Source organism: Rhodococcus sp. P1Y (genome assembly GCF_003641205.1).
Classification (GTDB): domain Bacteria; phylum Actinomycetota; class Actinomycetes; order Mycobacteriales; family Mycobacteriaceae; genus Rhodococcoides.
Genome location: NZ_CP032762.1, coordinates 4,595,549 through 4,653,219, shown reverse-complemented (window position 1 = coordinate 4,653,219; position 57,671 = coordinate 4,595,549). Strand labels below are relative to the sequence as shown.

At 62.9% G+C, this 57,671-nt stretch carries 45 protein-coding genes, 2 tRNA genes and 2 pseudogenes (1 of these 49 cut by a window edge); 32 read left to right on the top strand and 17 right to left on the bottom strand.

Going from position 1 to position 57,671, the window contains the following annotated elements:
• Positions 1-1,972: the 5' portion of a maltotransferase domain-containing protein gene (locus D8W71_RS21425; protein WP_121119719.1), read on the bottom strand. The gene continues 38 nt to the left of window position 1, outside the view; 1,972 of the gene's 2,010 nt are visible here — the first part of the coding sequence; it begins with the start codon at positions 1,970-1,972; its stop codon lies beyond the left edge, outside the window.
• Positions 1,973-2,147: 175 nt separating this feature from the next.
• Here D8W71_RS21425 and glgP point away from each other — a divergent pair, with 175 nt between their 5' ends.
• A complete protein-coding gene (glgP, locus tag D8W71_RS21420; RefSeq protein ID WP_121116373.1) occupies positions 2,148-4,730 on the top strand; it encodes an alpha-glucan family phosphorylase in 2,583 nt (860 codons plus the stop codon).
• On the opposite strand, the gene D8W71_RS21415 is transcribed toward glgP, so the two are convergent.
• Together D8W71_RS21415 and D8W71_RS21410 are read right to left on the bottom strand one after the other, a co-directional pair.
• The gene (locus D8W71_RS21415; RefSeq protein ID WP_121116371.1) at positions 4,727-6,775 is read right to left on the bottom strand and encodes an ATP-dependent DNA helicase; all 2,049 of its coding nucleotides are present in this window, start codon (positions 6,773-6,775) and stop codon (positions 4,727-4,729) included. The genes glgP and D8W71_RS21415 overlap by 4 nt on opposite strands.
• Before the next feature lie 125 nt (positions 6,776-6,900).
• Positions 6,901-8,235, bottom strand: coding sequence for a nicotinate phosphoribosyltransferase (locus tag D8W71_RS21410; protein WP_268959812.1), 1,335 nt, complete (start codon positions 8,233-8,235; stop codon positions 6,901-6,903).
• Positions 8,236-8,302: 67 nt separating this feature from the next.
• Here D8W71_RS21410 and clpS point away from each other — a divergent pair, with 67 nt between their 5' ends.
• From clpS to D8W71_RS21370, 8 genes are all read left to right on the top strand, one after another.
• Complete coding sequence (clpS, locus tag D8W71_RS21405; RefSeq protein WP_121116366.1) at positions 8,303-8,653, top strand: ATP-dependent Clp protease adapter ClpS; 351 nt, start codon at positions 8,303-8,305, stop codon at positions 8,651-8,653.
• Between the two features lie 29 nt (positions 8,654-8,682).
• Positions 8,683-9,249 carry an oxidative stress transcriptional regulator AosR gene (gene aosR / locus D8W71_RS21400; protein ID WP_121116364.1) on the top strand — a complete coding sequence of 189 codons (567 nt, stop codon included), beginning with the start codon at positions 8,683-8,685 and terminating at the stop codon, positions 9,247-9,249.
• Between the two features lie 10 nt (positions 9,250-9,259).
• Positions 9,260-10,333: a P1 family peptidase gene (locus D8W71_RS21395; RefSeq protein WP_236077547.1), complete on the top strand. Its 1,074-nt coding sequence runs from the start codon at positions 9,260-9,262 to the stop codon at positions 10,331-10,333.
• A gap of 55 nt (positions 10,334-10,388) precedes the next feature.
• Positions 10,389-11,018: a rhomboid family intramembrane serine protease gene (locus D8W71_RS21390; protein WP_121116360.1), complete on the top strand. Its 630-nt coding sequence runs from the start codon at positions 10,389-10,391 to the stop codon at positions 11,016-11,018.
• A gap of 87 nt (positions 11,019-11,105) precedes the next feature.
• A complete protein-coding gene (locus tag D8W71_RS21385) occupies positions 11,106-11,864 on the top strand; it encodes a cyclic nucleotide-degrading phosphodiesterase (protein ID WP_201265157.1) in 759 nt (252 codons plus the stop codon).
• A 20-nt stretch (positions 11,865-11,884) separates the two neighbouring features.
• Positions 11,885-12,673, top strand: coding sequence for a ribonuclease PH (gene rph, locus D8W71_RS21380; RefSeq protein WP_121116358.1), 789 nt, complete (start codon positions 11,885-11,887; stop codon positions 12,671-12,673).
• On the top strand, positions 12,666-13,277 hold the full coding sequence (gene rdgB, locus D8W71_RS21375; RefSeq protein ID WP_121116356.1) for an RdgB/HAM1 family non-canonical purine NTP pyrophosphatase: 612 nt from the start codon (positions 12,666-12,668) through the stop codon (positions 13,275-13,277). Before rph ends, rdgB begins: the two co-directional genes overlap by 8 nt.
• Positions 13,278-13,290: 13 nt before the next feature.
• The gene (locus D8W71_RS21370) at positions 13,291-14,070 is read left to right on the top strand and encodes an esterase/lipase family protein (protein ID WP_236077546.1); all 780 of its coding nucleotides are present in this window, start codon (positions 13,291-13,293) and stop codon (positions 14,068-14,070) included.
• Here the strand turns inward: D8W71_RS21370 and D8W71_RS21365 are convergent, their stop codons facing one another.
• The 3 genes from D8W71_RS21365 to D8W71_RS21355 form a co-directional block, all read right to left on the bottom strand.
• Positions 14,071-14,421 (bottom strand): DUF3817 domain-containing protein, encoded by a 351-nt coding sequence (locus tag D8W71_RS21365; protein WP_121116352.1) that lies wholly within the window; start codon positions 14,419-14,421, stop codon positions 14,071-14,073. It abuts the gene before it with no gap.
• Positions 14,422-14,437: 16 nt separating this feature from the next.
• Positions 14,438-14,824 carry a transcriptional regulator gene (locus tag D8W71_RS21360; protein WP_201265156.1) on the bottom strand — a complete coding sequence of 129 codons (387 nt, stop codon included), beginning with the start codon at positions 14,822-14,824 and terminating at the stop codon, positions 14,438-14,440.
• A 65-nt stretch (positions 14,825-14,889) separates the two neighbouring features.
• Positions 14,890-14,971, bottom strand: a tRNA-Leu gene (locus tag D8W71_RS21355).
• 135 nt (positions 14,972-15,106) lie between these two features.
• Between D8W71_RS21355 and D8W71_RS21350 the strand changes: the two genes are divergently transcribed.
• Positions 15,107-15,865: a TetR/AcrR family transcriptional regulator gene (locus tag D8W71_RS21350; protein ID WP_121119715.1), complete on the top strand. Its 759-nt coding sequence runs from the start codon at positions 15,107-15,109 to the stop codon at positions 15,863-15,865.
• Here D8W71_RS21350 and D8W71_RS21345 read toward each other — a convergent pair.
• A complete protein-coding gene (locus D8W71_RS21345) occupies positions 15,862-16,611 on the bottom strand; it encodes a hypothetical protein (protein WP_121116347.1) in 750 nt (249 codons plus the stop codon). The two genes, D8W71_RS21350 and D8W71_RS21345, sit on opposite strands and share 4 nt — an antisense overlap.
• Positions 16,612-17,031: 420 nt before the next feature.
• On the opposite strand from D8W71_RS21345, the gene D8W71_RS21340 reads away from it, so the two are divergent.
• Entirely contained in the window at positions 17,032-26,310 is a 9,279-nt protein-coding gene (locus D8W71_RS21340; RefSeq protein WP_121116345.1) for a type I polyketide synthase, read from the top strand.
• Between the two features lie 2 nt (positions 26,311-26,312).
• The gene (gene acpS / locus D8W71_RS21335) at positions 26,313-26,705 is read left to right on the top strand and encodes a holo-ACP synthase AcpS (RefSeq protein WP_121116343.1); all 393 of its coding nucleotides are present in this window, start codon (positions 26,313-26,315) and stop codon (positions 26,703-26,705) included.
• A gap of 571 nt (positions 26,706-27,276) precedes the next feature.
• On the opposite strand, the gene D8W71_RS21330 is transcribed toward acpS, so the two are convergent.
• The gene (locus D8W71_RS21330; protein ID WP_121116341.1) at positions 27,277-27,903 is read right to left on the bottom strand and encodes a TetR/AcrR family transcriptional regulator; all 627 of its coding nucleotides are present in this window, start codon (positions 27,901-27,903) and stop codon (positions 27,277-27,279) included.
• A 347-nt stretch (positions 27,904-28,250) separates the two neighbouring features.
• Between D8W71_RS21330 and D8W71_RS21325 the strand changes: the two genes are divergently transcribed.
• Together D8W71_RS21325 and D8W71_RS21320 are read left to right on the top strand one after the other, a co-directional pair.
• Positions 28,251-30,026, top strand: a complete 1,776-nt coding sequence (locus D8W71_RS21325) for a hypothetical protein (protein ID WP_121116339.1) — start codon at positions 28,251-28,253, stop codon at positions 30,024-30,026.
• 69 nt (positions 30,027-30,095) lie between these two features.
• Positions 30,096-31,445: a dipeptidase gene (locus tag D8W71_RS21320; RefSeq protein ID WP_442972062.1), complete on the top strand. Its 1,350-nt coding sequence runs from the start codon at positions 30,096-30,098 to the stop codon at positions 31,443-31,445.
• On the opposite strand, the gene bcp is transcribed toward D8W71_RS21320, so the two are convergent.
• Entirely contained in the window at positions 31,434-31,907 is a 474-nt protein-coding gene (bcp, locus tag D8W71_RS21315; RefSeq protein ID WP_121116335.1) for a thioredoxin-dependent thiol peroxidase, read from the bottom strand. The two genes, D8W71_RS21320 and bcp, sit on opposite strands and share 12 nt — an antisense overlap.
• A 78-nt stretch (positions 31,908-31,985) precedes the next feature.
• On the opposite strand from bcp, the gene D8W71_RS21310 reads away from it, so the two are divergent.
• The gene (locus D8W71_RS21310) at positions 31,986-32,207 is read left to right on the top strand and encodes a DUF3618 domain-containing protein (protein ID WP_121116332.1); all 222 of its coding nucleotides are present in this window, start codon (positions 31,986-31,988) and stop codon (positions 32,205-32,207) included.
• A 92-nt stretch (positions 32,208-32,299) separates the two neighbouring features.
• Positions 32,300-32,373 (top strand) — tRNA-Lys (locus tag D8W71_RS21305).
• Between the two features lie 329 nt (positions 32,374-32,702).
• Here D8W71_RS21305 and D8W71_RS21300 read toward each other — a convergent pair.
• Complete coding sequence (locus D8W71_RS21300) at positions 32,703-33,479, bottom strand: tyrosine-type recombinase/integrase (RefSeq protein ID WP_153275409.1); 777 nt, start codon at positions 33,477-33,479, stop codon at positions 32,703-32,705.
• Here D8W71_RS21300 and D8W71_RS21295 point away from each other — a divergent pair.
• The gene (locus D8W71_RS21295; RefSeq protein WP_328588803.1) at positions 33,385-34,203 is read left to right on the top strand and encodes an amidohydrolase family protein; all 819 of its coding nucleotides are present in this window, start codon (positions 33,385-33,387) and stop codon (positions 34,201-34,203) included. The genes D8W71_RS21300 and D8W71_RS21295 overlap by 95 nt on opposite strands.
• Positions 34,204-34,232: 29 nt before the next feature.
• Here D8W71_RS21295 and D8W71_RS21290 read toward each other — a convergent pair whose 3' ends face one another.
• Positions 34,233-34,493 carry a hypothetical protein gene (locus D8W71_RS21290; protein ID WP_153275408.1) on the bottom strand — a complete coding sequence of 87 codons (261 nt, stop codon included), beginning with the start codon at positions 34,491-34,493 and terminating at the stop codon, positions 34,233-34,235.
• 324 nt (positions 34,494-34,817) lie between these two features.
• On the opposite strand from D8W71_RS21290, the gene D8W71_RS21280 reads away from it, so the two are divergent.
• The 3 genes from D8W71_RS21280 (at position 34,818) to D8W71_RS21270 (ending at position 38,998) form a co-directional block, all read left to right on the top strand.
• Positions 34,818-35,993, top strand: a complete 1,176-nt coding sequence (locus D8W71_RS21280) for a sensor histidine kinase (protein WP_161965483.1) — start codon at positions 34,818-34,820, stop codon at positions 35,991-35,993.
• Complete coding sequence (locus D8W71_RS21275; RefSeq protein ID WP_121116320.1) at positions 35,990-36,649, top strand: response regulator transcription factor; 660 nt, start codon at positions 35,990-35,992, stop codon at positions 36,647-36,649. Before D8W71_RS21280 ends, D8W71_RS21275 begins: the two co-directional genes overlap by 4 nt.
• Positions 36,650-36,781: 132 nt before the next feature.
• Entirely contained in the window at positions 36,782-38,998 is a 2,217-nt protein-coding gene (locus D8W71_RS21270) for an MMPL family transporter (RefSeq protein ID WP_121119712.1), read from the top strand.
• A 238-nt stretch (positions 38,999-39,236) separates the two neighbouring features.
• On the opposite strand, the pseudogene D8W71_RS21265 reads toward D8W71_RS21270, so the two are convergent.
• A pseudogene (locus tag D8W71_RS21265) lies at positions 39,237-39,636 on the bottom strand (transposase); the annotation flags it as partial.
• 639 nt (positions 39,637-40,275) lie between these two features.
• Between D8W71_RS21265 and D8W71_RS21260 the strand changes: the two are divergent.
• From D8W71_RS21260 to D8W71_RS28040, 3 genes are all read left to right on the top strand, one after another.
• Positions 40,276-40,506, top strand: coding sequence for a hypothetical protein (locus D8W71_RS21260; RefSeq protein ID WP_153275407.1), 231 nt, complete (start codon positions 40,276-40,278; stop codon positions 40,504-40,506).
• A gap of 144 nt (positions 40,507-40,650) precedes the next feature.
• Entirely contained in the window at positions 40,651-41,130 is a 480-nt protein-coding gene (locus tag D8W71_RS21255; RefSeq protein ID WP_121116316.1) for a hypothetical protein, read from the top strand.
• A 700-nt stretch (positions 41,131-41,830) separates the two neighbouring features.
• Positions 41,831-41,974, top strand: coding sequence for a hypothetical protein (locus D8W71_RS28040; RefSeq protein WP_236077543.1), 144 nt, complete (start codon positions 41,831-41,833; stop codon positions 41,972-41,974).
• 35 nt (positions 41,975-42,009) lie between these two features.
• On the opposite strand, the gene D8W71_RS21245 is transcribed toward D8W71_RS28040, so the two are convergent.
• The 3 genes from D8W71_RS21245 to D8W71_RS21235 form a co-directional block, all read right to left on the bottom strand.
• Complete coding sequence (locus D8W71_RS21245; protein ID WP_236077542.1) at positions 42,010-43,602, bottom strand: ABC transporter substrate-binding protein; 1,593 nt, start codon at positions 43,600-43,602, stop codon at positions 42,010-42,012.
• Between the two features lie 54 nt (positions 43,603-43,656).
• Positions 43,657-44,487 carry an SDR family oxidoreductase gene (locus D8W71_RS21240; RefSeq protein WP_121119708.1) on the bottom strand — a complete coding sequence of 277 codons (831 nt, stop codon included), beginning with the start codon at positions 44,485-44,487 and terminating at the stop codon, positions 43,657-43,659.
• A gap of 99 nt (positions 44,488-44,586) precedes the next feature.
• Entirely contained in the window at positions 44,587-45,708 is a 1,122-nt protein-coding gene (locus D8W71_RS21235) for an NDMA-dependent alcohol dehydrogenase (RefSeq protein WP_121116312.1), read from the bottom strand.
• Between the two features lie 348 nt (positions 45,709-46,056).
• On the opposite strand from D8W71_RS21235, the gene folE reads away from it, so the two are divergent.
• The gene (gene folE / locus D8W71_RS21230) at positions 46,057-46,659 is read left to right on the top strand and encodes a GTP cyclohydrolase I FolE (protein ID WP_236078111.1); all 603 of its coding nucleotides are present in this window, start codon (positions 46,057-46,059) and stop codon (positions 46,657-46,659) included.
• A gap of 96 nt (positions 46,660-46,755) precedes the next feature.
• Here folE and D8W71_RS21225 read toward each other — a convergent pair whose 3' ends face one another.
• Positions 46,756-48,858 carry an ABC transporter permease gene (locus tag D8W71_RS21225; protein ID WP_121116308.1) on the bottom strand — a complete coding sequence of 701 codons (2,103 nt, stop codon included), beginning with the start codon at positions 48,856-48,858 and terminating at the stop codon, positions 46,756-46,758.
• A 140-nt stretch (positions 48,859-48,998) separates the two neighbouring features.
• On the opposite strand from D8W71_RS21225, the gene D8W71_RS21220 reads away from it, so the two are divergent.
• The 8 genes and pseudogenes from D8W71_RS21220 (at position 48,999) to D8W71_RS21185 (ending at position 56,441) form a co-directional block, all read left to right on the top strand.
• Positions 48,999-49,721 carry a TetR/AcrR family transcriptional regulator gene (locus tag D8W71_RS21220; RefSeq protein ID WP_236077541.1) on the top strand — a complete coding sequence of 241 codons (723 nt, stop codon included), beginning with the start codon at positions 48,999-49,001 and terminating at the stop codon, positions 49,719-49,721.
• Positions 49,722-49,971: 250 nt separating this feature from the next.
• Positions 49,972-51,172: pseudogene (locus D8W71_RS21215) on the top strand (amidohydrolase family protein).
• 109 nt (positions 51,173-51,281) lie between these two features.
• Complete coding sequence (locus D8W71_RS21210; RefSeq protein WP_121119706.1) at positions 51,282-52,754, top strand: aldehyde dehydrogenase family protein; 1,473 nt, start codon at positions 51,282-51,284, stop codon at positions 52,752-52,754.
• A gap of 41 nt (positions 52,755-52,795) precedes the next feature.
• Positions 52,796-53,566: an SDR family NAD(P)-dependent oxidoreductase gene (locus D8W71_RS21205; RefSeq protein ID WP_121116304.1), complete on the top strand. Its 771-nt coding sequence runs from the start codon at positions 52,796-52,798 to the stop codon at positions 53,564-53,566.
• A gap of 14 nt (positions 53,567-53,580) precedes the next feature.
• On the top strand, positions 53,581-54,051 hold the full coding sequence (locus tag D8W71_RS21200; RefSeq protein ID WP_121116302.1) for a nitroreductase family deazaflavin-dependent oxidoreductase: 471 nt from the start codon (positions 53,581-53,583) through the stop codon (positions 54,049-54,051).
• Positions 54,041-54,250: a ferredoxin gene (locus D8W71_RS21195; protein ID WP_121116300.1), complete on the top strand. Its 210-nt coding sequence runs from the start codon at positions 54,041-54,043 to the stop codon at positions 54,248-54,250. The genes D8W71_RS21200 and D8W71_RS21195 overlap by 11 nt, the downstream gene beginning before the upstream one ends.
• The gene (locus tag D8W71_RS21190) at positions 54,240-55,577 is read left to right on the top strand and encodes a cytochrome P450 (protein WP_121116298.1); all 1,338 of its coding nucleotides are present in this window, start codon (positions 54,240-54,242) and stop codon (positions 55,575-55,577) included. The genes D8W71_RS21195 and D8W71_RS21190 overlap by 11 nt, the downstream gene beginning before the upstream one ends.
• 192 nt (positions 55,578-55,769) lie before the next feature.
• Positions 55,770-56,441, top strand: a complete 672-nt coding sequence (locus D8W71_RS21185; RefSeq protein ID WP_161965482.1) for a TetR/AcrR family transcriptional regulator — start codon at positions 55,770-55,772, stop codon at positions 56,439-56,441.
• Positions 56,442-56,567: 126 nt separating this feature from the next.
• On the opposite strand, the gene D8W71_RS21180 is transcribed toward D8W71_RS21185, so the two are convergent.
• Positions 56,568-57,545 (bottom strand): phosphotransferase, encoded by a 978-nt coding sequence (locus D8W71_RS21180; RefSeq protein WP_328588801.1) that lies wholly within the window; start codon positions 57,543-57,545, stop codon positions 56,568-56,570.
• Positions 57,546-57,671 lie beyond the last annotated feature (126 nt).

Below are 57,671 nucleotides of genomic sequence, written 5' to 3'. Positions count from 1 at the left end.
CGGGGTAGGGGATCGGAGGTAGCGCCAGGATGTGGGCCACCGCCTTCCACGGTTCCAGCTTGACGAAATTGGCTTGCCCCCAATGGAATTGTTGCCCGGACACCTCGTCGGTGACCGTCAATGTGTCGTGCCAGTCCAGTCCGATCTGCGGCATGTCCAGCCAGATCGTTCCTTCCTCGGGCCCGAACGGATCGAGGTTGATCACCACCAACACCGAGTCGCCGGTGTTGGGGTCGAACTTCGAATACGCGATCAGTGCGTCGTTGTCGACGTGGTGAAAGTGAATGTTGCGTAACTGCTGCAGCGCTGGGTGTGCGCGACGAATCGAGTTCAACGTTCCGAGCCAGGGCTCGAGCGATTCGCCACGGGCTAGCGCACCCTCGAAATCGCGCGGACGCAGCTGGTACTTCTCGGAATCGAGGTATTCCTCGCTACCTGGACGGACGGCTTGATGCTCGTACAGTTCGTACCCCGAATAGACACCCCACGTCGGTGCCAAGGTCGCGGCGAGGGCAGCGCGTAGCGCGAAGACTCCCGGCCCACCGTGTTGCAGGCTCTCGTGCAGGATGTCCGGGGTGTTGACGAACAGATTGGGCCGGGCATCGTCTGCGCGTCGCGCATGCTCCTCGGCGAATTCGGTGATCTCCCACTTGGCGACTCGCCAAGTGAAGTAGGTGTAGGACTGGGTGAATCCGCGCTGTGCGAGTCCGTACATGCGGGCGGGACGGGTGAACGCCTCGGCGAGGAACAGCACCTCGGGATTGGACTTCTTCACCTCCGCGATCAGCCACTGCCAGAAGTCCGGCGGCTTGGTGTGCGGATTGTCGACCCGGAAGATCTTGACGCCCAACGCAATCCAATGGCGGACGACGCGAAGTACTTCCTCGTAGATTCCACGGCGATCGTTGTCGAAATTGACCGGGTAGATGTCCTGGTACTTCTTGGGCGGGTTCTCCGCGTAGGCGATGGTCCCGTCCGGCAATACCGTGAACCACTCCGGATGTGCCTCCGCCCACGGGTGATCGGGAGCGGCCTGCAGCGCCAGGTCCAAGGCCACTTCGAGATCGAGAGCGTTCGCGGCGTCGACGAATGCACGGAAGTCGTCCTCGGTTCCGAGCTCCGGATGGATGGCGTCATGGCCACCGTCCTTCGAGCCGATTGCCCATGGCGACCCGACGTCGTCCGGACCCGGTGTGAGGGTGTTGTTCGGACCTTTACGGTTGACGACGCCAATGGGATGAATCGGCGGAAGGTAAACGACGTCGAAGCCCATACGCGCGATTCGTGGCAACTGCTCCGTCGACGTTGCAAACGTCCCGTGGCGCGGCGAGCCGTCGTCGTTCCATCCGCCGGTCGAGCGCGGAAAGAACTCGTACCAAGCGCCGTTGAGGGCGCGATTGCGGTCGACCCAGATGTTGATCCCGTTCGAGCGGGTGATGAGCTCGCGCAGGGGATACTCGTGCAGTAACGCGGTCACCGACGTGGCGAACGCGGGGGAGATTCGAGCAGGCAGTTGTCGGTCGGTATCTCGCAGGGCGGTCACGACATCTTTGAGGAGAGTTCTGTCCTCGTCCGGGACGCCATCTGCAGCGCGTTCGAAGAGCCGAGCGCCGATTTCCAAATCGTTGGCGAGTTCACTCGCGCTCTGACCGACGCCGAGTTTGGCCTCGACTGCGTGTTTCCACGTCGCGACGGGATCACTCCATGCCTCGATTCGGCATATCCAGTAGCCGGGAGCAGTGGGGGTGAACAACGCGTCGAAGGTGTCGGGTTCGTGTCCCGGCGTCATCGTTATTCGCAGCGGTGTACGTAGTCCGGGACCGCGAACGGCCAGCGTTGCCGCGACGGCGTCGTGACCCTCTCGCCATACGTCCGCCGAAACCGGAAACGCTTCGCCCACCACCGCTTTCGCGGGAAATTTTCCGGTGGCCGTGTCTGGAAGGACGTTGTCGATACCGAGTCGACCTGTCACTTCACGCTCCATTCTTCGCGTCGGCGATCTTCTCGATCGACGTGATTCGATCGGTAGCTGTGGTCGGCGTGCTGTTCCATGACAACCGTAGTGCAGTTGCGGAGGCCGCGCCGTAGTCGAGACGAGATCGGCAAGTCGACTCACGATGCGACCGCGGGTGGGTAGGGTTCTTCGGGTGAAAGCTCTACGCCGATTCACCGTCCGCGCCCACCTGCCCGATCGGCTGAATGCCCTCGCGGAGCTGTCGACAAACCTCCGCTGGTCGTGGCACTCGCCCACACAACAGCTGTTCGAGGACATCGATCCGCAGCTGTGGATCGAGACCGAACGAGACCCCATCGGATTGCTGGGCGCCGTGGCACCTGCGCGGTTGGAGTCCCTGGCTGGTGACAGCGCGTTCACCGACCGTCTCGACGCAGTGGCAGCCGATCTTCGCGAGTACCTCACCCGCCCGCTGTGGTACCAGCAACAGCAGGACAGCGGGCAGTTGCTACCCGCAGGTATCGGCTACTTCTCGATGGAGTTCGGTGTCAGCGAGGTCCTCCCCAACTACTCGGGTGGGCTCGGCATCTTGGCCGGCGACCACCTCAAAGCTGCGTCCGACCTGGGGTTGCCGCTCATCGGTGTCGGGCTGCTCTATCGCTCCGGTTACTTCAGGCAGTCCTTGACGGCGGACGGATGGCAAGCAGAGCGGTATCCCTCACTCGATCCGCAGGGTCTGCCGCTGCGGCTTCTCGCCGATTCGTCCGGTGTACCTGTTCTGATCCACGTGTCCATGCCTGGTCAGCGGGTGCTTCGGGCCAGAGTGTGGATCGCGCAGGTAGGTCGGGTGCCGTTGCTCCTTCTCGACTCCGACATCCCCGACAACGACCCCGAATTGCGTGGCGTCACCGATCGTCTCTACGGCGGTGACCAGGACCACCGCATCAAGCAGGAGATTCTCGCCGGCATCGGCGGAGTCCGTGCGATCCGGGCGTACACGCACGAACACGGTCTTCCCGACCCCGAGGTGTTCCACATGAACGAGGGCCACGCCGGGTTCCTCGGCGCGGAGCGCATTCGCGAACTTGTCACCTCGCGCGGGCTCGACTTCGACTCGGCGCTCGCGTCCGTCCGAGCCGCAACTGTCTTCACGACCCACACACCCGTACCAGCGGGTATCGACCGCTTTCCGGCCGATCTGGTGCGGCACTATTTCGGCAGTGCGGACGGAGCGTCCGATTCGGCTCTGCTGCCCGGACTTCCACTCGACCGCGTCCTTGCACTCGGCGCCGAGAGCGACCGATCGGTGTTCAACATGGCGCACATGGGCCTGCGACTGGGTCAGCGCGCCAACGGCGTCTCGAAACTCCATGGCATCGTCAGCCGCGACATGTTCAGTGATCTGTGGCCCGGTTTCGACGCATCGGAGGTGCCGATCGGATCGGTGACCAATGGAGTGCATGCCCCGACCTGGGCTGCGCGCGAGTGGATGGAACTAGCCCACGACGTCGTCGGGACGCAGGCGGTCGAAGAGGCGCGCGGCTGGGAACAGCTCAACTCGGTTCCGTCCGCCACGCTGTGGTCAACGCGGAACCAACTGAGAGGCCAGCTCGTCGAGGAAGTTCGGCGTCGAGTTCGGCGCTCGTGCCTCGAGCGCGGTTCCACTCAAGCCGAACTCGGTTGGACGGCCGGAGTATTCGACCCGAATATCCTGACGGTCGGGTTCGCACGTCGGGTACCGACCTACAAGCGTCTTACGCTGATGCTGCGCGAGCCGGAGCGGCTCAAGCGCCTCCTGCTCGACCCCGAACGGCCGGTTCAACTCGTCGTCGCCGGTAAATCGCACCCCGCGGACGACGGCGGTAAGGCACTCATTCAGCAGATCGTCCGGTTCGCCGACGAGGCCGACGTTCGTCATCGCATCGTGTTCCTGCCCGACTACGACATGTCGATGGCACGGTACCTGTACTGGGGATGCGATGTGTGGCTCAACAATCCGCTGCGGCCGCTCGAAGCGTGCGGTACGTCGGGAATGAAGTCCGCGCTCAACGGCGGACTCAACCTGTCGATTCGCGACGGGTGGTGGGACGAGATGTACGACGGCGAAAACGGTTGGGCCATACCGACTGCGGATGGCGTCACCGACGAGAACCGACGGGACGACCTCGAAGCGGCTGCACTCTACGAATTGCTCGAGCAGGCGGTGCTGCCCAAGTTCTACGATCGGACCGATGGAGTACCGACGCGGTGGATCGAAATGGTGCGTCACACGCTCGAAAATCTGGGCCCGAAGGTGCTGGCGTCGAGGATGGTTCGGGACTACACCCTCGGCTACTACGCTCCGGCCGCTGAGGCAGGTCGAGCCGCGAATGCCGACGGCTATCTCGGTGCCAAGGATGTAGCTGCGTACCGTTCTCGCGTCGAGAACACCTGGCACGCGGTCGAGGTCGTCCAGGTCGACAGCGAAGGATTGCCCGACACACCGGTGATCGGCGCACAACTGACTCTGCGAGCCTACGTTCGGCTGGGGGAGTTGACGCCTTCTGACGTGGTTGTCCAGGCCGTTCTCGGGCGGGTAGACGACAACGACGACCTCACCGACGTTCGCACCGTCGTCATGACGCACGCCGGAACCGACTCGCTCGGTGATGTTTTCGTCACCGATACGGCACTGCCGGTCAGCGGCGCCGTCGGGTACACGGTCAGAGTGCTACCTCATCACCAGCTTCTGGCAGGAGACGCGGAACTCGGGTTGGTGAAAACTGCTGCGGTCTAGGGCTTTCCGGCCAGGCGCGTGAGGGCTTTTCGTACTACTTCGGGGTCGGATGTCTCCCAGAACGGAGGCAACGACGCCCGGAGATAGCCGCCGTATCGGGCCGTCGCCAGCCGCGAGTCGAGCATGGCGACGACGCCCCGATCGTCGACGCTTCGCAACAGGCGACCGACGCCCTGCGCCAGAAGAAGTGCAGCGTGATTGGCTGCGACGGACAGGAATCCGTTGCCGCCGCGCGACTGCACTGCCTGCTGCCGAGCGACGAGTAGCGGGTCGTCCGGACGCGGAAACGGAATGCGGTCGAGGATGACGAGACTGAGCGACGGACCGGGGACATCCACTCCCTGCCAGAGTGACAAAGTCCCGAAAAGAGAGGTCGGTTCGTCGGCAGCGAACTTGTCGACCAACGCCCCGGTAGCATCGTCGCCCTGGCACAGAATGGGAGTGTCGAGCCGCTCACGCATCTCCTCGGCAGCTGCTTTGGCTGCACGCATCGACGAGAACAGTCCGAGCGTACGTCCACCCGCGGCCGAGACCAGTTTCTCGATCTCGTCGAGGTACAGCGGGGACAAACCGTCGCGGCCTGGGGACGGAAGGTGCTTCGCGACGTAGAGGATGCCCGCTTTCGCGTGGTCGAAGGGCGATCCGACATCGAGCGAATTCCATCTTATCGACGCCGTGTCCGAGGGCGGTTCGACGCCGGAAGCCATCGTCGTCTCACTTCGGCCGGAGTTCTCGGCCGGTAGCCCCCAGTTGACGGCCAGTCCATCGAACGATCCGCCCACGGTGAGCGTCGCGGACGTCAGGACCACAGTCGACTCGGCGAACAGCCTGGACCTCAGCAGACCGCCCACCGACAGCGGTGCCATGCGTACCGTCCGTTTGACCGAGCCGCGGAAGTCGTCGACTGCGTGCCATACGACGTCTTTGCGTTTGGCCGGGTCCGGTTCGTCGAAGGCCTCGAGGACTCGGACTGCACTGTCGTGCACCTCGTCGACTGCGACGAGGGCTGCATTGCGCGCGGCTGCGGCCTCGGGGTCGGCGGCTGCCGCTCCCTTCGGCATCGGTCCGATCGCCGTACGCACCGCCCAAGCAGAATCGCGGATGGATGCGAGTGCGGGAGCAACGTCGTCGGGCAGCGCGGCCCAGCGTCCGGCAGGCATGTCGTCGAGGACTGATCCCCAGTTCTCGGCCGCACCGTCGAGAGAGTCGATGATCTCTTCTTCGATCAGTTTGGCGCAGCGGCGCGCTGCCGCGGTGACCGTCGCCGCGGACAACTCGGAGGTGGCGACGCCCGTGACTCGGTCGACGAGCTCGTGGGCTTCGTCGATGACGACCACATCGTGCTCGGGAAGAATCTGGATCCCGGTGATCGCATCGATCGCCAGAAGCGCGTGATTGGTTACTACGACATCGACCTGAGCCGCTTCGGTTTTCGCTCGTTCGGCGAAGCAGTCCTCGCCGACCGGGCACCGGGCTTTGCCGAGGCATTCACGCGCGGTGACGCTGACCTGGCGCCATGCCTGATCGCTGACACCGGGGACGACGTCGTCGCGGTCACCGGTTTCGGTCTCGGACGACCACTTGGTCAGCCGCACGACCTCGCGGCCGAGCCGCGATACAGCGAAGGCGTCGAACAGTTCGGCTTCGGGAGCCTCCTCGGATGCCCCGGAGTGGATCTTGTTCATGCACAGGTAGTTGTTCCGGCCCTTGAGTATCGCGAACTTCGGCCTCCGCCCGATTGCCTCGGTCAATGCGTCGGCCAGACGCGGGAGGTCGCGATCGACGAGCTGGCGCTGCAGCGCGATGGTCGCCGTGGACACCACTACGGTGCGGCCGGATTCGACGGCATGCCGGATGCTCGGCACCAGGTACGCGAGCGACTTTCCGGTGCCGGTGCCTGCCTGTACCGCCAAGTGCTCGCCGGTATCGATCGAATGCGCTACCGCCGACGCCATCGTCAGCTGGTTGCTGCGCTCCTTACCGCCGAGAGCGTGCACCGCGGCCTTCAGCAAAGCAGGCACGGTGGGCAGTTCGGTCTTCGGCACCGAAGAAGACTACTGCGGATCACCGACGAACTGTTCCACCGACACCGGGGAGGCGGCGCCGCGAGTGGCACGGACAAGTGCCCCATGTGGCACTTGTCCGCGCCACTGGCGCGGAGCCCGAAGAGTCAGAGGAAGCGCGTGGGAATTGCAGGCTCCCCCTGGGACAACTTCAGGCCCTCCCACGGCAGTGATATCAACCTGCTGGCCAACAGTGCGCGCGAGTCCTGCAGGCTCGGCAACCCGTCGACCTGTTCGCCGCCGCGCACGAGCGGAACGCTGAGATCGGTGGCCGTCAGTCCGCTTTCGATCTCCGGCGTGCTGCCGAACGGGTACACGATTTCCTCGACGGCGGTTCCGGTGCTCCGAGTGGTGCGGAGCGCCGCTTTGGCACCACCACGCGATTCCTTGTGGCTGCTGCGCTTGGCCACCGGGCGCCCGTCGACGGTCACGACCTTGTAGACCATGCCGGCAGTCGGTGCTCCCGACCCGGTCACCAGCGACGTCCCGACGCCGTACGAGTCCACCGGCTCGGCGCGGAGTGCGGCGATCGCGTATTCGTCGAGGTCGCCGGAAACGACGATTTTCGTGTTCTTCGCGCCGAGGTCGTCGAGTTGCTGGCGAACCTGGCGCGCGAGGACCCCGAGGTCTCCCGAGTCGATCCGCACGCCGCCGAGCTCGGGGCCTGCAACCTCGACCGCGTTGGCGACACCCTGTGTGATGTCGTAGGTGTCGACGAGCAACGTGGTGGAAACGCCGAGCGCGCGGACCTGTGCGGCGAACGCAGCCTTCTCGTCGGGTCCGTCCGCGCCGGTGTAGAGCAAGGTGAACGCGTGGGCCGAGGTACCCGCGCCTGGAACTCCGTGACGTCGGACCGCTTCGAGGTTCGACGTCGCCGAGAACCCTGCGATGTATGCCGCCCGTGACGAGGCGACCGCAGCTTCTTCGTGTGTGCGGCGCGAGCCCATCTCGATGATCGGTCGCGAGCGGGCAGCGTCCGACATGCGGGCAGCAGCCGATGCGATCGCGCTGTCGTGGTTGAGGATCGACAGTGCAAGGGTCTCGAGGACGACACACTCGGCGAAGGAGCCGCGGACCGAGAGCACCGGTGAGCCGGGGAAGTAGAGATCGCCCTCGCGGTAGCCGTCGATGTCGCCGGTGAAGCGGTAGTTCGCGAGCCACTCCACGGTCGGTGCGTCGAGGAATTTCGCGACTACGTCGAGCTCGTCCTGTCCGAACCGAAATCGGGTGAGAGCCTCCAGGAAGCGCGCGGTGCCTGCAACGACGCCGTATCGCCTACCGGCGGGAAGCCTGCGGGCGAACACCTCGAAACTGCAGGGCTTGTGCGCCGATCCATCGGCGAGAGCAGCCGAGAGCATCGTGTATTCGTACTGGTCGGTGAAGAGCGCGGCACTGGGAGCGTTGTCCGATATGTCCGGGCCGGCTGTCGATGCGGTAGGCACATGACCAACACTACGAGGCGCGGGGGCGACGGTGTGCAGGTTCCCCCGCTCGTCGTACGCTGTTCCCATGGCTTCATCGACGGCTGACGAGATCGCAGGCTGGGTCGCCGAGGCGCCGAGGTTGGCCGCCTCCCCGCAGGCAGTGCCAGCCGAAACCGTGGTGGAAGCGACGGACGAGGCGCAGGATGCTCCGTGGGTGACCATCGTCTGGGACGATCCGGTCAACCTGATGCACTACGTGACCTACGTCTTCCAGAAACTCTTCGGATACAGCAAGGCGAAGGCGACCGAGCTGATGATGCAGGTGCACTCGGAAGGCAAGGCAGTCGTGTCCAGCGGTGACCGGGACAAGATGGAGAACGATGTCCGCAGGCTTCATGCAGCCGGACTGTGGGCGACCATGCAGCAGGACACATAGCGTTCCCTAGTGCGAAGGAAGATCGATCTGTGCGGACCTGGAGCAGGAAGAACACGCTCAGCGGAGTAAAGATCCGTTCGGAGATGGATGCGCGTGAGGCGACGGTGCTGAGATCCCTCGTGGGTTCGGTCGTCGGTCTGCTCGGTGATCGCGCGGCGGATGCACCCGCCGACGAACTCGCGGCCATGACGGGTCTTCGCACCGGCCACAGCTCACCCCCCGAAGACGCAGCGCTCGCCAGATTGCTGCCGGACTTCCACCGGATCGAGCAGACGGACGACGCCGACACCGCCGATCTCAACGGCGCACTCCGTGGGTTGCACGAGCCGGCGATCATCGACGACAAGCTTGCAGCCAGCCGTGTCATCCTCGATACCCTTCCCGCCGACGGCGGCAAGATCGGTTTGACACCCGAGCAGGCCGACGCCTGGCTGACCGGCCTCAACGACGTACGATTGGCGCTCGGAACCACGCTGGGCATCGACGCCGACACCCCAGAGGTTCTCGACGAGGGCGATCCGCGTGCCCCTCACCTCGATGTGTACCACTGGCTCACCTGGATGCAGGATTCCCTCGTGCAGGTTCTCACGCCCTAGGAGCTCGCCTGTGCCCGGTGTTCGGTTGCATGGTTCGCGGGACTCATTGACCGACGTCAGCGGGTTGCTGGTCGGACATCACCACCAGCTCGACCCGGATGCCGAGATGGGCTCGGGGGCGGCTACCGGCTGCACGGTCGTCAGGACTGTGGGCGGAGCAGTTGCTGCGGTGGACGTGCGAGGCGGGGGACCGGGTACACGAGAGACCGACCTGCTCGACCCGAGCAACTCGGTCCAGCAGGTCAACGCAATTCTGCTCAGTGGCGGCAGCGCCTACGGACTCGCCGCCGCCGACGGAGTGATGCGATGGCTGGAGGAGCACGGTCACGGGATAGTCATGGGCAGTCCCGATGAGGTGGTGCCGATCGTGCCGGGTGCCGTCATCTTCGATCTGCCCGTCGGCGACTGGGGAATACGTCCGACAGCCGAATTCGGTTATCGAGCGGCGGCAGCGGCAGCGGCAGATTTCGAGACGGGATCCGTCGGCGCAGGCGTCGGCGCACGTGCTGGTGTCCTCAAGGGCGGGGTCGGAACGGCAAGCACCGTCATCTCCGGTGGCCCGGCAGACGGCATCACCGTCGGCGCACTGATCGTCACCAACCCCGTCGGAGCGGTGTTCGACGCACGCACCGGCCTGCCCTGGGGCGTCGGCTCGGACGGGCCGCAGGCGTATGGCATGCGCAAACCCGACGTGCACGAACTGTGGAACGCGAACTCTCTCGAACCAAAAGGTACGGCGCTCAATACGACCATCGGCGTCGTCGCGACGGACGTCGAGCTGTCGCCGGCGTCGTGCAAGCGGCTGGCGGTCGCGGGTCACGACGGACTCGCGCGAGCGATCCGGCCCGCTCACTCGCCGCTCGACGGCGACACCCTCTTCGCCTTGTCGACGGGCACGCGTTCCGTGGTGACCGAGACGTCCCTGCCGAGGGCATTCGCCCGGGATCTTCCCGTCCTCGATGCCGTTGCCGCGGTGGCGGCCGACGTCGTCGAACGCGCGATCGTCAGAGCACTGCTCGACGCGACATCGGTCGCAGGCATCCCCACCTATCGCCAGATATTTTCTTCGGCCTTCGAGTCCTGACCGGCGGTATCCTCGGGGAGGACGGCCAGCACCTCGAGCGAAAGGCGTCGACGCGATGACCGCGAACCCGTACCTGCCCACACCGGATCCGAAGCGACCCACGTGGCAGTCGGCTGCAAAGTACGTCGGCGGATTCGTTCTACTGCTGTGGGTCATAGAAATCGTCGACGTCGCGTCCGGAAGCCGAGTCGAACAGGCGGGCATCACCCCTCGCTCGGTCGACGGGCTCTGGGGAATCCTGTTCGCGCCGGTTCTGCACGACGACTGGGCCCACCTCATCGCGAACACGATCCCCGTCCTGGTTCTCGGGTTTCTGGTGTTGTTGTCCGGAATCGGCCGAGGGCTCGCTGCCACCGGCATCATCTGGCTGGTGGGCGGTATCGGAACCTGGTTGATCGGGGGCGGGATCTACAACCACATCGGCGCGTCGATCCTCATCTTCGGCTTCATCGCTTACCTGCTCACACGTGGGATATTCGCCCGCAATCTCGGTCAGTTGGCTATCGGTGTCGTGGTCTTTCTCGTGTATGGGGGCGCGCTGTGGGGAGTGCTGCCCAGCACTCCAGGTATCTCGTGGGAAGGGCACCTGTCCGGCGCGGTCGGCGGCGTGATCGCGGCATGGGCTCTGTCCTCGGACGCCAGGGACGCTCGTAGACGGAAGTCGCTCGGATCTCCTGCCCTGTAGTGATGTGACGGGCGACGCGGTCGGTTGCAGCCGCAAAAACACGCGATGCGTTTCGGCGGCGGGCAATGTCGTGGCAGCATGACTTCCATGCGTATTACCGTCCTGGGATGCTCGGGCAGCGTGTCCGGGCCTGATTCCCCCGCATCGGGGTATCTGCTCGACGAGCCCGATACCTCACCGGTGGTACTGGACTTCGGACCGGGCATTCTGGGTGCACTGCAGCGTTATGCGGATCCGGGCGACGTCAGCGTCTTCCTGTCCCACCTGCACGCCGATCATTGCCTCGACGTTCCGGGTCTTCTCGTGTGGAGGCGTTACCACCCGAACCCGCCAGAGGGACGTGCGCTGGTCTACGGACCCAAGGACACGGCGTTTCGTCTCGGGGTCGCCTCGGCCGAATGCGGCGGTCAGATCGATGACATGTCCGACACGCTCGACCTTCGACGATGGGCCGACGGTCGGACCATTCAGCACGGTCGCCTGTCGGTGTTGACGCGTCAGGTGTATCACCCACCCGAGTCGTACGGGATGCGCTTCACCACCGGTGACGGGAAGATTTTTTCCTATACCGGCGACACCGGGATGTGCCAAGCAGTTCGCGATATCGCCCAGGGCGCCGACGTGTTGCTGTCCGAGGCGTCCTGGACACACAGCGACGATCGTCCCAAGGGTGTACATCTATCCGGAACCGAGGCTGGACAGCTCGCTCGCGACGCAGGCGTCGGGGAGCTGTTGCTGACGCACATTCCGCCGTGGACTTCGCGCGAGGACGTCATCGCAGAAGCCAAGGCCGAGTTCAGCGGTCCGGTCCACGCTGTGTCCCCGGGGGATGTCTTCACGGTGTAGGCAGCCACTAAGGTGAAACCGTGTCGAGACGAGAAGACGGACGAGCGGACGATGAACTCCGCACCATCAAGATCACGCGTGGATTCACCAGCAACCCGGCGGGTTCGGTACTGGTCGAGTTCGGCAACACCCGGGTCATGTGTACGGCCAGCGTCGAGGAAGGCGTTCCGCGCTGGCGCAAGGGGTCGGGCCTCGGTTGGCTGACAGCCGAGTACGCCATGCTGCCCGCCGCCACGCATACCCGTAGCGGCCGAGAGTCGGTCAAGGGCAAAGTCGGCGGTCGGACCCAGGAGATCTCTCGCCTGGTCGGTCGGTCGCTTCGCGCGTGCATCGATCTCGCCGCTATCGGCGAGAACACCATTGCTCTCGACTGCGACGTGCTGCAGGCCGACGGAGGAACTCGTACCGCCGCAGTGACCGGCGCCTACGTTGCACTGTGCGACGCCGTCACGTATCTGCGCGCTGCAGGCCGACTGGCCGATCCGCAGCCGATCTCGTGCGGGATAGCGGCAGTCAGCGTCGGAGTGGTCGACGGCCGCGTCCGACTGGATCTTCCCTATGAGGAGGACTCCCGCGCCGAGGTCGACATGAACGTCGTCGCCACCGACACCGGGACCCTCGTCGAAATCCAAGGAACGGGCGAGGGCGCGACGTTCCCGCGTTCCACCCTGGACAAGCTGCTCGACTCCGCGCTCGCGGGCATCGAGCAGTTGTTCGAGGTGCAGAAGGCAGCACTGGCCGAACCGTATCCCGGTGTACTGCCCGAGCCTGCTGCGGCCGAGTCGTCGAAGAAGAAGTTCGGTGGCTGACGTCAAGCTCCTCGTCGCGAGTCGTAATGCCAAGAAGCTGAAGGAGTTACGACGCGTTCTCGACGCCGCGGGTGTATCCGGTATCGAACTGGTCGGTCTGGACGAGGTGCCCGAGTTTCCGGAGGCGCCGGAGACCGGGGCGACTTTCGAAGAGAACGCACTGGCGAAGGCACGCGACGGGGCGGCCGCCACGGGATTGGCCTGCGTTGCAGACGACTCGGGGCTCGAGGTGGACGCGCTGAACGCAATGCCGGGAGTTCTGTCGGCGCGGTGGTCGGGAGTGCACGGTCAGGACGACGCCAACACCGCGCTCCTGCTTGCTCAACTCGGCGACGTTCCGGACGAGCGTAGGGGAGCGGGATTCGTGTCCGCCTGCGCATTGGCTGTCCCTGGCGGGGGCGAGAGCGTCGTGCGTGGTGAATGGCGGGGAGTGATCGCTCGTAGCCCGTTGGGAGAGAACGGGTTCGGGTACGACCCTGTCTTCGTGCCCGAAGGAGACAGGCGTTCGGCGGCCGAACTGACACCGGAAGAGAAAGACGCAGCGTCGCACCGCGGGCGTGCACTGAGATTGTTGATTCCGGCGTTGCAAGCGCTGACGTCGTAGGACACTGGTGGTCGTGAATCGTACGGCCGTGATTGCGGGATTGGTAGGAGCGGCGGCCTGTGCTGCGCCAGCAGTGTCTTCGGCGCAGCCCTCGTTCCCGGAAGCGGCGGTCTATTCCGTCCTGCACCCGGGCGCCACGCCGGCGGGGGTGAACAACTTCGCCTGTGAACCCAGTGACGCGCATCCCGAACCGGTAGTGCTGGTGCATGGGTTCCTCGAGAACGCCTACGACAATTGGGCGTCTTTGGGGCCACAGTTGGTCAGCGAGGGCTACTGCGTTTTCGCGCTCGATTACGGTGCACCCGCGGGCCTCCCGGTGGGCGGGCTCGGTTCGATATCGGACAGTGCTGCCGAGTTGTCCACCTTCGTCGACGATGTTCTCGGGGCAACTGGCGCGTCGAAGGTGGCGATAGTCGGTCACTCCAAGGGCGGTGTGGTTCCGCGCTACTACGTCCGCTTTCTGGGTGGGGTCGAACGCGTGTCCAAGATCGTCGCGCTGTCGCCGCCCAACTATCCGGTTCCAGGTCCGCCCGCGGATGACTCTCTGGCGCAACTGAATTCGCCTACCGACACCGTCCCAGGGGTGGAGTACACCGTTATCGTCACCCGCTACGACCAAGTGGTGCCGTGGGAGGCGTCCCTACTTCGGGGTGAGGGGGCCCGGAACGTGGTGCTGCAGGACCTGTGCCCGGCTGACGTCGTCGAACACACGGGCATTTCCTACGACCCCGTGGCGCAGCAGGTCGTTCGGAATGCGCTGGCCGGCGTCGACACCCCGGCCGTTACCTGCTGACTAGACCCCGAAGTCGCGCTTGACCTGGGTGGTGCGCCAGTGCTCGACGAAGAACGACAGGAACGGAATGGTGCCCGCCAGTAGCGTGCCGATGGTTCGGGCTGCCGGCCAGCGGACCTTGATGGCCAGGTCGACGGTCAGAATGAGGTACACGAGGTAGACCCAGCCGTGCACGACGGCGATCCAACTGGGAAGATTCTCCACTTTGAAAATGTATTTCGCGACGACCTCGACGGTGAGGACGAGAAGCCAGATGCCGGTGGCGTAGGCCAACACTCGGTAACGCAGGAGAGCCGACGCGATCTTCTTCTGGCGGTCGGTCGAAACGGGCTTGTCCGCAGCCGTACTCACTGTGGTGGTGCTCCTGTCATCGTTCTCGGGAGCGGTCGAGCTCGGCGAGATAGCTGTTGTACTCGAGAAGTTGGCGGGCCTCGACGTCGTCGAGATCGTCGTCCACGTAGGTCGGCCGCGCAGGCAGAAGATCGGCGGGAATTTCACGCGCGATGTCGTCGGTCGGGTGTTCGTCGTTCTCGGCCGATTCGGCGTCGTCCTCGAGCTGTACGAACCTGCGATACGCGTAGATCACGAAAACCGCGAACAGCGGCCATTGGAAGGCGTAGCCCAAATTCTGTCCGTTTCCGCCGACGGATTCGAATCGTTCCCACTGCCACCAGCCGAGGGCAAGACACGCCACCGCCGACACGAGTACCAGCGCAATGAGCGCTGGACGATGGTGAGAGCGGGATTTTGCCACACCACGACGGTACCCGAGCCTCTACTACCTCTGGTAGTTAGGGAGACGGGAGTCATGGGATTTTGTGCGCGAGGGGGGACTTGAACCCCCACGTCCTGAGACACTGGAACCTAAATCCAGCGCGTCTGCCAATTCCGCCACTCGCGCGAGTGCTCGGCAAGTCTACAACGCTGCCGATCCGGTACTCGAATCCGCTTGGATGTGACCTCGACGCCATCTGATCGTATGGATGGACCGTTCGAGCGATGGGCGTGCTCGGGCGTACAGCGTACTGTTCGTCGTGTGGCGCGTAAGGAAGAATCGGGTTTCGATCCAGCGAGAACGCTCGGGCTGCTGTGGCGAGTGAACGAGAAAGTCAGCCGGTCAGGGTTGACGATCGACGCGATAGTCGACGCCGCGATTGTGATCGCCGATTCCGAAAGCCTCGATGCGGTATCCATGCGGCGAATCGCCGATCGACTGGGCGCCGGGACGATGTCGCTCTACACCCATGTTCCAGGGCGGGACGATCTGGTGGATTTGATGATCGATCGAGCGCTGAAAGGCCTGTACGCGACGGTGGACGAGCCGAGATCCTCAGGCGGGTGGCGCGATGGTCTACTGTTCGTCGCCGAGCGAAACTGGCATCTGCTCCGTCGACATCGATGGATGCTCGACGCGCAGGGTGGCCGAGCGGTGTTGGGCCCGAACGTCAGCGACAAATACGAAGCCGAACTCCGCGTGCTCGACGGTATCGGGCTCACCGATGTTCAGATGGACTCGGTGCTGACGCTGGTGCTCAACCATGTGGCGGGCAGTGCCCGTGCACTCGCTCAGGTCGATCGGGTTCGAGAGCATTCTGGAATGACGGATCAACAGTGGTGGGACGCGACCGCTCCGGTTCTGGAATCGGTCATGACGCCCGAACGGTATTCCGTGTCGTCCCGCGTCGGGACCGCCGCAGCGACGCATTACGACGCTGCGAGCGATCCCGTGCACGAGTACGAGTTCGGTGTCGAGCGGATTCTCGACGGTGTAGCCGCGCTGATCGAAAGTTCTTAGACGGCAGTCGCTTTCGTTGTATTCGGTCGGCGCAGTTCACGCCACAAAGCGTGCTGGAGCGTCGGTGAATCGGTGCCTAGTTCCTCGGCTGCGCAGTGCATCAACTCCAGCATTCCGCATTCGTCGACCTGCTCGCCGATAGCGTTCGACACGAACTGCACCAGCAGTGAATCCTCGGAATCCCGACCGCCTGCGAGATACACAAGACTTCGCCAAGTCTTGTATCCGACGCCCGTGATCGACGTGAAGGCCCTCGCCTGCGCAAGGTACCGATGTGAGTCTTCGTCGGCATCGGCGAGGTCTTCCGACCGAACCACCCCGACCTCGGTCAAGGCTGCTGCGGCCTTCGCGGCCGCCTCGGCCTTGGTCGTGGAGTTTCCGGCAACGCGCTGACGGTTGCCGAGCAACTCCTCCAGCACGTGCGGTGCTTCTACGAACGACGCGAGAACGGACAGGTCGTCGAGCGGGCCGTCGCCTCGGTGCTCGCGCCATCGCGAAATGACGCGACGGACTCCATTGCCTTCGCCTCCGTAGGTCGCACGTGCCGCGAACACGGAGTCGAGCAGAGCTGCTTCTATTTCGCCCTGCCAACCGGGGAACCAAAACGGCGACGCTTCTTTGGACAAGGTTTTCTCGATGATCGCGACGAGGGCAACGACCTCCCCCTGATGTTCGGTCGCAGCCTCCTGAGCGGCAGGACTGTCGGCAACGCGATGTGAATGGATATGTGTAACTGGCGAATACATGAAAACCCCCCTGTTGGTTTGCGTGCCGGGGAAGTTACCTCGCCTGTCCGACAATTCTTCGGATCGGCGCCCGTGTGTTCAGCCTCACATAACGGAATGATAACGATTGATATGAGGATTTCCTCATGTTTTTCGCTCGTCGATCGGCGCGCTGCCTGCAGCGACGTTTGTTACTCACCAGTTCGGCGACCGGTACGAAATCCGCAGTTCAGGTGCTTACTGGCGGGTAGCACTTGGACGTCAAACGAAACGTGAGGTTTTCCTCATGATTTTGTGTCAACCTGGTTGCACGCGGATAGAGCCACCGCGCTGCCGGTCAGCGTTCGCTCCTCGATTTCGCCCCCTCGGCGCCATGCGGCCGCCACAGACGAAAGCAACTTCGGACCCCCCTGGGGTTGCTCACGAGAGGAACACAAGCACTTGACGATCAACGAGAGCACACCATCACACGGACAGGGCGCGGGAAGATTCCCCAAGAGCGGTGGCGGTTCTCGTACCCTCGCAGACCGCTTCGCGGCCGGCGAGCCTTACGCACTGGCGTTCGGCGGTCAGGGATCGCCATGGCTCAGCTCGCTCGAAGAGCTTGCGCGTGATTCCGCACTCGAGCCCGAGCTCACCGACCTCGTCAACGAGTCGGCCGCGATTCTGACTCCGGTCGCCGACGAGCTCCTTGTCGTCCGCTCCGTCGGTTTCGATCCCATCGGCTGGATGTTGGAGCAAGACCTCGCCGACGATCTCGACGGCGCCGGCTCTTTCGGCCCCTCCGAGGCGGCACTCACCTCCGCAGCGGTTTCTCTGCCCGGCGTCTTCCTGACTCAGGTTGCTGCGTTGCGCGCCCTCAAGCTGCAGGGCCTCGACCCCGCGGAAGCTCCTCCCGTCACCGTCATCGGACATTCGCAGGGGCTCATTGCCGCCGAGTCGGTCAAGAGCAACGGCAGCGAAGACGCACACCTTCTCGCGGTTGCGCAGTTGATCGGTGCCGCAGCCGGACTCGTCGGTCGTCGTCGCGGAATCCTCGGCGCAGCCGACCGCGCTCCCATGGTCTCGGTCTCGAACGTCGAGCCGGAGCGGCTCCAGGCGATCGTCGACGAACTCGCCATCGACGGTGCTCCCGAGCGCTCTGCAGTGCTCGCCATCCGCAACGGTCGTCGCCGCGTCGTTCTTGCAGGCCCGCCTGCACAGCTTGCGCGCGTTCAGCAACGCGCCGAGCAGATCGCCGTCTCCGAGGAGCGTGAACGTGACTCCAAGAAGCGCGGCGGAGCTGTGTTCGCCCCGGTATTCGAGATTCTCCCTGTCGAGATCGGCTTCCACCATCCAGCACTGAGCGACGCGGTCGAACTGGTCGCATCCTGGGCTCAGCGCACCGGGCTCGACGTCGATGTCGCCCGCAGGCTCGCACAGCGCATCCTCGTCGACCCCGTCGACTGGGTTACCGAGATCGACGGCGTCGTCGCCGCCGGTGCCAACTGGATCCTCGACCTGGGTCCGGGCGACCTCCTCACCCGCATGACCACCCCCGCCCTCCGCGGCCAGGGCGTCGGGATCATCGCGGCGTCGACTCGCGGTGGACACCGCAACCTCCTCACGCCGGGCGCAGCGCCCGAGGTTCAGCCGTCCTGGTCCGAATTCGCACCCCAGCCAGTCACGTTGCCGGACGGCCGGGTCGTCGTCGAGACATCGTTCACCAAGATGACCGGACGCTCGCCGATCCTGCTTGCGGGAATGACCCCGACCACCGTCGATGCGAAGATCGTTGCTGCCGCAGCGAACGCAGGTCACTGGGCCGAGCTCGCCGGCGGTGGACAGGTCACCGAGGACATCTTCACCGACCGCGTCGCTGAGCTGTCCCAACTGCTCGAGCCGGGCCGCGCTGTGCAGTTCAACTCGCTCTTTCTCGATCCGTACCTGTGGAAGTTGCAGCTCGGCGGACGTCGTCTGGTCCAGCGCGCTCGTGCCGCGGGTGCCGCATTCGACGGCGTCGTCGTCACTGCGGGTATCCCCGAACTCGACGAGGCCGTTGCACTCATCGAGGAGCTCACCGAAGCGGGGATCAGCTACGTCTCGTTCAAGCCCGGTACCGTCGCGCAGATTCGCGCGGTCATCCGGATAGCGAACGAGGTTCCGTCCTATCAGGTCAACGTTCACATCGAGGGTGGTCGCGCAGGCGGACACCACTCGTGGGAAGACCTCGACGATCTGCTGCTGGCCACCTACGCAGAACTTCGTTCTCGTCCCAACCTCGTCATCTGCGTCGGCGGCGGCATCGGTACTCCCGAGCGTGCAGCCGAGTACCTCACCGGTACCTGGTCTGCCGTGCACGGCTACCCGAAGATGCCCCTCGACGGCATTCTCGTCGGAACCGCTGCGATGGCAACACTCGAAGCGACCACGGCACCGGAGGTCAAGCAGCTTCTCGTTGACACCCCGGGAACTCCGGACTGGGTCGGCGCAGGTACCGCCAATGGCGGAATGGCCTCAGGCCGTAGCCAGCTCGGCGCCGACATTCACGAAATCGACAATGCGGCATCGCGATGTGGACGCCTACTCGACGAGGTCGCAGGCGATTCCGAGGCAGTAGCGGAACGCCGCGACGAGATCATCGCTGCGCTCGACGGCACCGCGAAGCCCTTCTTCGGCGACGTCGCGGACATGACGTACCAGCAGTGGCTCACCCGCTACCTGGATCTCGCCATCGGCACCGACGTACGCAAGGATTTCGATTGTGGTGGCGGATTCACCGACGCCTTGAACGAGGCGACCGAATCCGTGTGGCTCGACGTCACATGGCGCACCCGATTCCTCGAGATGCTGCAGCGCGCCGAGGCACGTCTGCACCCGGTCGACCGCGGTCCGATCCCGACCTTGTTCGCAGATGTCGAGACACTTGAGCGCCCGCGTGCCGCACTGAGCTCCTTGGTGGCTCAGTTCCCCGATGCCGGCGATGTCGTTCTGCACCCCGCCGACATCACCTTCTTCACCTCGCTGTGCCGACTGCCGGGTAAGCCCGTCAACTTCGTTCCCGTCGTCGACGGCGACGTCCGTCGCTGGTGGCGGAGTGACTCACTGTGGCAGGCACACGACGCTCGCTACTCGGCGGACCAGGTATGCATCATTCCCGGCACCGTCGCCGTCGCAGGCATCACCCGCGTCGACGAGCCCGTCGGCGAACTGCTCGATCGTTTCGAGAAGGCAACAGCAGATCAGCTGATCGCCGAAGGAATCGAAGCCAAGCAGATCGCAAGCCGTCGGCACGTCGAGATCGCACCGGGACTTCTCGGCATCGTCCTCGCCGCCCCCGACGTCAACTGGGCTTCGCGGATGACACAGAACCCCGTTGCACGCCTGGGTGATCCCGCGGACTGGCTCGTCACCTCCGAGTCCGTCGCCTCGCATCCGCAGACCGGATCCACACTGACAGTGGTCGATTCCGAGCACGTCGATCTGAGGGTTCCGCTTGCTCCGGGCAAGGAGGTCAGCATTCGCTTGACCGTCCCGGCGTCGACCATCGACGGAGGCGCACCCGTCGTCACTGCCGACGATGCACAGACATCGATGTCGGCGCTCCTCGGAGTTGCAGCAGGACAGGATCTTCCGAAGGTCAAGAACGGCGCGGCTCGCATCAGCCTGGCGTGGATCCCCGACATGGTCGCCGATCACGCAGGCGTCACCGGTTCGGGTCTGCCCGAGTCGTTGACCGTCAGTGACAAAGCCGTTCCCGACGTGCTCGTCGGCGCCTGCTGGCCGGCCGTGTTCGCCGTACTCGGTTCCGCGCGTACAGATTCGGGCCTCGATGTGATCGAGGGCATGCTCGACCTGGTTCACCTCGACCACAGCGTGAACCTCGTCGGCGAACTCCCGACCGACCCGTCGATCCTCGTGGTCAAGGCCGAAGCCGGAGAGGTGCTCGACACCGACCTGGGCCGTGTCGTCGAGGTGACCGTCGAAATCGGTGCTGCGCTCGGTGAAGGTACCGAAGCGCCGTCCATCGCAACTTTGGTGGAGCGCTTCGCGATTCGCGGACGCACCGGTAAGGGTGAGCTCGTCGACCCGGCTCGCGCCGGTGGTTCGGTCTCGGCCGACGCCAAGGACACACCGCGTCGACGTCGTCGTCAGGCCACGATCGTCGCTCCGCGCAACATGGCTGCGTTCGCACAGGTCTCGGGTGATCACAACCCGATCCACACCTCCGATTCCGCAGCGCTCCTCGCCGGTCTCGGTAGCCCGATCGTGCACGGCATGTGGCTCTCGGCTGCTGCCCAGCAGACCGTCACCGCTGTCGATTTCGAGGACACCAAGACCCCGCCGCGTCGCTTGACCGCGTGGACAGCACGATTCCTGGGCATGGTTCGCCCAGGAGCGGAGATCGACGTCCGCGTCGATCGCACCGGATTCGATCAGGGCGCCGAGCTCATCGAGGTCGGCTGCCGTGTCGACGGTGAGCTCGTCATGGTCGCGACGGCACGTACCGCCGCACCGAAGACGGTCTACGCATTCCCCGGCCAGGGCATCCAGCGTCAGGGCATGGGACTCGACGCCCGTTCACGTTCCAAGGCTGCCCGCGAAGTGTGGGAGCGTGCCGACAAGCACACCCGCTCAGCTCTCGGATTCTCGATTCTCGCTGTCGTGCGGGACAATCCGACGACGCTCAAGGCGCGCGGCGTCACGCACAAGCATCCCGACGGCGTGCTGCACCTGACGCAGTTCACCCAGGTCGCCATGGCGGTCCTCGGCGTCGCGCAGGTTGCCGAGCTCCGTGAGTCCGGCGTGTTCGTCGAGAACTCGATTCTCGCCGGACACTCCGTCGGTGAGTACAACGCTCTCGCTGCCGTCGCCGGTGTTCTTCCGCTCGAAGCCGTTCTCGAGGTCGTCTTCCAGCGTGGATCGGCGATGCACGCACTTGTCCCACGTGACGCTGCGGGGCGAAGCAACTACCGCATGGCGGCGATCAGGCCGTCGCAGATCGGTCTCGCCGACGAGGACGTTCAAAGCTTCGTCGCCGGTGTCGCCGAGGAGTCCGGTGAGTTCCTCGAGATCGTCAACCTCAACCTGCGTGGCAGCCAGTACGCCATCGCCGGCACGGTCGACGGACTCGGCGAGCTCGAGAAGAAGATCGCGATCCGCCGGGCCGAGTTCGGTGGCAAGGCCGCTTACATCATGGTTCCCGGCATCGACGTGCCGTTCCACTCGACAGTCCTGCGCGGGGGAGTCGACGACTTCCGCACCCGACTGGAGGCGCTGCTGCCCGAAGATCTCGATCCCGAGATCCTGCTCGGCCGTTACGTTCCGAACCTGGTTCCGAAGCCGTTCTCGCTCGAACGCGAGTTCATCCAGGAAATCGCGGATCTGGTTCCTTCGGAGCCGCTCGACGGTGTCCTCGCTGACTTCGATTCGTGGGCGGCACGTCCGCACGATCTGTGCCGCGTCGTTCTCACCGAGCTGCTGGCATGGCAGTTCGCCAGCCCGGTGCGCTGGATCGAGACCCAGGACCTGTTGTTCGCCGACGAGGCGGACGGTGGCCTCGGCGTCGAGCGCTTCGTCGAAATCGGTCTCAGCGCAACGCCGACCGTCGCCAACCTCGCATCACAGACGCTGAAGTTGCCGGGTCGCTTCGGGTTGCCGGTCGAGGTCCTCAACGTCGAGCGTGAAGCCGCGATCGTCTACGGCACCGACACCGATCCTGCGCCTGCCGAAGAAGAAGAGTCGGCACCCGTTGCCGAGACTGCAGCCGCTCCCGCAGCAGCAGCCCCGGCCGCCGCACCTGCCGCTGCACCGTCCGGTGGACCGCGTCCCGACGACATCGCCTTCAGCGCAGCAGATGCAACCAAGATCCTGATCGGCCTGTGGACCAAACTGCAGCTCGATCAAATCGGACCCGCTGACACCATCGAAGCCCTGTGCGACGGCGTGTCCTCGCGTCGTAATCAGCTGCTCGTCGACCTCGGTTCCGAGCTCTCGCTCGGCGCCATCGACGGTGCTGCCGATGCCGACATGGGTGCGCTCTCCGGCACGGTCAACAAGCTGGCTCGTACGTACAAGCCGTTCGGCCCCGTGTTGAGCGACTCGATCAACGACCACCTGCGCAAGGTGTTCGGGCCGTCAGGACGTCGACCCGCCTCCATCGCGGACCGCGTCAAGAAGACCTGGGAACTGGGCGACGGTTGGGCCAACCACGTCACCGCCGAGGTCGCCCTCGGTACTCGTGACGGCGTATCGGTGCGCGGTGGCGCTCTCGGCGGACTCGCCGACGGTGCTCTGGCCGACGGCGCTGCCGTCGACAACGTCATCGACTCGGCAGTGGCCGCAGTTGCTGCCCGTCGCGGCGTCGCAGTCTCGCTGCCGCAGACCGGCGGTGGCGGCGGAGGAACCGTCGACGCTGCTGCACTCGGTGAGTTCACCGAACACATCACCGGACGGGACGGAGTGCTGGCTTCGGCTGCTCGCCTCGTGCTGGAGCAGCTCGGCCTCGCCGACGCTCCGAACGCACTGGCCGTGGAGAACCCGGACGCGGCGCTCGTCGATCTGGTTGCGGCAGAACTCGGTTCGGATTGGCCGCGCCTCGTCGCACCCGCATTCGATGCTCGACGCGCGGTACTGATCGACGACCGCTGGGCCACTGCCCGTGAGGACCTGGCCCGTCTGTGGCTCGGTACCGCAGGTGACCTTGCAGTCGAGTCCTTCGCAGGTGCAGGCAACGCTGTTGCCGCACAGGCACAGTGGTGGAAGTCCAAGGCCGCCGCCGAGGGCAAGGCAGTTCTTGCCGACACCTTCGGCCGGATCGCCGCGATCGCGCTCGACTCCGACGAGAAGGGCGAGTGGTCCGACGAGGTCGCCGTGATCACCGGCGGCAGCAAGGGCTCGATTGCCGCATCGGTCGCAGCCAAGCTGCTGGGTGGGGGAGCGACGGTCTTCGTCACCACCTCACGTCTCGACGAGGAGCGACTCGGCTTCTACCGCAGCCTGTACCGCGAGAACGCTCGCGCCGGTGCATCACTGTGGGTCGTGCCCGCCAACATCGCGTCCTACTCGGACGTCGACGCACTCATCGAGTGGATCGGCTCCGACCAGGTCGACAATGCCGGTGGCGCAAAGACACTCGTCAAGGCCGGAATCACCCCGACCTTGCTGTTCCCGTTCGCTGCGCCTCGCGTCGTCGGCGAAATGTCCGACGCCGGTGGCCGTGCCGAGATGGAAATGCGGGTGCTGCTCTGGTCTGTCGAGCGTCTCATCGCCGGACTGTCGAAGATCGGTTACGACAACGACGTCGACACACATCTGCACGTCGTCCTGCCTGGTTCTCCGAACCGCGGAATGTTCGGTGGCGACGGTGCCTACGGCGAGTCCAAGGCCGCGCTCGACGCCATCGCGGCGAAGTGGGGCTCGGAGAAGAATTGGGCCGAGCGGGTCACCATTGCTCATGCGCACATCGGCTGGGTTCGTGGAACAGGCCTCATGGGCGGCAACGATCCGATCGTCGAGGCAGTCGAAGCAGAAGGCGTGCGCACCTGGTCCACGGACGAGATGGCAACCGAACTGCTGAAGCTCTCCGACGCTAAAGCTCAGCGTCAGGCTGCGGAAGCACCGCTGCTCGCAGATCTGACGGGCGGCTTGGCGAACACCAAGCTCAACCTCGTCGAGCTGGCTCGTGAAGCTGCGGCAGCGGCTGCCGACAAGGTCGTGGAAGAAGCCGACAGCGCGGTCATCGCCGCACTGCCTGCACCGCCGCGGCTCGCTGCGACCACCGCTCCGGCATGGCCGAAGCTCGACGTCGATCCGAAGGACCTGATCGTCATCGTCGGTGCCGGCGAGCTCGGGCCGTACGGCTCGGCTCGTACCCGCTTCGAGATGGAGGTCGACGAGCAGCTCTCTGCTGCAGGCGTTCTCGAACTCGCGTGGAACACCGGCCTCATCGCCTGGGAGAACGACCCCAAGCCGGGCTGGTACGACATCGAATCCGGCGACTTCGTGCCGGAAGAAGAGATCGCGGACAAGTACCACGACATCGTCGTCGAGAAGTGCGGTATCCGCACCTACGCTGACGACGGCGCCATGGTCGGCAACTCTGCGCCGCTCATGACCTCGATCTTCCTCGACAACGACCTGACGTTCGTCGTCGGAACCGAGATCGACGCACGCTCGTTCGCTGCAGCCGATCCCGAGCACACGCTGATCACTCCGGTTCCGGATTCGAGTGATTGGCAGGTCACCCGCAAGGCCGGCACCGAGATTCGCGTTCCGCGCAAGATGAAGCTCACCCGCACCGTGGGTGGACAGATTCCAACCGGATTCGATCCGACCAAGTGGGGCATCTCGCCCGACATGGCCAGCTCGATCGACCGAGTTGCACTGTGGAACATCGTCACCACGGTCGACGCGTTCATCTCCTCGGGCTTCAACCCGTCGGAACTGATGCGCTGGGTCCACCCGACGCTGGTCGCCAACACCCAGGGCACCGGCATGGGCGGTATGGAGTCGATGCGCTCGCTGTACATCGACACGTTGCTCGGCGACGCTCGTGCGAACGACATCCTGCAGGAAGCTCTGCCGAACGTCGTTGCTGCGCACGTGGTTCAGTCGTACATCGGTAGCTACGGCGCGATGGTTCACCCCGTCGCCGCCTGCGCCACCGCGGCAGTCTCCGTCGAAGAAGGCGTCGACAAGATCAAGTTGGGCAAGGCGCAACTGGTCGTGGCCGGCGGCTTCGACGACCTGAGCACCGAAGGCATCATCGGCTTCGGCGACATGTCGGCAACAGCGGACTCGGCAGCGATGTCCGCCAAGGGAATCAGTGATCGTCGATTCTCGCGGGCCAACGATCGTCGTCGCGGCGGATTCGTGGAGTCGCAGGGCGGCGGAACCATCCTGCTGGCGCGCGGAGACCTTGCACTCGAAATGGGTCTCCCGGTCCTCGGTGTGGTGGCGTACGCACAGTCGTTCGGCGACGGTGTGCACACCTCCATCCCGGCTCCGGGACTCGGCGCACTCAGCGCCGGTCGCGGCGGCAAGGATTCGACATTCGCACTGTCACTGAACGCTCTTGGCGTCAGTGCCGACGAGATCGCCGTGATCTCCAAGCACGACACCTCCACCGCAGCCAACGACCCGAACGAGGCCGAGCTTCACACCCGCCTCGCAAAGGCCATCGGCCGCACCGACGGTGCACCGCTGTTCGTCGTCTCGCAGAAGAGCCTCACCGGACACTCGAAGGGCGGCGCCGCAGCATTCCAGCTGATCGGACTCTGCCAGGTGCTCACAAACGGCGTCATCCCGCCGAACCGCAGTCTCGACTGCGTCGACGACAAGATGACGAGCTACGAACACCTCGTGTGGGCTCGGGAGCCATTGAGGTTCGGTGACTCGGTGCCCCTGAAGGCCGGTCTGCTGACCTCGCTCGGCTTCGGACACGTCTCCGGCCTCATCGCCGTCGTGCACCCGCAGGCGTTCGTCGAGGCTGTACCCGTCGCACAGCGCGAGGAGTACGTGGCCAAGGCGAATGCGCGTCGTATCGCCGGTCAGCGCAGGCTGATCTCCGCAATGGTGGGAGGTGACGCCCTGTACGAGCGACCGGACGACCGAAGGCTCGGACACGACGGGACGCCCGCCAAGGCGTCGCGCGAGCTCGAGGCAGACGTCTTGCTCAACGAGGCTGCACGCCTCGGCGACGACGACGTCTACCGCTCGGGTCTGCCGGGGTGCAAGTAGATATGGCCATCTTGGGAGTGGGTTTCGACCTGGTGACCGTGTCCGACTTCGCCGAGCAGATGGAAAAAGCCGGCACGACGATGATCCGCGACAGCTTCACCGCGGGGGAGCGTCGACACGCAGCGACGAAGAGTTCCGAACCTGCCCGCCACTACGCAGCACGGTGGGCCGCCAAGGAAGCAGTGCTGAAGGCTTGGGCGACCTCACGGTTCGCTCGACCACCGCAGATCGGTGACAACCCGTATCCCTTGATCGAGGTCGTCAACGACGCGTGGGGTCGGCCGTCCATCAAGCTGCACGGAATGGCACTCGAGTTCCTGCCGACGGTGAAGATCCACCTTTCGCTCACCCATGACGGCGACATCGCTGCAGCGGTGGCGATCCTGGAGGAGTAGGTCTGTACACACCGAAACGCCGGTCCACCTGCGGGTGGGCCGGCGTTTTCGTGTGTGTGGGGTTCGTTCCGGCGGCCCGGCGGCCCGGCGGCCCGGCGGACCGGCGGACCGAACGGCTGATTCGGTCACCTCAGGTGTGAGCGAATGTCTCATTCGGTCACCTGGGGTGAGCGACTGTCTACTTGGGTCACCTGGGGTGATCGAACGGCTGATTCGGTCACTCAGAGTGTGCGACTGTCTCATTCGGTCACTTGTGGTGAGCGAACGGCTGATTCGGTCACCTCTGGTGTGAGCGAACGGCTGATTCGGTCACCTCAGGTGTGAGCGAATGTCTCATTCGGTCACCGCGGGAGTGCACCGGCGGACCTGTGTGCACACTATCGGCCAGTAGCGGCGGGATTCCGTCGATTCCCGACGATAGTGCGCACTGAGGACCGCGAGTCGGACCAGCGGTTCTTTCGGTCACCTGGGGCGAACGGAGGGCGGGCGTCAGTGCCCAATACTTGCCCGGATGCAGGGGATTCCCGCGGGCATCGAGAATATTGGGCAACAGCGCCCACCCACTGGCGTTCTATTCGACGGTTGCACCCGATCGACGGGACTGCTTCTCCGCAACGAGGAGGTAGGCCGTCATGATCTGCTTGAGCTCAGCGACGGCGTCCTCGTGGCTCTGGCCGTCCTGGACGGAGAAATTCAGCATCGAGTAGACGATGTGGACGAGTACCTGGGCCATCAGATTGCGTTTGGCCCGTGGAGTGCGGGGAGTCAGCGGGCCGAGCATTTTGGCGACCTGATCGGCGAACTCGCGTTCGTGAATGACCCCGGTCGCTCGGGTGGAGGGGGTGGATTGCATTGCCAGCCACACTTCGCGTCGGGAAGGGTCGGACATCCACATCCCAGCCATGTGATCGACGAACTTGTTGAGGAAGCGCAGCCAGTCCAATGACGGGACTTCACCGTTGAACTCGGCGAGCTCCTGCTGGACACCGACCAGGTCTTGACGGTTGAGCTCGCACACGATCACGTACTTGTTCGCAAAGAACTGGTACAGGGTGCCGATGGGCAGCTCGGCGCGCGCCGCTACTTCTTCGCAGGTGAACGATTCGAACCCGACATCGCTGAGCAAGTCCCGCGACGATGCGAGCAGGGCATCGAATTTGCGCTGACTCCGCTCCTGGGTGGGTCGGCGCCGTGGCATCAGCTCCTGAGTCTCCGCCGTCGATTCGAGCGCGGCGTCGAGACGTCTCGCAGATTGGGCGCTAGCAGAGGACTCCACCCGCTCAGGCTAGCGGGCTGATGTGGTTTAACTCCACTACACGCAGTAACAGGTACCCGCTCGGGCCCCGACTCCACCATTTCGCTGTCATCTTCGACATGCCCCCTCGTAGTCGTGTTGTGACGGGTAATAAGTTGTTTTCTGGTCAAGAAAACAATCGGTGGGTATGGTTCGTATTGAAAGTTACGTTTTCGGGCAGGGTGCGCGCCGCCGATGTCGAATCGGGGTGCTCATGTCGGGAGCCTCACCCAAGGGCACAGGAGGAACACGTGGCGAACATCGGTCTATCGATCGAGGCGGGCGCACTGAATGCTGTTCTCTTCGACTCCGAAGCGGACATGGTTGTAGCGAGCCAGACGACATCGCTGAGGGGTGGCGAATCGTCTTCGCTTCCCGCGGCGGTACAGGCGATGCACAGTATCGCAGCTCGGCGCGGGATGATCGTGGATGCGACGGCACTGGTCTATCGCTCGGAGGACGAACGGATCCGTTTCTCGAAAGCTATCGCCGATAGCGAACTGAGCGACATCGAGTTGGTCCCCGCCGCGACGGCAGTTCTCGGGTGGCTGGCCAGGTCGCCGGAGTTCGATTCATCCGATTGCGTACTGCTGTACTTCCTGGGCGAATCCGGGGTGTCGGTGATTTTGGCCGACGCGAAAAGCGAGAGTCTGACGGCCCCGAAAACTGCAGTTCTCGACTCCATGAGCCCTGAGCGAATTGGTAGTACCGTTCCGCTTGTCTGGGAAGTTGTCGACGAGGCGGCCCGCAAGCCGACAGCAGTCGCCCTGTTCGGCGACCGATCGGCCAGTCCTGACATCGTGGACATCCTTGCCCTGGGGTTGGGGGTTCCAGTGGTCTGCGTCGAGGATGGCGACGAAATCGCAGTACGAGGCGCAGCGTTGCTCGCTGCGGCACGTACCGACAGTTCCGCGGCGGCACCGGTGGACGGAGCCGACCCGGACAAGATCCCAGTATCGACAACGGCTGCTTCCACAACGGCTGCTTCCACAACGGCTGCTTCCACAACGTCCGCTGCCGTACAGTCCGGCGCCGCAAAAACAGCTGCTTCTCTGCACAAGCCTGCCGCAGTGAAGAAGGCGTTCGGAACCAGGAAGTCTGGTGCTGCACGGTCAACTGTCGCTGTGTCGAGTGCCCGTGCAGCGGTGAAGATCGTTCCGACGAACACCGCGGTCGCCAAGGTCGCCGAGCCTGCCAAGGTTGCAGAGCCGGCCACGCCAGCCAGCCTCGCCAAGTCGGCCAAGGTTGCCGAGGTCGCAGAGCCAGCCGCCCTCGCTGAGCCCGTCTCGGTCGTCCAGGACGCCGTGACCATGCACAAGGTCGAGAAGATGGCGTCGACGAAACTCGTTCCAGCCGAACCTATATCGACTAAGTCGGCTCCGGCGAAGGAGGTCGCGCCGGTCGCGTCGCTGGCACCGACCGTCGCGTCTCTGCCTTCGGTCGGGCAGAGCGCGATCTCGACGACCGAATCTGCCCCTGCTGCTGTGCCCCGACAGAGTTCGTTTTCGCGCAAGAAGATTGTGCTGACCGCAGCGCTGTTGGCGGCAGTGATGTCCGGCGGCGTCGCGCTTGCGGCGGTCCTACCCGCGACCGAGACCGCAGGCACCGAGGCCAAGGACGTTGCGGCGCCGGAGGCTACCGGCATCGACACGAGTTTGACCGGTGCCACTGGGACCGTCGAGGTGACGCAACCGGCACCGCCCGCCGCACCGTCGCCGCCGCCCGTCGTCATCGATCCGGTGACCCAGCTTCCAGTTGTCGCCCAAGCCCCTGATGAGCAGTGGACGATCGATCCGACTACTGGGGTCGCAAGGCCGGCGTCGGAGCGCCTGACGCCTATTCCTGCGTCGGCAATTCCTCCTGCTGCTGCCGTTGTGCCGCACGCGACGGTTGAGCCCCCGGTGTTTGCTCTGCCGCCGATCATTCCGGAGCCCGGCAAGTCCCAGGAGCAGTTGGAGCAGGAGGCGTGGAACCGTCACTGGGCTCACACCGCGGAGTGGTTGCAGCAGGAGATCGTCGGAAACTGACGCGCTGAGTTTCGCCGGGCGCTCGATGACAGAATGACCACAGAGTGCAGGTCGAGTCGTCGAGGAGTTCTGATGTCGGAAGTGCGGGCCCGAGTTGCTGCAGACATGCCACGGGCGTGGCGTGAACTGTCGGATCTGGTCAGGTTTCGATCGGTCGCAGACGAGCGCCAGTACCCGCGACAAGAATGCGTCGGTGCAGCCGAGTGGGTGCGTGATGCGTTTCTCGATGCAGGCATCACCAGTGCGGAGTTGATCGACACCGTCGACGGTTCCCTCGCTGTTGTCGGGCACAGGCCCGCCCCCGAAGGCGCACCGACGGTGCTGCTGTACTCCCACTACGACGTTCAACCCGATGGCGAGAGAAGTCTTTGGAGCAGTGAACCTTTCGAGCTCACCGAGCGCGATGGTCGCTGGTACGGCCGCGGCGCCGCGGACTGCAAGGGCAATGTGATCATGCATCTGCTCGCGCTTCGGGCGATCGGTGACGATCTCGGCGTCGGGATAACCGTCGTCTCAGAAGGTTCGGAGGAGATGGGCACGGGCGGCCTCGAACACCTCGTCGTCGACCGGCCCGAGCTGTTCGCGTCGGACATCATCGTTGTTGCCGACACAGGCAATGCCGAAGTCGGGCAGCCGACCCTGACCACCACGCTCCGCGGTATCGCCAATGTGATCGTCCGCATCGACACTCTCGAGGGCGAAGTACATTCCGGCATGTACGGGGGACCGGCGCCCGATGCGCTCGCCGCGCTGATTCAGCTGCTGTCTACGCTGCGAGACGAGCACGGCAACACCGTCGTCGACGGTCTGACCACCGACCAGAGCTGGGATGGCATCGACTACGCACCTGAGCGCTTTCGGGCCGATGCGAGCGTGCTGGAGGGGGTCGAGCTAGCAGGGTCGTCGACCGTCGCCGACGCGGTGTGGGCGCGGCCGGCACTCACGGTCCTCGGCATCGACTGCCCGCCCGTGGTCGGGTCGGCAGCAGCGATATCGCCGACGGCATCGGCCCGCCTGAATCTCCGCGTGCCGCCCGGAATCGACGCCCAGCAGGCGCAGGATGCGCTGACGGAACACCTGAAAGCTCACGTCCCCTGGAGCGCGCGGATTACCGTCGAACCGGAGGCTGTCGGTTCCCCGTTCAAAGCCCTGACCGACGGACCGGGCTACGCAGCCCTGAGCGACGCGCTGGCCGACGCATTCGGTCGGCCGGTGGCATCGGCTGGGCAGGGTGGCTCGATCCCACTGTGCAATGTTCTCGCACAGACCTTCCCGAAAGCCGAGATCATTTTGATGGGCGTCGAGGAACCGCTGTGCAGGATTCATGCCCCGAACGAAAGCGTCGACCCCCGCGAGATCGAGAACCTCGCGGTGGCCGAAGCCTTGTTCCTGCAAAAGTTGGGTTCTTCAGACCGATAGGTCGCGGCGAAGTTTGGCGACGTGGCCGGTTGCGCGGACGTTGTACTGCGCAACCTCGATCTTGCCCTCTTCGTCCACAAGGAACGTCGAACGAATGACGCCCTCGTAGACCTTGCCATAGTTCTTCTTCTCGCCGAACGCGCTCCAGGCTCTGAGCGTCGTCTTCTCCTCGTCGGAAAGCAACGGGAAGTTCAGGCCTTCTTTGTCGCGGAACTTGGCCAGCTTGGCCGGCTTGTCGGGGGAGATGCCGATGACGTCCAGACCCTCGCCGTTTAGCTCGGCGAGGCTGTCACGGAAGTCGCACGCCTGCTTGGTGCAGCCCGGAGTGCTGGCAGCCGGGTAGAAGTAGACGATGACTTTCTTGCCCTTGTAGTCGGACAAGGAGACGTCGTTTCCGTCTGCGTCGGGGAGAGTGAACGCTGGCGCGGTGTCGCCGGCCTCTAGCTTTTCGGTATCGGTCACACGACGAGACTATCCAAGATTCGCAGTGCTCTAGGCTCGACCGTGACATACAAGCTTTTGCGACAAGTTGGAGGACACGTGGCCAGGGACACCGACAAGATCGAGCGCGAGATCGAGGCTGCTCGAAACCAGCTCGCCAGCACCTTGGATGAGCTCAGCGTCCGGGCCAGCCCGAAGCGGATCGCCGAGACCACCAAGCAGAACATCGTCGCCAAGCTCAACGAGCCCCCGGTGAAGTTCACCCTCATCGGGGTGGGTGCAGTCGTCGCGGTTCTCGTTGTCCGAAAGATCTTCAGCTGACGTTTCAGGTGCTCTGACCTGGCGATTTCACATTCGGCGGCTTCTCCTGTTAATGTTTCTCCCGCAGCGCAGAGAACACGCGCTGCGGATCGGCGCCATTAGCTCAGTTGGTTAGAGCAGCTGACTCTTAATCAGCGGGTCCGGGGTTCGAATCCCTGATGGCGCACACTAAAACACCCCGTCACCAGCGTAAAGCTGGAGGCGGGGTGTTTTGCTTTTGCGGGGTTTTGCCCCAACTCATCACTTACTCATCACTTTGAGGGCAAAGTGATGAGTTGCTTGCTCCGTTCCTGCTAGGAGCTCCGCGCGACCCTTGATGGGCGGCTTTACGCCTGCGGTCCGTTTACGCTCTCGAAAGTTCAAGGACAGATCGTTCGAGGTTGCGGCGAGCGCGATCGGTCCCGCCTGCCGAGATCTGGCCAGAATTGCCGATGATGGGGCCAGGCCCAACTGTCCACGCGACCGGCTCAGCCGGACCTTGATGCATGGGGAAGCCTAAGCCTTGGGCGCAAACTTGTTCAGCGCGTCGCTCATGTCTGGGGCCAAGGTCACTCGCTGGATGTAGTGCGCCTCGGTGACCCTCGTGTTGGCGTGTCCCAGCTGAATCTGAGCTGCTTCGACCCCGTAAGTCTCTTTTACCAGAGTGGCTACGGTCTTTCTGAGGGTGTGAGGAGTTACCCAGTCGAAGTTGTCGCCGCGTGCAGCTCGCCACGATCTCCGAACGTTCGCCGGCGATACCCAATTGCCGGTGCCCGTCACGAACAGCGCGTTCTCCGGGTTCTGAAAAGTTGGCATAGCGCGCCTACGTCGGAGTGCTGTGACCGCGAACGGCGGGAGCACCACGGTAAGCGGAGGTGCATCACCCTTTCGGAAGTTCTGACGGAAGAGGCGCTCGCCGGCCGCTCGCGGAACAACAAGAGTTGCGCTGAATGTGACTGTCGGGATCGGCGAGTCCAGATCGACTTGGTCCCACTTCAAAGCCAAGAGCTCACCGATGCGAGCACCTGTGGCGATCAGGAGCATAAGAATGTCCTCGAGATCGGCACCGGGTCGTTGTCCGAGCTTCGGCCGTACGACCCCATATTCGTCGATGGTCTGGTGGCGAGAGTAGTTCTGCACGCGTCCGCGCAATTCGTCGAGCCGTCGGGAGTCAGCGCGCGGACTGCGGACTTCTGGAGTGTTGGCCTCGGCGTCGGACTCGTCGGTGTACGACCCGTCAGGCGTGCGCCGCTCCAATGACGTCGGAGCGTCCGCGGTGGCCGACGATCCCACACGGTTCGGTCTGCTCGCGGCACCTCCGCTCGAGGATGTCGACGCGGCGGTGGAGGAAATCGAACGGGTGACGAGGGAACACCGACCGGACGGGTTTGCGCTGTGCGCGACCTACGGCGGGGAATTTCTGGGCGCAGAACGATTCAGACCCGTGTGGCGCGAACTCGACCGACGAGGCGCCACGGTTCTGGTTCACCCGAATCCGTTCACCCCGGGAGTGTTGCCGCTACCGCCGCCCCTCTTCGAAGTGGCGTTCGATACAGCCCGAACTGCGGTGAGTTTGCTGTGGTCACGCACGTTGCAGGACCACCAGGCCGTCCGCGTGATCTTTACCCACGGCGGTGGCGTGCTTCCCGCACTTGCGGGGCGGCTTCACCTCTTGTGCGAGGCGGACTGGGTCCCACATGAGGGGGTCACGGCGGAGGACGTGTCCCAGGCGCTGCGCAGGGTTTATTACGACACGGCAATGTCGGGTTCGGCTAGTTCCCTGGCGCCAATATTGACGGTGACGACGCTAGAGCACCTCGTGTACGGCTCGGATTTCGGTGCTCCGTGCGCGAATATGGCTGCACTGCAACATAACCTCCGTGATCTCATGAGCGGGGTGGCGTGGTTGATCGGGCTGTTCGTCATGGGCGTGCCCGATATCCCCGAGCTAGTCCGAGACCAGGTGAACGCGGTGATCACCGAGGCGGTCCGTCAGGCCCGCTCCCGGCGAGCCTGACAAGCAAGTGACGGGCTCGTCAGCGCCTCTCACGCATGGTCCATGCGGTCAGCGAGCCGCGGGAACAGGACGCGCGTGGCGTCCGACGTTCGACGCAACGTCCACGGGGAGAACGGTCCCACCACATGGGTAAGCTTGTTCACCGAGGACTGTCGCTTTTGGATTCCCACACGCATGACCGTCCCGGTGCGCGAACGCATCGCGAGATCGCGTCGGAGCACGAGCCAGTTGTGATCGACGACGACATTCACATGGTGCGCGGGCGCGTTCGTCGATTGCTGTCGATGCAACAGGGGTCCGAGGAACCCCCTGACGCACGCGACACCTGGTGTCGATTGTTCGTATCAAAACGACAGTCGGCGCCCTCGAAGTGCGGAGCAACTTCTTCGTCTACCGCAGCGCTGCGAAAATCATTGTCGATAAGCGATTGAGCGCGGTGTTCGATCAGGCCTCCCGTCTGTGTGCGGCTACGCCGAGAGGCGCCTGCACGCGCAACCGGCGTGGACGTGAGGTGTTCTCGGGCGCAACAGGGTCACGGTCACTGCTGGCTCGGTGCGAGATCGATCCTCGACCCGTTGTTCGCAGTTGGCAGAAGCAGCGCAAGAATGTGGAGCATGCCTAAAACAGTCGAAGCGTGGGATCCGCGCGTGCGACGTCCGTGGTTTCGTCGGATTCCGGTGTTGAGCGAGTCTGCGTTCGTCGTCTCTCTGATGGCTGGGGCAGTCGAGCTCGCAGTGTTGGTCGCCGGTTCCGGTACGCCAGGCGGCTACGTCGCGCTTGCCGTCGCAATGTGCGGCGTGGTGCTCGCCCGCTCGCACCCCTGGGTGGGTTTGATCCTGGTGTTGTTGGGCATCGTCGTCGATGCCCTGTTCTGGGATCCTCTCGTGATGTGGACGATCGCTACCTTCACCGTCTTCACCATGACCCTGCGAGGCATGTCGGTGATCGGCACAGGATTGACGACCGCAGCGGTGGCATTCGGAGCTTCGGTGTACGCGAACGACGCGGGACTATTCGACGCGGCCGCAATACTCGGATTCTCGGTGTGTCTGGCTGCCGCCGCGACCGGAAATGCTGTGCGAAGCCGAGACCTGTATTGGAATGCGCTCGACGACCGTGCCCGTGATGCCGCGTCGGCGCGTCACAACGAGGTCAACCGGAGAGTTGCGGAGGAGAGGGTCCGGATCGCGCGAGATTTGCACGACATGATGGGCCACGAGGTCGCCGTTCTCAGCATGAACTTGGGAATGGCAGAGGTCGCGCTTCCACCAGAAGCGGATCGCTCGCGCGTCGCGATCGCGTCAGCCCGGGTAGGGGTGCAAACCATTCTCGAGGAAACACAGAGCATCCTGCGCGTCTTGCGTGGCGGCGTCGAGGACAGTCCCGCCGCGGAGGTGGTTCCGAGCGTTTGGAGGTTGGAAACGTTGCTCGCTTCGTTCCGTGGTGCAGGTCTCGACATAAACGATGCGGTGTCCGTCGATCCGGGTTGCCTGGCGCCAGCCGTCGACGTGGCGCTCTACCGAGTGATGCAAGAGGCACTCACCAATGCGCATCGGCACGGGAACGGATCGGCGAGCGTGCACATCGATACGGTCGACAACCGAATACTGATGCGCGTGAGCAACATCCGAGGCAGCGAATCGAACGGCGGCCGGGCACGAGATGGCTACGGTCTCGTGGGTATGCGGGAACGCGTGACCTCGGTCGGCGGACAACTACGTATCGGAACGGCCGCCGACGAATTTGTCGTGGAAGCCGAATTTCCCTCGCAGCATGGGGCTTTGGCATGATTCGGGTATTGCTTGCCGACGACCAAGAAATTATCCGGCAGGGTCTCCGTGCGATACTCGACGCCGTCGACGGCATCGAGGTGACCGCTGATGTCGCCGACGGTGCCGCCGCGGTGCGCGCGGTTCGGGATGGCGTCGCCGAAGTCGTGCTGATGGATTTACGCATGCCTGTGATGGACGGGGTCGAAGCGACCCGACGCATACGGGAATTCGCGTCCGCAGACACTGTCAAGATCGTCGTGCTCACAACATTCGACAAGGCATCTACGGTCCTGGAAGCGCTTACGGCAGGCGCCAACGGATTTCTGAGTAAGGGCGTGGGGCCTGCGGAGTTGGCATCGCGAATCCGTGAGGTAGCGGCGGGGGGTGCCGCTCTCTCCTCATCTGCTGCAGCGTCGTTGATCGACCATGTTGCTGAAAGTCGTCCGCGCGCGATCGATTCTGCACTGCGTCGGGAGTTCGATGCTCTTACCCCGCGCGAGTTGGAAGCGGTGTTAGCGGCGGCAACGGGGGAGAGCAACGCAGGGATCGCGGCGGGTCTCCACCTGTCGCCGTTCACGGTGAAGACTCACATCAATCGAGCCATGACAAAAGTCGGCGCTCGTGACCGGGCACAGCTGATCGCGTTCGCGTATCGGGCGGGTCTCGTTGATTGACGTACTACCGATGCAGTAGGAGCAACGGTCCTCCTGGACGACGATTAACCGGACGAATCGCAGCACAGTGAAAGGGTCATGATCGCGGCGCACGTCGCCCGCGGTCACCTTCGCAGCGAATTCAGGAGAACCATGCCGAAACGTCTGGCTTGGATAGGGCTTTTCAGTGCCCGTCATCGAATACTCGTCGTCGTCGCATGGGTGGCGGCACTTCTCGTACTAACCGGTATTCTGGCATTCGGGACTTCTTCGAGCACTGAATCGGCTGCGCCGTCGGCGCCGGAAACCCGGGCAGGGCAAGCGATGACAATGGTGGCGGACAAATTTCCCGCACCAGACGGCGCTGCCAAAGACCGAGGCAGCCTTCAACTCGTTCTGCAGACTACGAACGGCGAAGCGATAACAGCCCCCACGATGCGGGATCAGGTCGACGCAGTCCTAAGTTCGGCTGCGGGCGTCGACGGTCTGCAGTCGTTGAGCGACCCATTCGACCCGAGCAGTCCCTATGTATCGGCGGACGGGACCACCGTGGTGTCGACGCTGACGTTCGACCCGATGGACGAAGATAGACAGGTCGCGGCATACGACGCTGTACTTGCCGTCGCCGACGGGGCTCCCTCGTCACTGACGGCCGAGGTCGGCGGGCAACTGTTCGAACCCGAGGCGTCGGTCGGTGGTGTCGGTGAGATCGCCGGGATTCTGGTGGCGTTCGTCGTGCTCTTCCTGACCTTCGGTTCCCTGCTGGCAGCGGGTGCGAATATGCTCGTGGCACTCAGCGGTGTCGCGGTCGGCACAATCGGGGTCCTCGCCTACGGCGCATTGAGCCCGATCGAACCCACGACCATCACTTTGTCGGCGATGCTCGGCCTTGCAGTCGGCATCGATTACAGCCTGTTCATCCTGACGCGCTTTCGGACCGAGCTGAAATCGGGTCATAGCGTCGAACTTGCAGTGAGTCGGGCTGTTGGTACGGCCGGCACCGCGGTTGTGTTCGCCGGTCTCACCGTCATCATCGCGCTCGCCGGTCTGAGTGTGGTCGGCATCAGTTTCATCACCGATATGGGTATGGCCGGCGCCTTCGGTGTTCTGGTGGCGATGTTGATGTCCGTGACGTTGTTGCCCACCCTGCTGCGTACCCTCGGAATGCGTGCGCTTCCCCGGAAGCAGAGGGTTCGCGATGGCGAGAACAATCCTGCTGAACCGACACCTTCGAAAAGCACGCGGATATTCGGTGCCTGGGTTGCGTTCCTCGTGACGAGGCCCGTGGTGTCGATTGTTGCGGGAGTTGTTGTCCTGCTTCTGATTACGCTGCCCGTGCTCAGCATGAAGACAGCTCAGAACGTACCGGGAGGCATGGATCCCGCATCGACTCAGCGTCACGCCTACGACTTGATCGTCGACGAGTTCGGCGGCGTGCAAAGCCCGCTCATGGTGGTCGCAGACGGGGACAACGCTGCTACGGACCTCACGCCGGTGCAGCTCCAACTCGCTGGCCTCGACGGCGTGCAGAGTGTGGATCCCGGCACGGTCAGCGCTGACGGTGAAACGGTTCTCTACACGGTGGTCCCGGTCGGAAGCCCGATCGACGAAAGCTTGAAAGACCTTGTCGACCACATCCGTGATCGCGCCGACTCGATCACCGGTGTACATCTCGAGGTCACCGGTGAAACAGCAATTGGAGTCGATGGGGACGCACAGTTGCATCAGGCGCTGCTCAAGTACGTTGCCGTCATCGTCGTGCTCTCGTTCATACTGCTGACAATAATGTTCCGTTCACTTTTGGTCCCGCTGATCGCGACCCTGGGGTACCTGTTGTCGGTGGGAGCAGCCTTCGGAGGCAGTGTCGCGGTGTTCCAATGGGGCTGGCTCGATGCGCTCATTCCTGCACCACAGGGCGACCCGATGCTGAGTGTTCTCCCCATCATTCTGGTCGGCGTATTGTTCGGTTTGGCAATGGACTATCAAGTCTTTTTGGTCTCGCGGATCCAAGAAATGCATTCGCGCGGAATGTCACCGAAAGACGCTGTTGTGTCCGGGTTCAAGACTTCGGCGCCTGTGCTGGTCTCCGCTGCAGCGATCATGGTGTTCGTTTTCGCGGGCTTTGCCAGCAGCACGATGGCAGTCGCCGCGTCCATCGCTTTCGGACTGGTAGTCGGCGTTTTCGCGGACGCATTCATTGTTCGCCTGATTCTCATGCCTGCGATGCTGGCTCTACTGGGTGAGAGCGCCTGGTGGCTCCCGAAGTGGCTCGACAAAATAATCCCTGATCTCGATGTCGAAGGCCGGGCACTAGATGAAAATCTGCAGCCGAACCCGGAGCATGACGATCACATGTCGACCGTCTCGTAAGGGCTGGCCGATGACGAAACCGCGTGCAGGGACGCCCCGACACACGGTTTCGTCGGTTGACGTCGGTTCGCGGCCAACACATCGAACCTGGTGCCGATGCCCGACTTCGTTGCGGCGGTGAGGGTCGCAGACAGATGTCGCTCGATTGCGGCCGAGGACGTTGTAGCGCAGCTCCTATCCCGCTGCTGCGTTCCTTTGTGCTCGACCGGACGCGTCGGGGGTGTCCCTATGGTTTCTGTCATGCGGCATGAGTAGTGGGCGGTTGGTAGAGGGTTTTAGTCTTGAGCATGGCGATTTAGGACGTCGCATCGGCGGCGGGCGAGGCAGATGAGCGCTGCGTTGTGTCTCTTGCCTTCGGCGCGTTTGCGGTCGTAGTAGGCACGACTGGTGGGGTCGTGCAGTGCGGCGAAGGCCGAAAGGAACAACGCTCGTTTGAGTTTGCGGTTGCCCGATCTTGCAGGGTGCTCACCTCGGATCGAGGTGCCGGATCGGTGGGTCACGGGTGCGATGCCGGCGTAGGCGGCCAGGTGTCCTGCTGTTTTGAATGCCGAACCGTCACCGACTTCGAGGAGGATGCGTGCTGCTGTCCTGATTCCGATGCCTGGCATCGAGATCAGGACAGAGAAAAGTGGGTGGGAGGGTACGCAGTGCACTACGCCATATCGCTTCGAATCGGCCGCAGTCGAGACCACCTTCGGACTGGCGGCAACATCTATCGTGGACGGCATCCCCGGATCTCTGCGCGAAACCGCGTGTACGAGGTGAGCTCGAGAGTCCTGAATTGCCCTTGTGTGGTGGTTGCTGCCACTCTGGGGAGGTGGCTCCCGTGATAAGAACATTACGCAATTGTTCCGTCAATGACATTGCAAGAGCGGCAGTCTCACTCAAACCTACATAATGTCTATTGTCGACTAGCTAATCGCCGCGCAACCCCTTTCGCAGGACCGATGTCACAAATCCAGTCTTGCGAAGACGCCCACGCTGTCGGTGAGACCGATGATTGTTTGCACCTTCCGCCGCTGCAAAGCCCAGATCTACACACAGGGCCCCACGCGGCACTCGCCATGATCTCGGCCAACGCCTACGGTAGCAATCACGCACGGCGTGCGCCCTACGAAACCAGCCGAACGCCGTCTCGCTGACGCAGGCAGGAAGTAAATCCGCGGTCGGTCAAGCGGGCCTGTCACGTCCGACCGTTGGGGGATGCAATAGCGACGGACCTGGTCGACGGAAAGTCTCGCCCCCTCACCCGCCATGCGGGTTATGTGGACCCCCTAATGACCTTGCCGGCCGGGAAGCACATGCTGGCCCTCAATACCATGGGGTCCGGTCGTCTCGACTTTGTCGCCGGCGCCCCCGGGATCCCACCGATCATCGACGAATTGCCGCTTGCGGGCTACATCTCAGGCATGCGCAACAACAGCGAACGCCGCTTCTTCCAGCCTTACCTCGTGGACACCGACACCCTGAAGAGTCAGCAGCTCTCGTACGACAACGACCTGAACTGAAACGCATCCGCCGCCCCGGCGTGGTTGGCGGACGGAACAGGTGCCGTGTGAGCCGAACAGATCGTTCAGGCACCAGCGTGCGGCGGCGAGAATCCGCTTCCCTGCCCGCAGATGTCTCCAGGTGAGCCGAACTCCCGAATCGTCGTGGCAAAATTCGACGGCTTCACCGCCAAGGATCCAGTCGACGTAAAACCGGCGACGATCGTGGAATGGGGCATCGACTACACACCCGGCCAACCGATGCCGCCCCGCCCGAGCATTCCGGCCGGGACTTACACCATGAACGGAGCCGCGGGTGGCGTTGCTGATATCACCGTGACGGCGAATGACAAAGGCACGCGCACCATGTCGATCTCCGTTGTCTTCGACGAATTCACCGACGACGGCGAACTCATCATCAATGGCCCGCAAAGCGCTGAGATATATCAAGATTCGCCGCTGTCGGACATCACATGGAAAGCCGACTTGACGATCTCCGGTCTCTATGACGGGACTGTTGTAACCAGCCCTGAGGGATTCACCCTCGACCGACAGACAAAGAGAGACAACGTTATGCGTGCCACCGGCACCATGACCACCACCATCAACGGACACACCTACAACCAACCGGTAAACGGAGGATGAACCAGCCAGCTCGAGGTAATTTGCCCGTTCCGTATGGCCCCACCGACCACCCGGCAACGTGTTATCGGGTGCACGACGTTCGACGCGATGCGCTGAGGGAAGCACCAAGCCCTGTGCGGGTGGGCGTTTCGCACTGCCGACGATCAGGGTCATGCACGGTGCGCTGGCGTCGGGTCGCTACAGGGTGGTGTTCTTGACACCGCACTGCGACCAGCCGCGCGGGCAGACCCCACGGAAGTCGGTGGTTTTCAATGGGTGCGCCGACGCCGCGCAGGAGCGCAGAGGCGCAGCGGCGGGCAGAGGTCTTCGGGGGCGAGCCGGTCGAGTGAGCCGTGAAAGCCCACTCCGTGTGGCTGTGCTGCAGCCCACACACCCGACACCGCATTGGCGGCCGTGGCCGGGACGGCGGAAAGGCAGTAGGGGGCATGACGTGTCCTCCGTCAGTTGATTGCACGCGTCACGGGCACAGGATTGGCGGACCGTATGGCTGCAGGCTCTGGCCGGTTCTGCGTCGATAGAGAAGCTCGGGTGTTCTAGTGCGCGTCGACAGAGAACTGGTTGGTACTGACTCGATTCTCCCGACGACAAAGCGCGCATTCAGGCGAACTTCATCAAGGGACACCTTCTCGCTGCGCGCCACGGCCTCGGTATAGCCCCGTTGCCCAGTTACATCGGCGAGCCTGACCCGACTCTCATCAGAGTGCTCCCGGAACACTTCTCGGTCGATCGCACTTTCTGGATTGCTGCGCCGCGCGAGCTGGTCGGACTCGCGCGCGTGAGGGCGGTGGACGAATTGTTGAGTGCTGTGGTGAAGGACGCCCCGCATCTGTCGGCATCGTTGTGAATGACACGGTCGTCGGCGCCGCTCTTCGTGCGATGTCAGTCGTTGATCCAGATTTCCGCCGGCAGCAATGATCCTGTGCCGTACTGCCGGATCCCGCCTACGTCCGTACTGCTCAAAACAGCCAGGACCGAACGGGTCAGGAAGATGACCGGACGCAGTTCGGCAAGGCGATCCTGCACGACCTCGTATGCCGCGGTACGTTCCTCGACAGTTTCGGCGTAGCGACCAGTTGCCAACGCTTCGTCGAGTTGGGGATCGGAGATTCCAGATTCATTCCTGGGAGACCCGCTCTGGAAGCTACGTGACAATGCCATATCGGGGTCCTGGATGTGCGCCGACGACGGCATCACCTGAAAGTCCGAGGAAGCGAACTTCGCGAAACCGGTGGGGAAGTCGACTACCTCGACCTGCACGTCGACGTTGTCGAAAGCACTCAACTGCGTTTGCAGATTCTCGGCACTGGCTTTGTTCTCCAGTGTCGAAAAAGCGGTAGCAGTGAACTGGACCGGCTTTCCCTCTGCGGCCAACTCGTCGAATAACTCCTGTGCACGTTCAGGGTCATGGGTAGTCAAGGCGGTGTCGGTGAAGAATGGCGAGGCCTCGGGAAACAGCGTTTCCGGTACCGTACCGGCACCGTTGTACATCGCGAGGTTCATCGACTGCAGGTCGACAGCCATCGAAATTGCCTGTCGTGCCCGAATATCGTCGAAGGGCGCCTCGCGGGTATTCATCGTCAGGTATAGCCCCCCGCCCACCGGTACCAAGTCAGCGACCAGGCCCGCTTCTTTTGCTTTCGCGACGCTCGTCCAGCTCGAGTCCATGACCAAGTCCACGCCCCCCGAGATCAACGTATTGACGCGTTGCTGAGAATCATTGGACGTCCGCAAGGAAATGCTGTCCAGATACGGCCGCGGAGCATCCCAGAAGTCCGGGTTCTTGACCAACTCCATGACGTCCTGGCGTGCCCAGGAGGTCAGGGTGAAGGGGCCTGCGCCCACCGGATTCTCGTTGAACGTTTCCGGTGGGAGGGCCAGCGCGGTCGGCGAAGCAATCCAGTTCATCGACGAATTGACCACAGCCTGAGCAAAATGCGGGTTCGGCGCTTTCAGGGTCGCCGTCAACGTGACCTCGTCGATGACCGCAGTCGCGGCAACCGCAGAAGCTTGATCGATGGACAACGATCCGAGCGTCCGGTCGGTGAGGCGATCCCAATTGAACTTCACCGCCTCTGCATCCAGCGGCGTCCCATCGGTGAACGTAAGGTCCGGCTGGAGTGTCAACGTGAAGGTCGTGCCGCCGTCGTCGGTGACGAAGTCGGTGGCCATCTGGCCCTCGATCTCGGTGGTCTCGACGTCGTTGATCAAGAGGGTGCCGTACAGCGCGTTGCCCAGGAAGCCCTGGGTAGACGTTGTATTGCCGAGAACGGCGGGGTCGAGAGACCTAGGCTCACTGGTTTGCATCACTTCGGCCGCTCCTCCGGGAACAGGGTCGCCCGTTGCGCCGGCAGCCGGTTCGGCATCCGAAGGCATCGAACTACTACAACCCGTGGCCGCGAGCGCGAAGATGCTGGTTACGGCGATTGCGCCGGACGCGAAGCGACTGCGCCAGAGGGTTTGCTGTCGAGACACTATCAACCTCTTTCGGATGGATTTGAAACCGTGCTCGAAGTCCCTAGCTGTTGATCAGCGAGGGTCGACGAAGATGTCGTAGTCGAGTGGTTCGACGCCGCCGTACGGTGTGAGGTCTGTTGTTCCGGCCTCCGCGAGCACATCGACGTCGATGAGTGTTCGCCCGGACCGGTGGCCGGGAGTATGGGACAGAATTGCAGCTGCAGCATCGGCCATTATCTGAGGACTTCGTGCATGCGCGGTGCCCTCCTCGCCGCCGAGGAGGTTCTTCACCGCAGCGGTAGCAATTGTGGTCTCCGGCCACAGACAGTTGCTCGCGATGCCGGACTCCTTGAATTCGGCCGCGAAGCCCATTGCCAACAGCGTCATTCCGTACTTTCCCAGTGTGTAACCCGGGTGTTTTCCCAGCCATTCCTCGGACATGTTCAGCGGTGGAGACAGCGTGAGAATATGTGCCGATGTGGACTTCTTCAAGTAGGGCAAGCATGCTTGTGTCAACGCAAAAGTGCCGCGCACATTGACTTGTTGAATCAAATCGAATCGCTTGAGAGGCAGCTCTTCGGTCGCCGACAGGTTGAGCACACTTGCGTTGTTGATGCAGATGTCGACCCCGCCGAATTCGTCGGCAGCAGTGCGAGCCGCCCGTACGACATCTTCGTCGTTGCGAACGTCGCCGACGACTCCCACTGCACGACCTCCCGCAGCTTCGATCTCAGCCACAGCTGTATGAATGGTGCCGGGCAGTCGGGGGTGTGGCGTATCGGTTTTCGCCAGAAGCACCAGATTCGCACCGCCGCGTGCGAGTTCGGTTGCAATCGCTAGTCCAATGCCGCGGCTGCCGCCCGACATCACCGCGGTTACTCCGTCAAATCGTCTGTCGGACAAAGTTTTCTTTCGTTGTAGTGGTTGAAAAACGGTTGCGTCCGACGTCCAAAGCTCGTCGAACAGTGCAACCACTTGGTTGGTTGCCGGGCAATTTCCGGCTTACTGGTCGAAGACGATAAGACCGCGAATGTTCTTGCCATCGCGCAGATCGGCCATCGCCTGATTGATCTCTTCGAGGGAGTACTTGGTCGTCACCAGCTCGTCCAATTTCAGCAATCCACGCATGTAGAGATCCAAGAGCATAGGGATGTCGTTGCGCGGCGCGCAAGACCCGAACAGCGCCCCTTGCAGACGTTTTCCCGACATTGTCAGGGTTAACAGGTCCAGACTGATCTCGGTCTGCAACGCGGGCGCAGCCGAGGTGCAGACGATCACGCCGCCTTTCCGTACCACTGCCTGCATGCCCTGTATCAATTTTCCCTCGCCGACCCCAACGGTGATGACTGCGCGATCTGCGAGCCGGCCCCGGGTGATACTTTCCACGAGCGTCAGTGCTTCCTCGGCGCTCGCGGCCGTGTGTGTAGCACCGAATTCTTTCGCTTTCTCGCGCTTGAAAGAGACAGGATCGACGGCAACGATCTGTGTAGCTCCAGCGAATTTGGCACCCTGGACAGCGTTCATTCCGACACCGCCGACGCCGAAGACCACGACCGTGTCTCCGATGCGGGTCTCGGCTGCGTACACCGCAGATCCCCACCCTGTAGGAACACAGCAGCCGACCAGCGCGGCCTTGTCGAGCGGAATGGACTTGTCGATCTTCACTACGGAATCCAGGGGAGCGACGACATACGGACTGAATGTGCCCAAATAACACATCGCTCCGACTCCTGCACCGCGGGCATGAACGCGATGGGACCCGTCGAGCGTCAAACCGCCGAGCACTCCTGCGCCCAAGTCGCACAAATTCTGCTCACCCGCTACGCATGGCACGCATTTCCCGCAGGCGGGAAGAAACGAGAAAACGACGTGGTCGCCAACTTCGACGTCAGTAACTCCAGGTCCGACCTGCTCGACGATGCCTGCACCTTCATGGCCTCCCAGAATCGGTGCCCAATCAAGGGGGATGTCGCCGGTGTCGACGTGATCGTCCGAATGGCAGATACCGGTCGCGGCCAGGCGAACCAGTACTTCACGCTCGCGCGGATCATCTATTTCGATGTCTTCGACGCTCCAACCCGACCGCGTACCGGGCCCCCACAGCAACGCTCCCTTGGTCTTCACCGGAACTCCTCCCTCCACCGATATTACAATCATTGACAGGATGGCATAGGCGGGGCTTGAATTCTATGGAATCGTCGAATCCGGTCGGTTGAGCTGGCCATGCCCTGGGGGGCGACGAAGTTCGAGACTCCCGCATGCGGCACTCCTTCAAGCGCGGCATGTGTTGTATGGCCGCCGTCCGATCCGTTGCTCGCGCATGGTTCACTGCAATGAACGTAAGTTCACTGCTTCGGACGCAGTAGAAGTCAGACGCCGAACGTGTGCGCGACGTCGAGTTGGCGTGATGAGTAGAGCAGAGGTGAGGCATTGTCGGCCAGCGAGATCGACCATAACGACACTGGTCAGGCGTTGGAATGCGGGAGACCGTCGCCAAGGCCGGACGATGCTTTCGACCAGGCCAGGGCGGAGGCAGCAGTCCGAGAGTTGTTGATCGCAGTTGGCGAGGATCCGGACCGAGAAGGGCTGGCAGCCACTCCCGCCCGCGTCGCACGTGCGTACCGTGAGCAGTTCGGGGGTCTGCTCATAGATCCAGACTCGGTGCTGGACACAACCTTCGACGAGGGTCATCAGGAGCTCGTGCTGGTCCGTGACATACCGATGTTTTCCACCTGTGAGCACCATTTGGTGTCGTTCCACGGAAGGGCTCATGTCGGATACATCCCAGGGGACAGCGGTAAGGTCACCGGACTTTCCAAGCTCGCGCGCGTGGTCGATTTGTACTCGAAACGCCCACAGGTTCAAGAACGGTTGACAAGCCAGGTAGCCGATGCGTTGATGCGGAAGCTTGACCCGAGCGGAGTGATCGTCGTCATCGAAGCCGAGCATCTCTGCATGGCGATGCGTGGAATCAGGAAGCTTGGTGCGACCACGATGACTTCAGCGGTTCGTGGTTCGCTGCAATCCAACTCGGCATCACGGGCCGAGGCGCTGAGTCTGATCCTCCGCCGATAGCGGGACCGGTTAGGCGTCGACCCGGCGAACTGCAGGGCTTCGTTCGCATCGAAGCGGCGGCGAAACCCTGGAGTTCGATCATGGGATCGAAGGCGCTTACTGCACGGAAACCGTGTCGGATTCCACCGGCCCATTCAGACGGTCGGAGTTCTTTTTGCGGCGAAAGGCGTCGATCGTGACAACGCAGGCGAGAGACAATACGCCCCAGATCACCAACACGATGAGGTGCTCACCCACCGTGTCACCGCCGAAGTACAGAATTGAGCGGATCGTTTCCACGGCCGCGGGCATCGGCAATATTCCGTGCAGGAACTGAAAGACGCTCGGAGTCATGAAGATCGACATCGCCCCGTTCGAGGCGGGCACGCCCACGAACATCAAGATTGCTACCGCCGGGATGACGGCAAGCAGTCCAAGGAGGCGTACGAAAACGGTGGTGAACATTGCTGTTGCGAATATTGCCACTATTCCGGCGCACATTAGCTGTAGGAAGTGTCCGTCGATTGCTCCGACGATCGGATCGGCGATCAGCCAAACGACTGCCGACATGAAGACCGACCAGCCAGCCACAATGGGCAATAGCGTCTTCAGTCCCATCACCTTCGGGGCCGCACTGCTGCCGACGACGATTATCATGAAGCCGGCAAGAATCCAGCCCATCGCCATGTACAGCGTGACGGTGCCCATGGAGTCGGATCCGGGTAGCGGCGTGACGTCCTGGATGACCAGGGGAACCTGCTGACCAGAAGCTATTTCACCGAACACCGAGTCGACGACCTGCATTTGGCTGACGCCGGCAGCCTCACTGGTGACCAAAACAGCGTTCGGTGAAGTCTCCGAAGGCAATACGTAAGCGCCGACGACTGTGCGGTCGCGAACGTCGTCTGTCGCTCGATCTGCGGAATCGTAAGCACGTAGATCGAACATGCCCGCCAGGTTTTCTTCGAGCCCGTCGACTGCCTGCTGCGCTTGCTCGGTGGTCGATGCGACGACCGCAACCGGCAGGTCGCGCGGTGCAGGCTGATACATGGCGCCGAGCATGACCGAAAACATCAATACGACCATCGCAAGTGGGAAGCTCGCCAGCGTGAGGTAGCGCACCGCGTCGCTCTTGGGTCGCGGGCCCGCAGTCAGGGATTCGAGCGTGACCTCGGGGTCGATGTTGTCGGGGTTGCGTCGACGCTTCACCGCGTCGACCGAAAACGTCAGTGCGATTGCGATCGCTGCCCCGATGGCGAGCACGAAGATGTGAATGCCAACTCCGTCACCATCGAAGTACTGCACCGAACGCAGCGCCTCGCCCGTCGCTGCAGCGGGAAGGAAGCTATGGAGCCAGCCGTAAAGCGACGGCATCATGTATACCGACATGCCCATGTTGGACGCGGGTACCCCAAGGACCATCAATAAGAGCATGCCGACCAGCACGGCCATTGGCCCGAAGATCCTTGTCAAAAACAACTGAACGGATCCGACCGCGAACACGGCGAGCCAACTGATTCCGAGGATGACGCCTGCGTTCCCTTCGACTGCGCCGAGAACCGGTCCTGCGACGAACCACACTAGAACAGCTATGAGCGCGGACCAGCCTGCCAGCAGCGGAAATACCTTGCGTTTGCGTAAAAGCTCGGGTGAATTGCTCAGCATGATGCTGAGCGGCATGTAGCCGGCCAACATCAAAGCGGTCGTCATGAACATTGCTGCCAGTCCGGCCATGTCGTTGTTCGGAAGCGCCGCGAGGTCCTCGATCGTGAGATCCAGATTCTGCGCGAGGACCTCGGGGACGACCAATTCGCTGACAGACGACGCCTGCGAGGCACCTGCAGCTCCGGCTGTGTAGACGCTTGCTGCGCTGTTCTGCACTGTCACCGCGCCCGCGACCTCACGCGAGAGGACTAGCTCGCGGGCGGTGGCGTCATCGGCAACGATGCGCACGTCGACTGCATCAGGGTTGTCGCTCTGCAGGGACCGAGCGAAGTCTTCGGCCAACTGAGCGTTGCCCGCGACGGCAATCGGCATGTCATGAGGCGCTGGGGCGTGCATCGCTGCCAGGTAACCCGTGATCATCATCGACACCATGATGAACGGAAGTACGAACATCGCGACTACACGGCCGATGTCTTCTTTACGGGCGCGTGCAGCGTCGGCTTCGGATTGGTCGGGGCCGTCGGGGGGGCCGAGCTCGGACTCGATCGTTGTCATGGAGAGGTGCTCCTGAGTTGGGTTTGCCGCGCTGAACGTCGACCAGGCCGCTGTGCGTCCAGGTGAAGTGCGAAAAAAATTCTTACGGCCTGACTTCAAAAGTTACGCCACATGTCTTAAACTTGCCAAGTGGAACTTCGGTGACGCTGGTCGCAGTGGTGACACGCTGGCTCAGCGACGAACGGGGACGACCAGAAGTGGGAACTTATACAGACCGAGTCAAGGCGACTCTGGTCGATGCGGCAGAGGAACTGTTCGCTACGCACGGCATCGACGCAGTATCGAGTCGGCAAATTGCAGAGCACGCCGGCAATGCCAACCACTCGGCCGTCAATTACCATTTCGGCGGTCGCGACGGGCTGCTCGCGGCGATTGTCAGAAGGCAGGCAGGCAACACTGCCGTGCGGCGTCGAGAAATGGTCGAGAGTCTCCGGCCAGACCCGCAGCTACACGATCTCCTCCGTTGCTTGATTCTGCCTTTGACCGACCAGCTCGAAGCGGCAGGCAGGGTGAGCTGGCATGCGCGTTTCATTCGGCAGCTGCGTACGTCACCGTCGTCGAAGACGCTACTGACCGACGCCGCCGCCGACGCTCCGATCGTCGAGGACCTGCTTGCGCGGGTGCGGGAGTCGTTGTCCGATATACCGACTTCGGTGTTGACGGCGAGGTTCTGGATGTTGGGATTAATGGTGGTGGATGTCTGTGCCGAATACGAAAGCAGGGTGCAGGAAAGGTCCGTCGACCAGCCTGACTGGCTTTCGCTGGCGAGATTCCTTGTCGACGCATGCGTCGGAACATTGAGCGCCGAGGTGACCTCGGAGACGCAGTTCCTCGACGACAGCCGTTCGGCGGTGTGGCTCTGACGAGCGGTTCGACCGACCCTCCTCCGAGTGAACTGCGCAGTGGAGAACCAGCGGCGTCAACAGCACTTCTTTGGGCCGCGTCAGGCCGTTCGGTGGCGAAACCATTGCAAATGAGAGTGCCGTTCTATATCGTACGAGAGTGTGATTCTCGTTACGGCGGTATCGGGAGTCCAGTATCCCGCACCATTTCTCGGAGGCGGACGGGCACTTGGTTGTTCGTCGGTTCCGAGCGAGCGAACGGAGTTTTCTGTTGACGACATCGAGTGCCAATCCTGATTTGAACTGGTTGATTTCGGTCGATGACCACATTCTCGAGCCGCCCCATGTGTGGCAGGACCGGATCGCGTCGAAGGATCGTGACCGTGCGCCCAAGCTTGTGCGCAACGGTGACAAGGAGACGTGGGTGTACGAGAATCGCATCGTTCCCACCAGTGGGCTGTCGGCTGTGGTCGGGAAGTCTCGGGAGGAGTTCAGTCCGGAGGCGATCACGTATGCGGACATGCATCCTGGGTGCTACGACCCGAAGGTCCGGCTCGAGCACATGAACGAGGCCGGTATTCTGGCCTCTCTCGGGTTCCCGTCTTTTCCTCGGTTCTGCGGTCAGATTTTCTATGAAGCCGAGGACAAGGATCTTGCGTTGCGCTGCTTGCAGGCCTACAACGACTGGATCTTCGAGGAGTGGTGTGCCACCGACCCGGGCCGGTTCATTCCGTTGGTGATCATTCCGCTCTGGGACCCGCAGTTGGCTGTCAAGGAGATCGAACGTACCGCTGCTCTGGGTGCGCGTTCTGTCGCGTTCTCCGAAAACCCCCGAACCTCTGGGCCTTCCGACCATCAACGATCCCAGCCGATACTGGGACCCCGTCATGGCCGCCGCAGCCGACAACGACCTCGTCATCTCCATGCATGTCGGGTCCTCCTCGCAATTGCCTACCATCGCCAGCGACGCACCCTTCATGGCCAATCTCACCTGGGGGGCGACCCGTACTGCGGGGACGATGTTGCAGTGGCTTTTCAGTGACTACTTCGCCAAGCATCCCAACCTGAAAATCGCTCTGTCCGAGGGCAATATCGGGTGGATTCCGTACTTCCTCGAACGCGCCGAGCAGGTCTACACCAAGCAACGTTTCTGGGCCGCCAAAGGCGTCAAGTTCGAAGGCCATGCCGCCACCGAGGTCCCCATGGACCTCGACATCCGCCAACGGTTCAGAGACCACGTCTACGGCTGCTTCATCGAGGACGAGGCCGGTATCGCCAACATCGATCTCATCGGCGAGGACAACATCATGTTCGAGACCGACTACCCGCACTCCGATAGCACCTGGCCCGACTCCATCAACGTCGCCCGCAAACAGATTCAGCATCTTCCCGAAGCCACCCAGTACAAACTGCTCCGCGGCAACGCCGAGAAACTGTTCCGTTTCACCCCCACCGTCCCCAACCTCGGCTGATGGCTCGAGGCTCACAACTCAGCGCGCGCGGTCGAACCGGCTCCTCCGTGACGGCTTGCAAGGCCGTGATCTGCAGCAGGCCGCCGATCTCTTTGTCGACAGGAGCAGAATGAGTATGCTCATCACTACCAGGTCGCCGTACATCGACGGTAAATCCGTTGTCGGCGAGGGTGAACCACTAGCAGTTGTCAACCCTGCGACCGAGGAATCGTTCGTCGAAGTAGAGACGACGTCCGTCGAGCAAACCGAGTCTGCCATCTTGGCGGCGCGGCGGGCATTCGACCAGGGCGATTGGGCTTGGGCGGATCGGCGCGTCCGAGCGAACTACATACTTCGAATGCTCGACTATTTCGAAGAAATTCACACTGCGCTGGGGCATTCCATCCAGCAGGAGACAGGTGCGACGACGCGGATGCTGGGTTCGGCGCAATTGGACCACGCCATCGTCCAGATGCGACAGACCGTGGATCTCTATCTGAGCTTGCCGGAAGAGGAATACAGTCCGCGGCCACTCGATCTGGCTGTCGCCACCAACTCGGTCGGTCTCAGTGTGATGACGTACGAGCCTGTGGGCGTCGTGTCCTGCATTTCTGCGTACAACTGTCCGTTCTGGATGAATGCGTGGAAAGCGATCCCCGCGTTGCTCACCGGTAACACCGTGGTGATGCGACCGAGCCCCTTCACTCCTCTGTCCGCGTTGGTGTTCGCTGAAGCCGCCGAGGCGGCGGGTTTGCCGCCGGGGGTTTTGAACATCGTCGTGGAGGCAGGGTTCGAAGGGTCAGCGCTGATGACCTCGCATCCAGCGGTTGACCAGATCAGCTTCACCGGTTCCTCGGGGGTTGGCAAAGTGATCATGAAGCAAGCCGCCGCGACCATCAAGCGTGTGATGCTCGAGCTCGGCGGCAAGTCCGTCCAGTTGTATCTACCCGACGGTGTGGACAAGGCACCCATGGGTTTACCCACGGTCTTCGGCAACCATGCGGGTCAGGCCTGCGTGGCCGCCACCAGAATGTTGGTGCCCCACGACCGTAAGTCCGAGGTGTTGGAGAAGGGCGCAGCCATCGCGGCCCGGCTGACCATCGGGGATCCCACCGACCTCTCCACCTCCATGGGGCCGTTGATCTCCGCGGGTCAGCGTGAGCGCTGCGAGTCCTACGTCAAACGCTCGGTCTCACACGGCGGGCGTGTGGTGAGCGGCGGGAAGCGTCCGAAGAATTTGCCCGTCGGGTATTACTTCGAGCCGACAATCCTCGACGTGCCGGACAATTCCAACCCCGCGGCACAGGAGGAAATCTTCGGCCCCGTCGTCACCGTCATCGGCTACGACACGGTAGACGAGGCAATCGCCATCGCCAACGATTCTCCATACGGTCTCTCCGGACAGGTCTACAGCCCGGATCTCCTAGCGGCCACTGCAGCTGCGCGCAGAATCCGCGCGGGAGCAATCAACGTCAACGGGCTGGGCGCGAACGCCTACGCCTCGTCCGGGGGCTACAAGGAGAGCGGACTAGGCCGCGAACGAGGCGTCGACGGTCTACGCACATACCAGGAGATCAAACATCTCAGCGTGAACAACTGGTGACCACCGAACGCTCGTACCCACACCCGTAGAGGACCTCAGCAATGCAACTTCAAAACAAATCAGTTGTCATAACCGGTGCGGGCTCAGGCGTCGGCCGTGCGTCGGCGATTCTGTTCGCCCGCCGGGGCGCCAACGTCGTGTGTGCCGACGTCAACGACGAATGGGCCAAGGAAACAGTTCGTCTCGTCGAGCAAGACGGAAACAATGCCATTGCCGTGCATTGCGACGTGACATCCGAAAGCGAGGTCGGTGCGGCTATCGCAGCCGCAGTGCGTGAATACGGGCGACTCGACGTGATGTTCAACAATGCCGGGATCGCCACCCCCCGGCCAGGTCTGCGTTTCGAGGACCATACCGTCGAGGAATTCGAGAAGCTGACAACGGTCAATTTCAAAGGAGTGTTTCTTGGCACCAAACATGCTGTGCGGCAATTTCGGGCACAGGGAACGCCGGGCGCAATCGTCAATACTGCCTCGGTTGCGGGCATGGTCGGCTGGGGCGGCACCGTTTACGGTGCAATAAAGGGCGGGGTCATCCAGCTCACTCGGGCTGTTGCGGTCGAATCGGCACCGTACGACATCAGGGTGAACGCGGTATGCCCGGCTGGAATGCCGAGCACTAATTTCATGGACATACCCGCGGACGAGGGCGCCGCATCCGCGGCATACGAACGAGTTGCGAAGCAGCATCCTCTTGGTCGGTACATCGATCCCGAGGATGTCGCTGCGGCTGCCCTGTTTCTCGCCTCGGATGACGCCCGCAACATCACCGGCGTCAGCGTGCCGGTCGACGGCGGCTACGTCGCACGATAGAGAAGGGGACACAAGTGACCACCAACCAGAGTCGAGCATCGTACAGTCCGACCGACACCTCGTTGCTCAACGGCGAACATGTCGAACGCTACCGGGCAACAGGGGGAGTGGTAGGACATATTTGGAACGGGGTGACGTGCCTCCTGTTGACGACAGTTGGACGCAAGAGCGGCCAACCTCGGGAAACCCCACTCATCTACGCGAGAGACGGAGACGACTACATCGTCATCGCGTCCAAGGGCGGCGCGCCCCAAGCGCCCAACTGGTTCGTAAACTTGAAGGCAGAGCCGCAGGTGACGGTTCAGGTGCTTGCAGAGCGCTTTCCCGCGCGCGCACACATCGCGAAAGGTGACGAGCGCGACCGCCTGTGGCGGCTCGCAGCCGAAGCGTGGCCGAACTACAACGTGTATGCCGGGCGCACGGAACGGGAAATTCCTGTCGTGGTGTTGCGCCGCACAGTGAACGGGGAAAACAGTGAGGGTTAGAGTCGACTCGGACCGCTGCCAAGGGCACACGCTGTGCGCGATGGCTGCACCAGCGGTGTTCGAACTGAACGACATGGACGGCCATGCGTCGGTGGCCACCGACCCGGTTCCGCCGGGGCTGGAGTCACCGGTGCGAAGTGCCCAACAGTCCTGCCCCGAACAAGCGATCGAAGTAGAGGACCACGACGATGACCGATGAGAAGGCAGCCACCGGTAAAAAGCCCGAGTTTCATTTCGAGCGCCATGGTCCGGAGTATCGCGATAACTTCGTTGCGATTACCGAGACGATGCAGGAGAAGTGCCCGATTGCTTGGTCCGACACCCATGGCGGACATTGGGTCACGTCCACCGCCGACGCGAATTTTACGCTGGCCCGGTCAGCCGACGTGTCCAGTGACCACGATGTGCGGGGCCTACGCAAGGGATACCGGGGTGTCACCATTCCGCCTGCAGCCAATGTGACGAGCATTCGCGGTGGTATCGCCGAAATGGATGAACCCGAGCATGGAAAATATCGAAAAATACTCAACCCGTTCCTTTCTCCCGCTGGTATAGCCAAGTGGCATCCGATTATCGAAGAAGTGATCCGGGCTTCCATCGACGAGAAGATCGAGTCGGGTTCCATCGACTTCGTCGACGACCTTGTCAACATCGCACCGGCGGTCATCACACTCGGAATGCTCGGTATTCCGATCGAAAAGTGGTCCGTCTACTGCGAACCGGTCCACGCCTCCATCTACACCCCGCCGAACTCACCCGACATGGCACGAGTCGGTGAGCTCAAGAAGGTGATGGGAGCCGACTTACGGGCAAGCATCGCGAGCATCAGAGAGAACCCCCGGCCGGGCATGATCGACGCCCTCGTCCGGGCAGAGGTCGACGGCGCACACCCCGACGACGCAGAAATCCTCGGCATCCTCAGTCTGCTCATCGGCGGAGGGTTCGACACGACCACTGCATTGGCGTCGCACGCCCTCGAATGGTTGTCTCAGAATCCGGACCAGCGCTCCACGCTCAGCGAGGAACGCGACGTCATGTTGAACTCCGCGACCGAAGAATTTCTTCGCTACTACACCCCGTTGGCGGGGGCGGGCCGTACAGTTTCCGCCGATTGCGAGTACCAGGGTGTCGAGGTTCGCGAGGGCGAGCGACTCTGGCTGTCATGGGCAATGGCCAACCGCGACCCCGAACTGTTCGCCGATCCGCACACCGTCGATCTGGGCCGAACAGCCAATCGGCACTTCAGTTTCGGTATCGGGATGCACCGTTGTATCGGTTCGAACCTCGCCCGTGCCCTGTTCAAGAAAATGCTGATCGCCGTCTTGGACAGAATGCCGGATTATTACTGCGACCCAGAAAGCGCTGTCCACTACGAATCGGTCGGGACCATTCAAGGGATGCGCAACCTCCCGGCCACGTTTGCTCCCGGCAAACGCCTGGGGCCTGGCCTCGCCGAAACTTTGCAGCGCCTGCAGGTCGTCATCGACGAACAACGGCTCGCCGAACCGGGCGCCGTCCGCGTCTGATCGTCCGCATACCGCCACGAACAGGTACCCGGCATGTTCTGACTGTCGGGTGCCGCCTCGACCCTGCAGGCGATATACTCGTCAGCGGTCGGCAGCAGCGGCGCATCGGTCGTCGAACCGCCGGGACCGCAGCGACGCCAACTGTGCGCGGTTCGAAAAGACGACAGTGAGGTTTGGTCAGCAATGAAGGAGATGTCTCCCGTTCGTGCACAGTCGGTGTGGGAGTCGAGAGCGCTCGATCGCTCGGCGGTACGGGCGCAAGATCAGGCCTCGGCGCGTCAATTGACGACCGCCCGCGAAATTATCAACGCGGGCCGCGAGATGTTCAAGGAGACCGGGGGTTTTCGGTTCACCATGAAGCAGGTCAGTGTCGAAGCTGGGGTAGCGCTGCAGACGGTGTACCGGCATTTCGAAACCAAGGATCTGCTGGTTCTGGCGATACTGGAGGAAGAAATTCATTCCTCGGTCGCGAAGATCGAGAGTGCAGTCGGGGCGATGGCAGATCCGTTGAAGAAGGTGCAGGCTGTGGTCACAGGCCCGGCATCGAGGCGGAACTCCAAGCGGCAGACCTTGATGGGGGCGGCGATCGTGCGGGAGCATCTTCGGCTCCAGGTCGACTACCCAGCCGACGTAGCACTGGTTACTGCGCCGTACTTCGCACTGATCGTGGGCGTTCTACGAAACGCGGCCGACGCCGGTGTGCTCCACATCGTCGATCCCGAACGAGACGCCCGTATTATCCAGCATCTTGTCGAATCCTTTTACCATCAATTCGCCCTCGGCGTAAGTTCGGACGGAGAGGAGATTTCGACCGCTTACCTCTGGGACTTCTGCCGCGCAGCACTCGACCGAGGTAGTCACTGACACTTCGCCTGCTCATGCGAATAGACGATCAAAAAGAAGGAATGAGTCGTAACCGCTTGTCGCATAAACGAAAACGGTGGACCTCCTAGGACTCTCACTGAGCGCCTACGAGGTCCACCGTTTTCTTTACGCTCCTCCCAGTATGCCTGTCAAAGCGTCGTGATCTGCAGCGGCGGTGCCCAGCCTGTGGACAAGAATCTCGATCAACTGTGGTTCAACTTCCGCGGTTATTCCCCACAGGTACAAACCGTGCACGATACCGCGACCGTACTGGCGCCAGGCCTCGTCGAAGTCCGGAGCCTCGGCACCGAACTCGGCCAGGTCGGCGAGGTACTGAGCCAACAGTTCTCGTTCGCTCCGTCGGCGGTCCTCAACACTGAGTGTCGAGGCGATGTGGTACGCGACATCGAAATACCAGATGCCGCGCTGAACGAGCTGCCAATCGACCAGGGCCGGCCGACCGTCCGCATCGAGTATGAGGTTCCCCGGGTGGCCGTCACCGTGAATTACGCACCACGAGGTGGTTCCGTCGTTGACAGCGGATACGGTCTCGGCAACGAGCCTGGTGTAGGCATCGAAGATCAGTTTCGGGTTTCGCGCCGCCGCCGGCACACGCCGTCCATTGGGGCCTGACATGTTGGCGCCGATTCGCGAAAGTACGGCCTCCTCACCCCAATACGAAAGGGTCTTGCCGATCCGGGCTCGGAGCCAGGGAGTGTCGGCCCAGCGTGGGTTGTTCCAGGTGCTCGCGTGCAGCTTGGCCATGTCACGCAAGATGGTGGCAGCCTGGCTCGGTGTGTAGTGCGTTCTGGCGTCCAAAAACTCTCCACCTGCGGTAACGAGGTCTTCGGTGATGACCACGCCATGGCGTGTCACCGGATCCACATCCGCGTAGACATTGTTCAGAGTTCGTATCCCTATCGCTCCCGCGAGATCTCGATAGAAGTAGGTCTCCGCTTCGCCGATGAAACGTGCTGCCCGGCCGAGCTCGTTGAAGTATCCCTTCACACACAGATCCCGAGGGACTTGCTCGGTTGTTCCCGAGTATTCGATGGAGAATCGGGCATTCGTGGATACCCTCGACACGACAGTTCCCGGCGTCACCTTATGCACCTGTATTCCCGGATAACGTTGCTGCAGCGCCGCGCTGAGCCACTCTGGGGACTGTGCCACCTCGAGGGTATCGGGTACGGGTAAAGCAATCGACGCGTTCATGCGTGCCTACTCGTC

Coding starts and splice junctions, on each gene's coding strand:
- clpS (WP_121116366.1), top strand. CDS start 8,303: ATGGCTTCATCGACGGCTGACGAGATCGCAGGCTGGGTCGCCGAGGCG.
- D8W71_RS21390 (WP_121116360.1), top strand. CDS start 10,389: ATGACCGCGAACCCGTACCTGCCCACACCGGATCCGAAGCGACCCACG.
- D8W71_RS21385 (WP_201265157.1), top strand. CDS start 11,106: ATGCGTATTACCGTCCTGGGATGCTCGGGCAGCGTGTCCGGGCCTGAT.
- D8W71_RS21345 (WP_121116347.1), bottom strand. CDS start 16,611: ATGTATTCGCCAGTTACACATATCCATTCACATCGCGTTGCCGACAGT.
- acpS (WP_121116343.1), top strand. CDS start 26,313: ATGGCCATCTTGGGAGTGGGTTTCGACCTGGTGACCGTGTCCGACTTC.
- D8W71_RS21330 (WP_121116341.1), bottom strand. CDS start 27,903: ATGCCACGGCGCCGACCCACCCAGGAGCGGAGTCAGCGCAAATTCGAT.
- D8W71_RS21280 (WP_161965483.1), top strand. CDS start 34,818: ATGCCTAAAACAGTCGAAGCGTGGGATCCGCGCGTGCGACGTCCGTGG.
- D8W71_RS21275 (WP_121116320.1), top strand. CDS start 35,990: ATGATTCGGGTATTGCTTGCCGACGACCAAGAAATTATCCGGCAGGGT.
- D8W71_RS21270 (WP_121119712.1), top strand. CDS start 36,782: ATGCCGAAACGTCTGGCTTGGATAGGGCTTTTCAGTGCCCGTCATCGA.
- D8W71_RS21260 (WP_153275407.1), top strand. CDS start 40,276: ATGACCTTGCCGGCCGGGAAGCACATGCTGGCCCTCAATACCATGGGG.
- D8W71_RS21225 (WP_121116308.1), bottom strand. CDS start 48,858: ATGACAACGATCGAGTCCGAGCTCGGCCCCCCCGACGGCCCCGACCAA.
- D8W71_RS21210 (WP_121119706.1), top strand. CDS start 51,282: ATGAGTATGCTCATCACTACCAGGTCGCCGTACATCGACGGTAAATCC.
- D8W71_RS21205 (WP_121116304.1), top strand. CDS start 52,796: ATGCAACTTCAAAACAAATCAGTTGTCATAACCGGTGCGGGCTCAGGC.
- D8W71_RS21190 (WP_121116298.1), top strand. CDS start 54,240: ATGACCGATGAGAAGGCAGCCACCGGTAAAAAGCCCGAGTTTCATTTC.
- D8W71_RS21185 (WP_161965482.1), top strand. CDS start 55,770: ATGTCTCCCGTTCGTGCACAGTCGGTGTGGGAGTCGAGAGCGCTCGAT.